The 42,737-nt window shown below is 46.5% G+C and carries 29 protein-coding genes and 1 pseudogene; 11 read left to right on the top strand and 19 right to left on the bottom strand.

Going from position 1 to position 42,737, the window contains the following annotated elements:
* Positions 1–553: 553 nt before the first annotated feature.
* From H8S52_RS15355 to H8S52_RS15395, 9 genes are all read left to right on the top strand, one after another.
* The gene (locus tag H8S52_RS15355; protein WP_186910167.1) at positions 554–3,487 is read left to right on the top strand and encodes a TonB-dependent receptor; all 2,934 of its coding nucleotides are present in this window, start codon (positions 554–556) and stop codon (positions 3,485–3,487) included.
* Positions 3,488–3,507: 20 nt separating this feature from the next.
* Positions 3,508–5,040 carry a RagB/SusD family nutrient uptake outer membrane protein gene (locus H8S52_RS15360; RefSeq protein ID WP_117954923.1) on the top strand — a complete coding sequence of 511 codons (1,533 nt, stop codon included), beginning with the start codon at positions 3,508–3,510 and terminating at the stop codon, positions 5,038–5,040.
* An 18-nt stretch (positions 5,041–5,058) separates the two neighbouring features.
* On the top strand, positions 5,059–5,967 hold the full coding sequence (locus H8S52_RS15365; protein WP_255470095.1) for a DUF4984 domain-containing protein: 909 nt from the start codon (positions 5,059–5,061) through the stop codon (positions 5,965–5,967).
* Positions 5,968–5,988: 21 nt separating this feature from the next.
* Positions 5,989–7,686, top strand: a complete 1,698-nt coding sequence (locus H8S52_RS15370) for a BACON domain-containing protein (RefSeq protein WP_186910169.1) — start codon at positions 5,989–5,991, stop codon at positions 7,684–7,686.
* Between the two features lie 65 nt (positions 7,687–7,751).
* Positions 7,752–10,550, top strand: a complete 2,799-nt coding sequence (locus H8S52_RS15375; RefSeq protein WP_186910170.1) for a DUF4458 domain-containing protein — start codon at positions 7,752–7,754, stop codon at positions 10,548–10,550.
* Positions 10,551–10,570: 20 nt separating this feature from the next.
* Entirely contained in the window at positions 10,571–12,544 is a 1,974-nt protein-coding gene (locus tag H8S52_RS15380) for a BACON domain-containing protein (protein WP_186910171.1), read from the top strand.
* A 43-nt stretch (positions 12,545–12,587) separates the two neighbouring features.
* The gene (locus tag H8S52_RS15385) at positions 12,588–14,681 is read left to right on the top strand and encodes a subtilase family N-terminal domain-containing protein (protein ID WP_186910172.1); all 2,094 of its coding nucleotides are present in this window, start codon (positions 12,588–12,590) and stop codon (positions 14,679–14,681) included.
* A 17-nt stretch (positions 14,682–14,698) separates the two neighbouring features.
* Positions 14,699–15,472 carry a DUF1573 domain-containing protein gene (locus H8S52_RS15390; protein ID WP_186910173.1) on the top strand — a complete coding sequence of 258 codons (774 nt, stop codon included), beginning with the start codon at positions 14,699–14,701 and terminating at the stop codon, positions 15,470–15,472.
* Positions 15,473–15,496: 24 nt separating this feature from the next.
* The gene (locus H8S52_RS15395) at positions 15,497–15,973 is read left to right on the top strand and encodes a lipocalin family protein (protein WP_117857688.1); all 477 of its coding nucleotides are present in this window, start codon (positions 15,497–15,499) and stop codon (positions 15,971–15,973) included.
* 89 nt (positions 15,974–16,062) lie between these two features.
* Here the strand turns inward: H8S52_RS15395 and H8S52_RS15400 are convergent, their stop codons facing one another.
* From H8S52_RS15400 to mnmA, 19 genes are all read right to left on the bottom strand, one after another.
* Complete coding sequence (locus H8S52_RS15400) at positions 16,063–17,130, bottom strand: SGNH/GDSL hydrolase family protein (protein WP_186910174.1); 1,068 nt, start codon at positions 17,128–17,130, stop codon at positions 16,063–16,065.
* 144 nt (positions 17,131–17,274) lie between these two features.
* Positions 17,275–18,822, bottom strand: a complete 1,548-nt coding sequence (locus tag H8S52_RS15405) for a Gfo/Idh/MocA family protein (RefSeq protein ID WP_117907023.1) — start codon at positions 18,820–18,822, stop codon at positions 17,275–17,277.
* A 53-nt stretch (positions 18,823–18,875) separates the two neighbouring features.
* Entirely contained in the window at positions 18,876–19,976 is a 1,101-nt protein-coding gene (locus H8S52_RS15410; RefSeq protein WP_117941466.1) for an Mrp/NBP35 family ATP-binding protein, read from the bottom strand.
* A gap of 48 nt (positions 19,977–20,024) precedes the next feature.
* Entirely contained in the window at positions 20,025–20,783 is a 759-nt protein-coding gene (gene trmB / locus H8S52_RS15415; RefSeq protein WP_016661605.1) for a tRNA (guanosine(46)-N7)-methyltransferase TrmB, read from the bottom strand.
* Between the two features lie 9 nt (positions 20,784–20,792).
* The gene (locus H8S52_RS15420; RefSeq protein WP_186910175.1) at positions 20,793–21,599 is read right to left on the bottom strand and encodes an MBL fold metallo-hydrolase; all 807 of its coding nucleotides are present in this window, start codon (positions 21,597–21,599) and stop codon (positions 20,793–20,795) included.
* A 3-nt stretch (positions 21,600–21,602) separates the two neighbouring features.
* A complete protein-coding gene (locus H8S52_RS15425) occupies positions 21,603–22,622 on the bottom strand; it encodes a branched-chain amino acid aminotransferase (RefSeq protein WP_005658213.1) in 1,020 nt (339 codons plus the stop codon).
* Between the two features lie 595 nt (positions 22,623–23,217).
* Positions 23,218–24,720 (bottom strand): FISUMP domain-containing protein, encoded by a 1,503-nt coding sequence (locus H8S52_RS15430; protein WP_117941469.1) that lies wholly within the window; start codon positions 24,718–24,720, stop codon positions 23,218–23,220.
* Positions 24,721–24,773: 53 nt separating this feature from the next.
* Positions 24,774–25,868, bottom strand: a complete 1,095-nt coding sequence (locus tag H8S52_RS15435; RefSeq protein ID WP_117941470.1) for an FISUMP domain-containing protein — start codon at positions 25,866–25,868, stop codon at positions 24,774–24,776.
* A gap of 30 nt (positions 25,869–25,898) precedes the next feature.
* Entirely contained in the window at positions 25,899–26,948 is a 1,050-nt protein-coding gene (locus H8S52_RS15440) for a BACON domain-containing protein (RefSeq protein ID WP_162487339.1), read from the bottom strand.
* A gap of 19 nt (positions 26,949–26,967) precedes the next feature.
* Positions 26,968–28,344 (bottom strand): DUF4302 domain-containing protein, encoded by a 1,377-nt coding sequence (locus H8S52_RS15445; RefSeq protein WP_186910176.1) that lies wholly within the window; start codon positions 28,342–28,344, stop codon positions 26,968–26,970.
* A 12-nt stretch (positions 28,345–28,356) separates the two neighbouring features.
* Complete coding sequence (locus H8S52_RS15450; protein WP_117903003.1) at positions 28,357–29,289, bottom strand: putative zinc-binding metallopeptidase; 933 nt, start codon at positions 29,287–29,289, stop codon at positions 28,357–28,359.
* An 11-nt stretch (positions 29,290–29,300) separates the two neighbouring features.
* Positions 29,301–30,878: a RagB/SusD family nutrient uptake outer membrane protein gene (locus H8S52_RS15455; RefSeq protein ID WP_117941473.1), complete on the bottom strand. Its 1,578-nt coding sequence runs from the start codon at positions 30,876–30,878 to the stop codon at positions 29,301–29,303.
* Between the two features lie 21 nt (positions 30,879–30,899).
* The gene (locus tag H8S52_RS15460) at positions 30,900–34,487 is read right to left on the bottom strand and encodes a SusC/RagA family TonB-linked outer membrane protein (protein WP_186910177.1); all 3,588 of its coding nucleotides are present in this window, start codon (positions 34,485–34,487) and stop codon (positions 30,900–30,902) included.
* Positions 34,488–34,645: 158 nt separating this feature from the next.
* Entirely contained in the window at positions 34,646–35,791 is a 1,146-nt protein-coding gene (locus tag H8S52_RS15465; protein ID WP_117985746.1) for a FecR family protein, read from the bottom strand.
* A gap of 80 nt (positions 35,792–35,871) precedes the next feature.
* Positions 35,872–36,360 (bottom strand): RNA polymerase sigma-70 factor, encoded by a 489-nt coding sequence (locus H8S52_RS15470; RefSeq protein ID WP_117985747.1) that lies wholly within the window; start codon positions 36,358–36,360, stop codon positions 35,872–35,874.
* A 157-nt stretch (positions 36,361–36,517) separates the two neighbouring features.
* Positions 36,518–36,727 carry an exodeoxyribonuclease VII small subunit gene (gene xseB / locus H8S52_RS15475; protein WP_005658237.1) on the bottom strand — a complete coding sequence of 70 codons (210 nt, stop codon included), beginning with the start codon at positions 36,725–36,727 and terminating at the stop codon, positions 36,518–36,520.
* Between the two features lie 4 nt (positions 36,728–36,731).
* A complete protein-coding gene (gene xseA / locus H8S52_RS15480) occupies positions 36,732–37,982 on the bottom strand; it encodes an exodeoxyribonuclease VII large subunit (RefSeq protein WP_186910178.1) in 1,251 nt (416 codons plus the stop codon).
* 32 nt (positions 37,983–38,014) lie between these two features.
* The gene (locus tag H8S52_RS15485; RefSeq protein ID WP_117857675.1) at positions 38,015–39,388 is read right to left on the bottom strand and encodes a S8 family serine peptidase; all 1,374 of its coding nucleotides are present in this window, start codon (positions 39,386–39,388) and stop codon (positions 38,015–38,017) included.
* 37 nt (positions 39,389–39,425) lie between these two features.
* Complete coding sequence (gene mnmA, locus H8S52_RS15490) at positions 39,426–40,493, bottom strand: tRNA 2-thiouridine(34) synthase MnmA (protein WP_081641843.1); 1,068 nt, start codon at positions 40,491–40,493, stop codon at positions 39,426–39,428.
* 202 nt (positions 40,494–40,695) lie between these two features.
* Here mnmA and H8S52_RS15495 point away from each other — a divergent pair, with 202 nt between their 5' ends.
* Both H8S52_RS15495 and H8S52_RS15500 read left to right on the top strand, forming a co-directional pair.
* A complete protein-coding gene (locus H8S52_RS15495) occupies positions 40,696–41,751 on the top strand; it encodes a porin (RefSeq protein ID WP_117740541.1) in 1,056 nt (351 codons plus the stop codon).
* A gap of 36 nt (positions 41,752–41,787) precedes the next feature.
* A pseudogene (locus H8S52_RS15500) lies at positions 41,788–42,622 on the top strand (hypothetical protein).
* Positions 42,623–42,737 lie beyond the last annotated feature (115 nt).

The raw sequence follows: 42,737 nt of genomic DNA on the forward strand, positions 1-42,737 counted from the left end.
TTTGGCCGTCAAACCTTGTTTTCGGGGGAATACCTAAAGATACAAAAAAGCCAACTAATTCGCAATAATTTGTGTATGAATTAGTTGGCTAATTTTGTAATATTTAATGAATGTCCCTAATTAATTAATAAATAAAGAGAAATAATACAATCGAAAACAGGGGGATAATAAGGGAAAAAAACAAAAGAGAGAAAGGGGTTATCACACTGTTATCTTTTTGCAAAATTATAAATAATTTATAAAAACAACATAGAATATATATTTTTTTTCAGAACTTTCTTTATATTTGTTGCAAATTTATCCAAAGAAAGTTTTAAACAGAGGGCTTTTTGTAAATAAAAAATTAACATTATTACAGCATCATTAAAAACAGAAAAGCTACAAGGAACCCCGATGTTATCCTTTAATTGGACTAATATTACAGAAAAACGAAAGCAAACAAAACTGTAAAAAAAATAAAAGGACGGCAATATACACCTGGAAAATGTCTCTTTCCGCTCCAAACTAAAAAACAGAAACATTAAGTATTAATCAAACCATTAAAAGAACAAAAATGAGAAAAGCAATTCTCTTGTTTGTGCTTTTAACACAGTTCGGAATCCCGTACCTGCTGGCACAGGGAGGATTCCGGATAACAGGACAAATCTTATCGGCGGAAGACAACCTCCCGGTAATCGGAGTATCTGTAGTTGAAAAAGGCACAGCAAACGGTGTAATTACCGATATTGACGGTAATTACAGTATCACGGTAAGCAAGTCTCCCGCCACCTTGCAGTATTCGTACGTAGGTATGAAAACAGTGGAAAAACTGTTTACGGCGGCAACCCGTTACAATGTAATTATGGAACCGAATACCGAAATGGTAGACGAAGTGGTAGTGGTAGCCTACGGCGTACGCAAGAAAGGAACCATAGCAGGTTCCGTATCTACCGTAAAAGCGGAAAAGATGGAAAATGTACCGGCAGCCGGGTTCGACCAGGCTTTGCAGGGACAGACTCCGGGCCTGTCGGTCATCTCCAACTCGGGAGAACCCAGCAAGGCAGCCGTATTCCAAATCCGTGGTACAAACTCCATCAATTCGGGCACATCACCGCTGTTTATCCTGGACGGCGTGCCCATTGCCAGCTCGGACTTCAACGCCATCAGCCCGGGCGACATCGAATCGATTTCCGTACTGAAAGATGCTTCCTCAACCTCCATCTACGGCGCACGCGCCGCCAACGGCGTAGTGGTAATCACCACCAAACGCGGCCTCTCCATAGACAAAGCCAAGGTTACGCTACGCGCGCAATACGGCTTCTCCCAACTGGCATCCGACGGCAAATGGACCATGATGAACACCCCCGAACGCATACAGTTCGAGAAAGAAATAGGCCTGGACACCGGGCAGGACTACGAACTGCTCTCACGCACCAACGTCAACTGGCTGAAAGAGATTTTCAACGACCGCGCACCGTTGCAGAACTACGAACTCTCCGTGAACCGCGCCACCGAACGACTGAACTACTACGTTTCGGGCGGATTCTACGACCAGGACGGTATTGCCCAGAACTCTTCCTTCCGCCGTTACAACATGCGTGCCAATGCCGAAGTGAAAGCCAGCAACTGGCTGAAGATAGGCACAAGCACGATGTCTGCCTACGAGGAAGTGCAACAGGCGGAAGAGGGAGACATGGCGATTTATACGCCGATAGCCGGCTCGCGCTTCATGCTCCCCTACTGGAGCCCGTACAACAAAGACGGTTCGCTGGCATCCGAGAACAACGGCACATGGACGGGTACGGGACAGAACCCCATCGAATGGATGGCAAACAACCCGGTAAGCTACAAGAAATACAAAGTACTCTCCACCGTATTCGCAGACATCACCCCGATACAGAACCTGACCGTACGCATACAGTTCGGCGCGGACTACTCGCACTCCACCACTTTCATGCAGTCGTTCCCAAGCTACGTCATCAACAACGAACAGGGTACCGCCGGACGCAACTCGGCGGATGTGCTGAAGCTGAGCGAGACGGCCACCGCCAACTATCGCTGGGCACTGAACGACGACCACTCTTTCAACTTCATGCTGGGGCAAGAGGCCATGGACTACCAGTCCAGCGGTTTCCAAGTGGTAACGAAAGGACAGTCCAACGACTTCCTTACGAACATCAGCTCCGGTACGCGCGCCTCTTCCTGGGACGACACCACCAGTGCATACTCCTACCTCTCGTTCTTCCTTCGCGGCGAATATAACTACAAGGACCTGTATTACGGCGAAATGGCCGTACGTACCGACGCCTCCTCGCGTTTCGGCAAAGACCACCGCTGGGGTATGTTCTGGTCGCTCGGCCTTATGTGGAACATCAAGAACGAACCGTTCCTGAAAGACATCGAATGGCTGACGGGAGCACAAATCGCACTCAGCACCGGTACATCGGGCAACTCGGAAATACCCTACTACGACCACCTGGCACTCGTTTCCGGCGGTCCGAAGTATAACGACGAAGCCGGTATCTACCCCAAACAGAGTGGCAACGAAGAGCTGAGCTGGGAACAGACCTGGTCCAACAACATCGGGCTGCGCCTGGGCTTCTTCAACCGCGTCAACCTCGACATCGACTTCTATCACAAGAAAACCACCGACATGCTGATGTCCGTACCCGAAAGCTATGCCATCACCGGCGAGGGCTACCGCTGGGACAATATCGGAGCGATGGTGAACCGGGGCGTGGAAGTGTCGGTCAACAGCGACATCATACGCACCAAAGATTTCACCTGGAACCTCAACGCCAACGTGTCCTACAACAAGAACAAGCTGGTGGAACTGTACAACGGCGTGCAGGAGTACGTAAACTCCACCACCGGACTGAAATTCGTCGTGGGACATCCCGTACACGAATATTTCCTGAACCGCTACGCCGGCGTGAACCCCGCCAACGGCGATGCCCTGTGGTATACCAAGGACGGCGAACTGACCACCGAATTTAACGAAGGCGACAAGGTGATGACCGGAAAGACGTTCGACGCCCCGTGGGCGGGCGGCTTCGGCACGACTTTCGCATGGAAGGGGCTTTCGCTGTCGGCACAGTTCAGTTGGATGGCCGACCGCTGGGTGATGAACAACGACCGCTTCTTTGAAGAGAGCAACGGACTGTACAGCACCTATAACCAGTCGCGCCGCCTGCTGTACGACCGCTGGAAGAAACCGGGCGACATCACCGACATCCCCCGCTACGGCGTGACGGCGCAACTGGACGACCGCTTCCTGGAGAACTCCTCGTTCCTGCGCCTCAAGAACCTGACACTGGCATACGCACTGCCGCAACCGCTGCTGAAGAAGACCAATTTCTTCACCTCGGCACGCGTGTACCTGCAAGGACAGAACCTGCTGACCTTTACAGGATTCACCGGACTCGACCCCGAAATGTCGAGCAACATCTACCGGGCACAGTACCCGGCTTCGCGCCAGTTTACGCTGGGCATCGAAGTTTCATTCTAAACCTATCAAGCAAAAGAAAAATGATTAAGAAATTCAAACTATACATCATACTGATTGCCATGGCAGTGTCGTCCGCTTCCTGTCTGGACAAGATGCCGGAGGACGGGATTCCTTTCGACAAGTCACTGCAAACGGTATCCGACATAAACCTCGCGGTTATCGGTATCTATGATGCTTTCAGGAGCAATTACCTCTACTCGGGCAACCTGACACTGCTGCCCGACATACAGACCGACCTGGTGTACGGAGTGAACGGCAACACCAACATCTACGGCGACATCTGGCGCTGGAAAGAAATCAAACCCACCAATACCGACATCGAAGCCGTGTACGGTGCGTTGTACGAAGTGATAAACCGCTGCAACTTCATGCTCGACCGTGCGGACGCCGTACGGAAAAAGACCACCGACGACAAAGACCTCGACAAGCTGGACCAATGTTGCGGAGAAGCTTACTTTGCCCGCGCACTTGCCTACTCGGAACTGGTGAAACTTTTCTGCAAGGCATACGAAAGCGACGAGGACGCCGCCGGCCAGTTGGGAGTTATCCTGAGCCAACACTATCTGGGCGACGAAACCATGAGGCGCGCTTCGCTGAAAGACTCCTACCAATTTATCCTCGACGACCTCGACCGTGCGGCAGAGCTGCTGGAACTTGAGGAAGACTTCAATACCGATACGCAGGGAACACTGTACGACAGCATCTACTTCAACGAATATACGGTGCATGCCCTCCGCGCCCGCGTACTTCTCTATATGAAGCGGTGGGACGAGGCCATCAAGTATGCCACCAAAGTCATAGACAGCGGTTACTACTACCTGTCGAGCTGCACACAGGCAGCCACTTCGAGCGCAAGCTACTACAAATACATGTGGACCAACGACTTCTCCACCGAAGCCATCTGGAAAGTGGGCTTTACCATCAATTCCTACGGCGGCGCGCTGGGACAGGTATTCGCCAACTACGACTACAGCAGCGTACGTCCCGACTATGTACCGGCAGAATGGGTCATCAACCTGTACGACCTGAACGACCTGCGTGTCTCCACTTACTTCCAGAGCTTCACCACCGGATACAGCCACGGACTTACCTGGCCGCTGCTGATTAAATATTTCGGCAACGAATCGTTCGTCAATTACAACATCCTCCACGTCAGCATGCCGAAAGTACTCCGCCTGTCGGAACAGTACCTTATCCGTGCAGAGGCGTATGTACAGCAGGAACATCCCGACTACGGCAAGGCGGGAAGCGACATATCCGTGCTCCGTACGGCACGCTATGCCTCGTACGGAGGTTCCACCGCCATGAACAAGGAAAATGCAATGGATGTCATCGAACAGGAACGCGTAAAGGAACTCTATATGGAAGGCTTCCGCCTGCACGACCTGAAACGCTGGCACAAAGGATTTGAACGCAAGTCCCAGGACCAGTCGCTGTCCAACGGCAGCAGCCTGAAAGTGGAAAAAGACGACCCGCTGTTCGTATGGCCCATACCCCAGCACGAACTGGACGCGCCCGGCTCGGAAATAGAACCTAATGAAAGTAACAAATAAGCCCAAAGATTTATGATAATGAAGAAACTATTAACCGGATGTATGGTAGCCCTCGCCATCTTGGTGGCTCTGACAGGACTTGCCGGATGCGACCAGGACAAGGTGCTGTACAACGGACGCAACTACCTGATGTTCTCCGACACGCTTTACCACTATGCCGTACAGGAGAGCAACGAGAAGTTCGAAGTCCCCGTATCCGCCACCCGGCGGGCCGACTATGACCGCACGTTCGCCGTAGAAGTGGTGGACAAGGAAAGCAATGCCGTGGAAGGAAAACACTACAGACTTCTTTCCAACACCGTAACCATCAAAGCGGGTGAAGTGGCCGCCAATGTCGAAATAGAAGGTGTATATGAGAATATCGGAATCAACGATTCGCTCGGATTCGCCCTGCGGCTGATTATCCCCGATGTGGAGCAATGGCACAAATACGGCACGGAAACCAAAGTGGTGATGCAGAAGGCATGCCCGTTCGACATCCATACCTTTACCGGATACTGCAAGGTTACCTCGACATTTTTCAACACCTATATGGAGAATACGACCCTGCGCCTGATTACTTCCGAAATCGTGGAAGGAGAAGAGAACACGATTGTGCTGCACGGACTGTACTTCGACGGATACGACACCAAGCTGAAATTCAACAACGAGGATATACTTGACCCAAGCATCGAAATGGAAGAGCATGTCTGCGGCAACACCGCCGAACTGTTCAATACCATACACGGCAACGGCAAGCTGGTCATGACACAACCCTCAAACGCCCCCGCCTACTTCAACACCTGCGAGAAGTTTATCTTCCACTACGTCAGCATCCGTGTAGATAACAAGGACGGTTCGCTTGTGGGCGTGGTGGATACCCCCGCCAACATCATCGAGTGGATTAGCGAAGCGGAAGCCGAGAAACTGAAAGAACAAGGATATTAACCCCATAACCATCATACAATTATGAAAATAGCAGAACTGAAAAGTATGAGCCGTATCATGGCATTGGCCATGATGATTATCGCAACATTCACCGCATGCTCGGATGACGACGGCGAAGGAAACAAGCCCATTGTATTCCCCGGACTGAAAAACATAAACTGTGCCGCCGGTGAAACAGCCGAAATATCTTTTGAGACAACCGCCGACTGGGAGCTGTCCAGCAGTGCCGGATGGTGCAAGTTCCAGAACGGCGAATTCCTGGAAAGCCTCATCTATGGAAAGGCAGGAAAGCAGACCGTGACCATCGCAACATCAGCCGACGGACAGAGCCACAACGAAGACGCCGTGGCTGAAATCACCCTGAAGATTGGCAACGAATCGCAAATCATCTATAAGGTGACACGTGCCAGAAAAGAGTATGCCGACCTCATCGTCAGCGACGAAGCCGGTAATGTATACGACAAGACCCATCCGCTGACAATCAAGGGCAACACAGCCTCCTCGCCCGTTTATACCGTTATCAAGGCAGAGGCGGAAAGCGGTGTAAAGATAGGCTTCACCAATCCGGAATGGCTGAGCTATACCATCGATGAAAAGGCGGGAACCTACCAGTTCACCTTCAATACCGAGAACACAAGCGGACTGAACCCCAAGTATCCGATTGCCGCAGGTACTTATACCCTGACTTTCGTTACAGAAGATGCCGCCACAGCCCAAACGGACAAGGTGCGCAAGGTGGAGATACCCGTCGTGTACGAAGGATTGCAACGGGATGCCATCGCCATCAGCCCCACCTATCTCAATGCAGTAGCAAGCGTATCCGGCGAGGAATTATCAGACGACAACGGAATCGTAGAGAATATGCAATCGACCATTACAGCGTACAATGATGAATTCCAACCTGTAATATTCGCTGCTACGAAAAGTATCAATGACGACGGAGAGGTAGAGTTTGCCTATGATTTCAGCAGTACGGTAAGCTGGCTGCATGCCGTTACAGGAACAGGCAACAATAAGGACAAGGTTACGGTTACTGTCGACCCCAACAGTAATACCGAAGAAAGAACTGCCACCGTCATGGTATTCCCCAAAGCCGTTTATGATGAAATAAAAAGCAACTGGGCAGGCCACCTCATCGACGAAAACTCGGGAGACATCAAGGTAAGCTATGCAAACAACATCATGACCAGTATTACACAGGAAGCCTGGCAGGAACAGGGTGAAAGAATCAGATTCCAGGCATTGTTTATGTATGCGTACGATTACGACCAGACCGGCTTCAGAAACATAAAGGATTTCTTTGAAGGTGCTTTCGTCAAATTCGAAGACTTAAAGAATTCGACCGATGTCAGTTCATATAATGTAACCGACAACAATGTATGGAAAGCCTCAGTTCCCAAAAGCCTGCTCAAAAAGTTCGATGAAATGGGAGAACCGGGATACGGTCCGGGCAAACTGATATTCGAAGCCGTTGATGCCGCTACCGACCAGGAAATAACGGAGAAAGCCTCTTATGAGAATATTTCGTCCGAGAAAATGGCAGGACAGGCCTGGTCTCAGGATGCGCTCAAATTAGTACGTATCAACGGAATAGGCATCTCCTTTGACAATACCAGCTACGAAACGTACGGCAACGACTACCAACTGGTGGTTAAGGACGAAGAAGGTACAACCCTTGCGCTCTGTATCGTAGAAGTGTACGACGATACGCAAGAGTAAACAAACTTCTAACGGAATACGTACAGGCAATCACTGTAACTCAAACTACAGAAAAGAAAAAATAAATGAATTCACAGAAAATTATAAAAGGAAAACTGTTTCTTGCAGTACTTGTCACCATGCTATGCGGCATGGTGGCAGGCGGATGCTCCGACGACAAGGATGAACTGGAAGGCAAGCAATACGGCTACGTACAGTTCAAGCTCTACAAGTCATCGTCCTATACACAAGAAGAGAAAACCCGGACGGATGCGGTGTCTACCCGCGCCTCCGGGCTGGACAAGCTGATTGATGCCCAAAAGGTGGAAATCGAAATGCAGCACAACGGCATGAGCATCACCCAGACGCTCGTTCTGAACGCCTATAACGAAAACAATGCCGAATACGGCATGCGAAGTGAAAAGCTGAAACTGCTGACAGGAAGTTACAAAATCATAGGCTATAAGCTGTTCGACAAGCTGGATGAAGTCATTACCGGCATATCAACCGGCGAGAACGAGACCTTCGAAGTCGTTTCACGCGGGCTGACCACCAAAGACCTCGTTACAGACTCGCAGACACGCGGAACGGTAACTTTCAAGCTGGTAAAGGACGGACTTGCCACACGTGCCGCCGGAGACCCGGACATCGATTACCTGTTCAGCGACATAAAGATTATCGATGTAACGGTGACCAATACATTTACACGCGTACCCGTCACCATCAAAAATCTGAAGGTTTCTTATAAGGAAGAATACGAGGAACACCCGAATCCGGACTACACCGATGACAGCAACCAACACAAGGACAAATATAAAGATATAGGAACCGCCAAATGCGATTCTGTCGTATGGCTGCCTGCCGGAACTTACCAGGTGACCTCTTATACTATCTATAAAAAGAGCGGCATTGCAGTTACCACCCTCGATTCCAGAAGCCAGCTTGCAGGAGAGATGTTCAGCATCGAGGACAACAAGCAGACGGACGATGCTATCGTTCCCATCCAGTTGTCGCCGACAGCAGCTTACATCAAAGATTACATTGCACTGAAAGCCATCTGGGAAGCGCTCGACGGAAAAAACTGGAGTTATAACGGCGAAACAAATCCCGCCGGGACAACCTGGAATTTCAACAAAGAAATAGATATGTGGGGCAACCAGCCGGGTGTGTCGCTGGATAACAAAGGACGCGTCATCAGCCTCTCGCTCGAAGGGTTCGGAGCCAAAGGCAGAGTACCGGACGCCATCGGCCAGTTGACGGAACTAAGGGTACTGTCTCTCGGTTCGCACAACGAAAAGCTGGGCGGCAGACTGTTCGGTACCGGTGGAATAACTCCGGATATGAGCGACGCGCAAAAACAGAAGATGCGTATGCACTACAAGGAACTGTTTCTTGACTATGACCCCAGAGAGAACCTGTCGGAACTCCTGCAGGACGGTATCAACCGCGACCCGCAACTGCCCGATATAAAGAAGAGCAGCCGCATTGATATGAAAGATGTACAGATAGGGCAAACGACCAATAAAATTACTTTCATTTCAAAAGCCGTCATGCGGTTGAAGAACCTGCAACAGTTCTACATAGCCAATTCGCCTATCAAGGCAGAGGATATTTGCAAGGAGTGGGAAAATGCCAATTCCGAATATGCCCGGTCGTACGAAGCAGAAAGCGGTTCATGGCTCTGGAGAAATCTTACGGAACTGACGGACATGGAGCTTTACAACTGTCCGAACCTCACGAGGCTGCCCGACTTCCTGTTCGAGCTGCCCGAAATTCAGTTGCTGAACATTGCCAATAACAAAGGTATCGACGGGCTGAACGGAGCAAAAGACGGAACGGGTAACCAACTGACCGCCGACTGGGAAAAATTAGCAAATGCTCCCGTAGGCGCCAAGCTCCAGATTCTCTACCTCAGCAACAACAACCTGACGAAATTCCCACCGCACGCATCGCTGAACAAGATGAGGAAGCTGGGACTGCTCGACTGTATCAATAACAACCTGACAGGGAAACTGGAAGCCTTCGGCAAGGAGGTAGAACTCACCACCCTGACTTTGAACAACAACCGGATTACCGAAATCCCGGAAAACTTCTGCGGGTTCACCGACCAGGTGGAGGATTTGAGTTTTGCACACAACCTGATAGAATACATCCCCAATATTTTCGATGCGGAATCTATCTACACAATGGGTTCTGTGGACTTCTCATACAACCGGATAGGAAAGAATGACGGGAAAAACATCAATTGTGATTTGGATGACTTCAAGGGGATTAATGCCGCTACGATAAGTCTATCGAACAACCTGATAAAGAACTTCCCTACGGAATTGTTTGCCAAAGGGTCGCCTATCTCTACCATCGACCTGAGCAACAACCTGATGACAGAGATACCGGAGAACTCTCTGAAATCTTCTGAAGGCAACTATAAGAACACGCATCTGCTGACCGTTATCGACCTGCGCTTCAACAAGCTGACAAAGCTCTCGGACGATTTCAGGGCAACCACGTTGCCTTACTTGAAAAATATGGATATCAGCTACAACTGCTTCTCGAAATTTCCGACAGCCCCGCTGAACAGCAGCCAGTTGCAAGCCATCGGCATCCGTCACCAGCGCGATGCCAACGGCAACCGCATCCTGCGCGAATGGCCGACCGGAATTACGACCTGTCCGAGCCTGATTCAGTTACAGATAGGTGCAAACGACATCCGTAAAGTCAATGAGACATTAACCTCGCAACTGTATATCCTGGATATCAAAGACAATCCGAACATCAGCATCGATGTAACAAGCGTATGCTCGCAAATCAGGGCAGGCAGGTATAAACTGATATATGACAAGACTCAGGATATACGCGGCTGTGATGCATTAGACATTAAACGATAAACCCAATAAAGATTCTATCAATGAAATATGTATATAAAATAATACCGGGAGTGATTCTTTTCATGGGACTGGCAGGTGCATGTAAAGACGATGATAGCACAAGTATCCCCGGTGGCATTGCAGTGGATAAGGAAGAAATAACAATCGGTCCGGAAGGTGGAACCGAGCAGATTGCCGTTACCTCTTACAGCAACTGGGTTGCCGGAGCATCCAAACCATGGATTTTCGTATCACCGGCCAACGGTTCCAGTTCGGCGGAGTGCCAGCTTGCCATCGACTCTACCTTGGAGAACACGGCACGCACCTCACAAATCCGTTTCGCCTTGGAAGGACAGGAAGCCAAGCTGATTACCGTTACCCAATTCGGCTTCGGCAAGCAAATCATAGTCAAAGAACCGGATGTGAAAATAGAAAGTTCGGCAGCCTACGACAAGCGCCTTTTCGAGGCAGTCATATCGAGCAATGTCAACTTCCTGATAGACAAGGAGAACATTGAGTACTCCTTTGCCGAAGCGGAAACAATGACCGATGAGGACAAAGTGGAATTCGAGGCAGACAAGACCGGCTGGATTACACCCCCCAAAGACACGGAACTGAAACTGAACCTCGACCGGAAAGCACGTCCGCGTACCGTCAAAGCCAAATTCCGCTGGGAAATGAATACGACTCCCTACACCCGGATAGCCAAAATACGTTTTGTTCCGCAAAACCCGGGAGAAGACCAGCTGGTGGACGACAACGGCAACCCTATCGAAGCGTTCATCCTGACAGTAACCCAAAAGGCAGCGCCCAAAATCGAGGATAACCGTTCGGGCGACTCGTTGGCCATTATCACCATTAACGAGAAAATTCAGAGTATGATATCGTTCGATACGAGCGAGAACATGCAGAACTGGGATTATGTAACCTTATGGGAAGCTACCGACAAGGATATACCCGAAGGAGCGGTGGGACGTGTACGTTCCGTTAAATTCTCCCTGTTCAACCTGCAGGAAGGCGAAATATTGCCTAAAGAAGTACGTTATCTCAAGTACCTGGAATCCTTCGAAATCCAAAGTAATTCCAACAACCAGACACGTATCGTTTCGCTGGGCGAGGAAATCTGTGAACTGAAATACCTGAAATCGCTGACTGTATTTGCCTATGGTATGGAGAAACTGCCCGACAACTTCATTAAGTTGGGAGGCAAGGTAGACAAAAGTTATCGGGGACTGGAGAAGCTGGACCTGTCGGGCAATAATTTCCCGTCGCTGGCTGCCATTACCGAAGTAGTAAACGAAGAAAACTTCCCGGAACTTTATGCCTTCAACCTGACCGGATGCCGCCGGAGCGACTCTTATTCCGACCTGAGCCAAGGTTCTTCTTATAACGGAAGACCCCTCGGACTGCATATCGACATCACTTCAGGAGCAGAGAAAGAAGCATTCCTGAAATTGCTTACCTGGGACAAATTGAGAAGCCTGCGGCTCTCCTACAATTTTATAGAAGGACAGCTTCCTACGGACGATGAGGTGGATACCGCACTCCAAAAAGCCGGTAAACCGACCCGCTATCAGGACGATGACTTTTCTAATAATAAGGACGACTATAAGGACAAACTGGTAGGCGACACCTGTATCTGGCTGAAAACCGGTGACAATACCGTTGTATTTACCGAAACCGGTGGCAACGCCCTGTCGGTAACCGGAAAGGACGTTCCGCGCGTACTGCCGAAAGCACGTTCCTTCTCCATCAACCTGAACTTCCTGACCGGTCCGTTGCCCAAATGGATTCTATTCCACCCATACTTTGCAGAATGGGGGCCGGAAATACTGCTTTTCAACCAGCAGGAGAACGGTAAGAACTCTGCAGGAGCCAAAGTGGGATTCAACAATATCGATGCTATAAAATTCAACTTCGAATATTACTACGGCAAAGAAAAATCTGTTGACGCCAAAGTAAACGGAGTAGCCTACCCGTGGTACTACCAGCGTTATGTGTCAACATCCAACTAAGCTCCGGACAGGTACTTATTAACCAGATAATTAAAAAAAGACAATGAAGAAAAAATTCTTATACAACGCACTCATCATCCTGGCGCTGACTGCTTGTACGGAGCAGGATATTATCGAACAGCCGTCCACCCCGAACGGGGGGACGGAAGTCCGGCTTCCCGCCGATGTCAACTCGGGTGAACTGTTAATCAAGTTCAAACCCGAAATGACCGATATCCTCGACCGGACAATGACCCGTGCAACAGGAAGCGGCGGAGCGATGACCCGCTCAGGCATCCCCTCGACCGATGAAGTGCTGGAGATTTTAGGCGGATACCATTTCGAACGTATTTTCCCGATAGACAGCAAGAACGAAGAACGTACCCGCATAGCCGGCCTGCATCTGTGGTATCAGGTAAAATTCGATGAAGATACCGACTTGCAGGAAGCGGCAAAACGCCTTTCCGCACTGGGAGAAATCTCAAAAGTTCAGGGAAACCAGCGTATCAAGCGTGCCTATGATGTTAAAAACCGCCGCAGCTATATCAGCCAGTCCGCCCTGCAACAGCGGGCTGCCACCCGTAGCGGAGTACCGGCTGGAAGATTTTCGGACCCCGGACTTCCCTACCAATGGCATTACATCAACTCCGGTCAAAACGCTTTCGACAAGCAGAACAACGCAGGCGAAATCATCGCCGGGTCGTCTGCCGGATGCGATACCGGTTGCTATGAGGCATGGCAGAAATGCACAGGCGATCCGTCCGTTATCGTTGCCGTACTGGACGACGGCGTGATGTACACGCATCCCGACCTGGCAGACAATATATGGGTGAACGAGGGCGAAGAGCTCCGTGCCGGGACAGATGCCGACGGCAACGGATATAAGGACGATAAATACGGCTATAACTTCGTAACCAATACAGCGAACATTTCGTGGACAGACGTGGAGGATATAGGCCATGGAACACATGTATCCGGTACGATTGCCGCCATGAACAACGGAGAAGGAGTCTGCGGCATAGCCGGAGGAGACGGAACGAAGAACTCGGGTGTAAAGATTATGATTTGCCAGGTCTTTTCCGGCAACAACAGTGTAAGCCTGAACGGAGAAGCCAAAGCCATTAAGTATGCTGCCGACAACGGAGCTGTTATCCTGCAATGCAGCTGGGGTTACAACTCTGCCGAAGCGAATGAGGTGGAAGGATACACTCCCGGACCCGCCACAGAAAAAGAATGGGCCGATACTTATCCGCTGGAAAAAGAAATTCTGGACTACTTCATCAACAATGCAGGCTCTCCGAACGGAGTAATAGACGGCGGCATCGCCGTGTTTGCATCGGGCAACGAATATGCGGGAGCCTCCGGTTTTCCGGGAGCTTACTCCAAATGCGTCACGGTAAGTGCGGTTGCCGCAGACTTTACGCCTTCTTCTTATACCAACTTCGGTACGGAAGTAGATGTATGTGCCCCGGGAGGCGATACGGAGTATTATAATGCCATAGGACAGGAAGATGATGAGTTTTGGGAAAACAATGAGGTTTCCGGCTCCATTCTTTCTACCATGATTCGGAACGGAAGTCCGGCCTATGGTTATATGGACGGTACTTCAATGGCATGCCCGCATGTATCGGGTGTGGCTGCATTGGGTTTGTCGTATGCCGTGAAACAGCGCCGTCATTTCAAGGCAAGTGAATTCGTGGCATTGTTGAAAGAGTCTGTAAAACCGGTTGATAATTGGTACAGCAACGGTAAAAAGAAAACATATTACCGTAACCACAACTCGCCCGCCGCCACTCCTGCCGTCATGGATTTATCGAAATACATCGGCAAAATGGGTACGGGAATGGTAGATGCAGGAATATTGCTGAGCAATATCGAAGGAAGCGGTTCGGATATGAAAGTGCCGAATGTGTACGTTGCCGAAGGAGGCACATCGACCGTAAACCTTGCCTACTACTTTGTAAACGGTGAAAAGCTGACCTATACCTGTACATCGGACGATGCCGCCGTGGCAACGGTTACCGTCAGCAACAACCTGATGGAAGTAACCGGCGTAAAAACCGGCGCCACACACATCACAGTGAAGGTAAGCGATGGAAGCGCACAGACAATCACCGTCACCGTACGCCAAAATGCCGGCGGCAACGGCTGGATGTAATTTAATGTAATTGATTAATGAAACTAATTACTTGGATAGTGTTATTGATATTTGCCCGTGTCCCTTGGCTGCAAAAAGCCGACTCGCTGATAAACCCGCCACTGATGCAGCAGGCGGAATCCATACTGCGTTTCGACAAAAGCACACTGGAGATCGGAACGCTGACCGAGGATGATGCTCCGCAGGCCTGCCGCTTTACGGGCAGGAACATAAGCAAGGAAGCCGTTACCGTCACCAAGGTACGGACCACCTGCGGATGTACGGCAGCGGAACTGCCTGCCGGAGAGATACTGCCGGGAGAAACCGCTACGATTGTACTGACTTTCCATCCGAAGAATCATCCCGGAACGATAGATACGGATGCATTCGTCTATCTGTCCTGCTCGGAAAAGCATCCCGTGGCACGCCTTACCCTGACCGGGAATGTTCTTCCCGGAGCAGATGAATGGGCACGCTACCCGTATGCAATGGGCAGACTGAGACTGAAACAGAACCGGATGGAATTTCAGGAAGTGATGCCCGGAAAGCGACCTTCCGAACGGATTCTATGCGGAAACAGCGGAGACAAGCCGCTGCGCCTGTCGGCACTTGTCATCCCGAAGTTCGCAACTTTCCGGACAGAGCCGGAAGTGATACAACCGGGCAGTGAAGCCGACATCGTGGTAACGGTAGACGCCTCACTGATTCCGGCCGGAAAGGAAAAGACATTCACATTCCCGATTATCATCGAAGGAGTGGATGCCCGGCCTTCGGACCGGACCCTGAATATAAAAGTAAACTATACCAAGTAACGATAAAAAAACAAGAAACCCGATATGAAGAATATTTTCAAACTAACGGCTTTGGCAGTCTTTCTGTGCTGCCTTGTGTCCTGCGATGACGATGAGCCGATAATACCGACCCTGGAAGTGACTCCCGCCAACCTGAACGGTACGTGGGAACTTTCCGAATGGAACGGAACTCCGCTGGCGGAAGGTACATACTGCTATATAACCTTCAACCGCAAGGAACAGACTTTTGAAATGTACCAGAAGTTCGACAGCATGTACGCCCGCTACATCACCGGAAGTTTCAGTATCAAAAACGACCCTTATCTGGGCGCCGTCATCAGCGGAGAGTATGATTTCGGCAACGGTGAATGGAACAACAAATACATCGTAACCGACTTACTGGAAAGCGGTTCGATGATATGGACGGCGAAAGACAACGAGAACGATGTAAACAAATACATACGTTGCGAGAAAGTACCGGAAAACATTATTGCGGAAGCAAAAGTGGACAAGGGCGAGTAAAGCAGATTTTTCAGTTTTTTTTTCATAAATTTTCACTCTAACAATTATTTGTGGGGAGTCTGTGAGGATTCCCCACAAGTGCGTTTGCACTACTCCTTCATATGCTTCTTCAAAACCGGATACAACACTTCCGCATAACGCATAAAACCTAAATCCGTAAAATGAACACCGTCTACGGTAGCCTCTCCATCATGGCCGATAATATCTTCGGAAGAGAGCAGGTAGATGTTCTTCTCTCCCCGCTTCTTCAGAGACTGGAACACAGCCTGCAAAGTCTCGTTCTTATCCTTCACTTCTCTGGCTACGGTCCTGTTAAAACGGGAATGGGTAAATATAGGATCCTCCACAAAAAGTACAGGCGTATCAGGATGCTTGCTACGGATAATGGAATAGAACACACCGGCACGTTCCTTTATCTGCTCCACACCGGAATTCGGAACAAAATCAAGTACAAATACGGATGCATCCACACCCGCCATCACATGGGCAATCTCCAAATCCAATAAAGCATTGCCGCTAAATCCCAGATTGATACATTCCCGATTGAGCCAACGCTCCAGGATATTGGTATGCGCCATACCCGGACGGGAAGCGCAGCCTCCCTGCAGAATACTTGTTCCGTAAAAGACAACCGGCTTCTTACGTACCGGCAGTTCCGTTGCCGGCCCGCTGATTTGAGACAGCGAGTCGATGCCGATGGAAAGAGAAGTCACCCCGTCGTATAAAGAAAGGAATAAAAGATATTCACGCTCTTCGGGCAGCATATCCTTCACGATGGTCGCTTCATTCACCTTTCCTTGCGGACGCCCGCTTCCGGCAAACAGCCACTTCCCGTCTTGCAGGCAATACAAATCAAGCCCCTTAATGCCCGTAGGGGTCATGTGATTCATATTCCTGTTGAGCAGTACCTCCCATTTGGCGGCAATCCGGGTGGAATTGGAACGGAAACGTACGGCAAGCCCGGCACTGTTATGTCCCAACTCCCATAGAGGCTTACGGGAGATATTCCGTAAAGAGTCCGGCAAGCGTTCGTAGCGTGTAAGGGTTGTCTCGGTAGCTTTTCCTAAAAGAGGAAAAGCGGAAGCGTCGTGATAGACGATTTGTGCATTGGCAGAGATAGCCAACAGCAAGCATAAGAGAAAAGATTTTGTTTTCATAGCAGTTAAATAATATATGGAATAAGGGTTTCGGAGACTGATACTCAAGTCTCCTGTTCCTTATTCCATATAAGCTTTATTACAGATGATGTTAAGAATCCGTTTGAATTTTGTTCAAAAAGTATTTTCCAAAAGTGAAAAGTATCATTTCTTTTCAGCCTGCGCCCATTCTTTAGCCCCTTGCTCTTTCAGCTTGGCAGTAAACGCCTTTGCCTTTTCCATAGCGGCGGCTTCTTCTTCGGGAGCGGCATAAGCATGCTTATACCCTTTCACCACGTTCCACTCGCCACGGGTAAAGTCGGGGAATGCCACCGGAGCGCAATTATTGTCCATGGAAAGTTCTCCCAACTCCGCCAGGCAGCACCACTCCACCAAATCGTATACATCCATATCCAAAGGCAAACCGTTCTGCAGGCAATAAACCAGACGGCTATCCATGATAAAGTCCATACCGCCGTGACCGCCCACTTCTTTTGCCATCTCACCGTATTTCTTCAAAATAGGATGCTGGTATTTGGCTACAAGCGCTTCCATTTCCGCTTCCGGCAAGAAACCGTGCGAGTTCAAGTCATCGACCTTAGGCTGTACACCCGAAGCTGTCAGTTGGTCGGCATCGAGCGCATACCCCTCTACGGGATACTTATTGGCAAATCCTTTCGAACCGGTCAACTGATACAGACGGTTATAGGGCTGGGGAGTCATCACGTTATGCTGTATCTCAATCACCTTACCGTTGGCAGTACGAATCAGCGTGGTGGTATGGTCGCCATTGCGGAAGCCATTGCAGGCAGAGTCCGTCCTTGCCTCGACCAAAGCCTTTCCCACAACCGATTTGGTATCCATGGCAACCAGGGTCTGCATACGGTCGCCGCGGTGAATGTCGAGCGCCTGTGCCACAGGGCCAAGGCCGTGAGTGGCATACACATCGCCGCGATGCTTCATGTTGTAATCCAGACGCCAGCCCAGCTTGTCGCCCTCGCCGTTCTTCCAATAATGATTCCAGAACGGGCTCAGGTTATGGATATACGCGCCCTGTGCACGGATTACCTCACCGAATACGCCCTGCTGCGCCATATTCAGCGTATTCATCTCGAACCAGTCGTAGCAGCAGTTCTCCAGAATCATACAGTGCTTGCGGGTCTTTTCACTCATGTCGACCAAGGCCCAGCACTCTTTCAGATTCATGGCGGAGGGCACTTCGATGGCTACATTCTTGCCGTTCTCCATAGCGCACATCGCCACGGGGAAGTGATGCAGCCAGTCGGTGGCGATATAAACCAAATCTATATCATCGCGCTTGCAGAGTTCCTCATACCCCTTTTCGCCGGAATATACGGCTGCTTTGGGCAAGGATGCCTGCTTCAGATATTTCTGGCATGCCTCGGCACGTCCTTGTTCGTAATCGCAAAGCGCCACGATCTGCGTACCGGGAATATGGGTAAACCGCTCCACAGCTCCGGGGCCACGCATTCCCAAACCTACGAAACCCACGCGCACCACCTCCATTTTAGGCAGTGCCAGACCTATCACGCTTTTCCGGTCTGCCGGACGTTGGGGAGTTTCAACGACAATCGTTCCATTCTCCCACTGCCACTGAGTTCCTTTGTCGTTTGTCTGCACAGTGGATGTCGGTGAAGAACAGGCGCATAATGCAACACATGCGCCCAATAATAATACTTTCAAGCTCTTCATGCTTCTCAAATTTAAAGTTAATCGATACGGATACCTCTTTTCGCTGTTCCGGTTTATTTATGTGTCTCCACAATCTTGGTAGGCGCCATTTCCATATTCCGGCGGTCAACCTGGCGGACTACGGCAGCAGCCAGTTGCAGGAACGCGCGTCCGGTCACGGCATTCTCGTCCAAAGCGACGGGAGTACCCTTGTCACCGCTCTCACAGATGCTTTGCACAATGGGAATCTGCCCCAGCAGAGGAACGTTCATCTGCTCCGCAAGCTGCTTGGCGCCTTCCTTACCGAAGATGTAGTACTTGTTCTCCGGCAGTTCGGCAGGCGTAAACCACGCCATGTTCTCTACCAGACCAAGGATAGGCACGTTCACCTTATCATTCGTAAACATGTTGATACCTTTGCGGGCATCGGCCAGAGCCACCGCCTGCGGCGTGCTGACAACAATAGCTCCCGTCATGGCAAGCGTCTGCACTACGGTGAGGTGAATGTCGCTGGTTCCGGGCGGAAGGTCTATCAGGAAATAATCCAGTTCGCCCCAGTCGGCATCGGCAATCAACTGTTTCAGGGCATTGCTTGCCATACCGCCGCGCCACAGGGTAGCCTGGTCGGGGTCTACGAAGAAACCGATAGACAGCAGCTTGATACCATACTTTTCGATAGGGATAATCAAATCACGGCCGCCGATGTTCTCTGCATACGGACGTGCATCTTCCACCTGAAACATCTTGGGCATGGACGGACCGAAGATGTCGGCATCCAGCAAACCTACCTTATACCCCAGTTTGGCAAGGGACACAGCCAGATTTGCCGATACGGTGGACTTGCCTACACCGCCCTTACCGGAAGACACGCCGATGATGTTCTTCACCTGCGGCAACAGTTTGCCCACTTCCGGGCGTGCCGCCTGACGACTTTCCGTGGCAATCGTCACTTCCACTTCCGGTGAAACGTAAGTATGTATCGCTGTCTCGGCAGCTTTCACCATGGACTTCATAAAGGGGTCGGTCGGCTTCTCGAAGATAAGCGAGAAACTGACCTTCATCCCGTCGATACGCAGATTGTCGGCAACCATTTCGGCCTCAACGAGGTTCTTCTTGTTGCCGGGATAACGCACCGTTGCCAGTGCATCGAGGATTAATTTAGGATAAAGAGTCATGTTATTTACTATTTTACGATTTACTATTCACTGTTTGACAACCATTGTTTATTTGCCGGTCTGGAGACTACTGCGCTTACTGCGGTTGTAGCTGCGGTACTCGTCCAATTCTATCTCTACATCGGGTTCTTGCAACTCTCCGCACTGAGGAAGCCGGAACTTGACGTATTTTATGGTCAGGCCGCGGTCCAGCCACTGCTGTTCGTAATAGGTGCGGATGCCGAGAATATCATCCACCAGTCCGGAGTGGTAGAGGTCGTCGGTGATGAACTCTACGGGAAGCCCGTTCTTCTCTATCATGTATTTGGTGTAGGTGAACATGAAGTTGCTGTCGGTCTTTACATGGATAGTGCCGCCGTCTTTCAGGAACTTGCGGTAGCGTTCCATGAAGTAGGTGGACGTAAGGCGTTTGGTGGCTTTCTTCATCTGCGGGTCGGAGAACGTGAGCCATATCTCGCTCACTTCGCCCGGAGCAAAGAAGCGGTCTATGATTTCGATGTTGGTACGCAGGAAGGCGACATTCTTCATGCCCGACTGCAAGGACTCGGTAGCTCCCGTCCACATGCGTGCCCCTTTGATATCTACGCCGATGAAATTCTTGTCGGGAAACATGCGTCCCAGTCCCACCGTGTACTCTCCACGGCCGCAGCCCAGCTCCAGCACAATCGGATTATCGTTCTTGAAAAACTGTTGATGCCAGTTGCCCTTCATCTCAAACGGCACGTTGTCTACCGCCGAGTACGGATATTCAAACACGTGCGGATAACTTGCCATATCGGCAAACTTCTCTAACTTATTCTTTCCCATTCGTATGTATTAAAGTGTTTCTACCCGACCGGTATAATTATAAAAAGTACGGTCGGCAAAGCATTGGTGAAACAATGCGTATTTATCAATGCCCGTACAATGACAAACGCCCAGCCGTTGCGGCAAATGGCTTTCAAGGAAACGGGCTATCACATCAAATTTCTCTTTCTCGGTATTACGGATATGGAAACCGCCCAATACCAGTTTCAGCGAGGTCTGCGGAAAATACTCCTGCACCGCACGGATGATATTCGTAATGCCCCGGTGCGAGCAGGCACTCAGCACGGACACTTCAGCGTCCTGTTTCAACACCAGCGCCAGTTCGTCCGTAAAGGTATCGGCCTGTTTCCGCCCTTCCGCCCACGTGAAGAAGTGTTCAAAATGCGTATCTTCCTCATCCGTAACGGGCAACTGCGGAAAGACAAACACGCTGCGGCACAATTCAGTAACCTCATCCACAAAACGGAAACGGGTGCTGTCCAAAGCATCGGGCTGCATCACTCCGTTTTCCCGTTCATCCTTGAACTTCGGCTGGAAGAGTTCTCTCTTGCAGACAACCTGTGCCTTGTCGTTCACGGCAAGAAAGTGATGCAGTCCGCCGGTGTGGTCGCGATGTCCGTGCGACAGTACCAGGAAATCCACCTCCTTCAAGTCAATCCCAAGTATCCGGGCATTGCGTATGAAAAGGTCGGAAGCTCCGGTATCGAACAGCAGGCGATGCTCACCCGTATCAACAAGCAGGGAAAGCCCGTGCTCTCCCTGTAGTCCCTTGCCGTAAACCGAATTTTCCACAAGGGTTGTAATCTTTATGCTCATGCGTTATTCCACGACAGTTACCCAACCGTGCGTATCAGGTTCGTCACCGTATTGGATAGCACGCAATTTATTGTACAGCTTCGTGCAGACAGGTCCCGGTTTTCCGTCTTTGGCAATCACGTACGACTTACCGTTCTCCACATCGTCGATGCGCTCTATCGGACTGATAACGGCAGCCGTGCCGCAGGCGCCCGCTTCCTCGAAAGTAAGCAGCTCTTCTTCCGGAACCGGACGGCGTTCCACTTTCATGCCCATATCCTCGGCCAGTTGCATCAGGCTCTTGTTGGTAATGGACGGAAGAATGGAAGTGGATTTCGGAGTGATATACGTGTTGTCCTTGATTCCGAAGAAGTTGGCAGCACCGCACTCGTCAATGTATTTCTTCTCCTTGGCATCCAGATAGAACTCGCAGGCATAGCCCAAATCGTGCGCTTTCTTATTGGCGCGCAAGCTGGCCGCATAATTGCCGCCCACCTTGTAGACACCTGTGCCCAAAGGTGCGGCACGGTCGTATTCGCGGATAATAACGTACGGATTGGTGGAGAACCCGCCTTTGAAGTAAGGGCCTACCGGCGTTACAAACACGACAAACAGGTATTCCTTTGCCGGATGTACGCCCACCTGTGCTCCCGTACCCACCAACAACGGACGGATATACAGGGAAGCTCCCGATTCGTAAGGCGGAATGAAACGCTCATTCAGCTTCACAACCTTAAGAATAGCCTCTTTAAAGCGTTCCGTCGGCAACTCAGGCATCAGGATGCCACGGCAGGTAGACTGCAAACGTGCCGCATTCTCTTCTAAACGGAAAATACGTACCTTGCCGTCTTTGCCACGGAAAGCCTTCAAGCCTTCGAACGCTTCCTGACCATAGTGCAGACAAGTGGCTGCCATGTGCATAGGAATGGTTTCCTCACTGCATACTTCCAATGCGCCCCACTGTTCGTTACGATAGTAAATTCTCACATTGTAATCTGTCTTCATATAGCCGAACGGCAGATTAGCCCAATCCAGTTCTTTCATATCTCGCTCGTATTAATTATTCGCTTTTATTAATTTCAAGACTAACTATTTGCAACAAAAGTAATGGTTATTCTTCATATTTCCTAAAGAAGCGGTGTTTTTTACGACATAAGAGCGGCGATATGTTTTTTCCATTACATGCCAACTATGATAAAAAGATAAGCAACCAGATTTTCATTGGTTGGAACTTTCTGTTTCCCTTAGGAATACCCTAAGTTTACCCTAAGTAAACTGATAGTTTAATGCGGTGAAACCAACAGTTTACTTAGGATAAACTATTCGTTTATCCGCATGAAACTTTCTCTATTTACCGGAAAGCGCCCAAATACACTGAGAATCAATTCAAAGCCTTCATTTTACACAAAAGGAAAAGCTATCGGGCCACTCTTTCCTTGTGGAGCATAACAGTGTGACAGATGTTTTTCGTTTTTCAAACTTTGTGCAGGAAGCAGCAACAAGAATTAAACGGTGTGGAAAACGACATAAAAAAGACCGCTACCCAATAGCTGTCGGTAGCGGCCTTTATACTTGTTAGAGAGAATTAAATTACCAAATGCTTGTTTTCACAAATTTACAGATGATATATAGTTGTCGTTTAATCTTTTACACAACGGACAGATAGTCCCATTTTGGCCCGTGTACCATAGGTAGAATACTTTGGTCGATAGTCTTTATTGTCTACACTCCAATTAATAGTAGCAGCCCAATAATTATTATAATCATCACCACCATTATCTATTAAGTCTGTAAGCCAAAAATCAACTGCTTTATCGGTTTCTTTAAACCAATTTCCATAATAATCAGCAATATGACTTACATTACCGGAAGGAATAATGTGCATACCATAAGTGTCCTGACCACCTTTTAACAATTCAGGGCCTTCTTCTCCCATTGAAGTTGCTCCCCATCCGATCTGACTAGCCAAAGCTCCCCATACATTTCTACAATCATGCTCCAATGCCGTTCCATAATCAGAATACATGCCATTACCATCTACATTAGGCAATTGACTTGCCACATATTCCTCCAGTACTTTCCATTCTGCTCTACTAGGTAAATGCCATCCGTTAGGACATACCCCTTGTACACCGCTAGGAACTGCATTAGCATCTCCGCCGGTTGCATTCTGCTTACCCATCGCAGCCCACCAATTGTACAATACGCCATAATTTTTATACTCTTTTGTAGCTTTAGCCGCTGCCAAATCACTTCCTTGATAATTTAATACAAAATAAAGCGGATTACCGGTACAACCATCCTGCTCTGCAGACGGGTCGTTTACTTCCGGCAAATAAGCCAAATTGTCCGCCATCCAGCTTTGAGTTCCAATTGTAACATATTTATAAACATGTCCATCACGTTCGTCTGTAAATGTATCGCCAGTCGGTGGAGCCACAGTTCTTGTTAATGTAATAACTACTGATGCTGTTTTTGCAGTTGCTGTTTTATCACCTTTAACAGCCAGTTCTATAGATAGTTCTCCTGTAGATTTATTTGCTAATGAGTAAGTATGAGAAAAAGTTCCATCATCAGCAAGAACAGGAACAGGAACTATTTCCACTCCGTCTACTTTCAGAGCAAAAGTCTCTATAGCACCTACATTTACAGCAGCTTTTCCTGAGATATTTAATTCCGTAACACTTGCCAAATCAAACGTTGCACCTGATGCCGGAGCCGTAATTTCACAAGTAACTTCTTGTTCCGGCTCTGGTTCCGGTTCCGGCTCGGTTTCTGTTTTCTTCAATGTAACGTTTGCTGTTGCAGCTTTTTCCTTGCCAGCATCTCCTTTCACTGTCAATTCTATTTTCATTTCACCAACAGCCTGATCTGCCGGAAAAGCATAATCATAAGAGAATGGAACTTTTGTTACCTCGGAAACAAGTTTACCATTTACTTTCAAAACCACACTTTCTATTTTTCCCACATTAACAGCACCTTCACCTTTGATAGTCATTGAAGCAGCAGTTGCCAAATCAATAACAGTGCCTTCAGCCGGAGCTGTAATCGAACAAGTTACCTCTTGTTGCGGCGTAGTATCATCATCACTACAAGCCCATAAAGCTAAAAGGGCTACTAACAAAAATCCAAACTTTTTCATGTCGCTAACTTTTTAAGGATAATAAATATAATATACTACTAATATCTCTCAATCTAATCTTTCAAACAGCGGACAGGAAGTCCTACTCCCGGATTGAATTCAGAAGATGTACCCAGCAATCCCTCGGTAGCCCACATCCGCACCGGCATAGTAAATTCGGACATGACAACACCGGCCGTTGAACTCCACCAACCTGCACTATATGTCAAATCCATCCATGCTTCCTCGCCGGCACAAGCTCTAAAACCGGTTGGCAAACCGTTAAACATAGAAGCATTATTCTCTTCCATATTCTCGCCGATCCACACCGGAGAAGGCTCATCTTCTATATCTGCAGGCAGTTGCCACATAGTAGGAGCCGCCAATGCTTTACCCACTGCCGTTTCGTCTACCACTCCATTAACAGAAATCGCCATTTTCGCATCTACAACATACTGAGCCAAACTACGCCATTCCTCCATGGATGGAATATGCCAACCTTCCGGACAGATACCCTGTATCTTCTGTGTAGATTCCATGCTTTGCGATGCTTGCCCCTGCAAAGCAGCAGGCACGTTATAATAGGCTCCGTAAGCATCCAAGAATCCCTTTCCAAGTTCCGTTGTAGCATCATAGTCCAACATCACATAATATTTAGGATCTGTCGATGACACCTCATAATCCTGCTGCGGAAGATAACGAAGGTTTTCGGCCATCCAGAGCTGCTCGCCCAATTGTACCGTTTTATATACAATACCATCACGGCTATCTGTCATTGTACCCATTTTAGGCGGTTGAGGTCCGCGATTGATTGTCAATACGATTGTAGACGAAGCCGTAGCCGTAGCACCAGTTTCACCCCATACGGTCAGTTCCAGTTTCAACTCGCCTTCCGTCTGTTCTTCCGGCAATGAATAGCCATAATAGAAAGGCACTGTAGTAACATCCGATATAACCGAACCTGCCACTTTCAACTCAGCTGATACGATTTGACCGTGATCGGCTTTACCATATCCTCTAATAAACAATTTTTCATCGGCTCTTACCTGAATCGTTTCTCCATCGGAAGGCACTTGGATAGCACAAGTGATTTGCTGTGTTTCATCATCAGAACACCCCGAAATACACAAGGGAAGAACCATTATAAAAATCCATAGCAATCTCTTCATAAATATTGAATATATTTATCGTTATTAATATTAATTCGGTCTATACAACAGACATCTCAGCAATATCTCATAATCCTGATAATACGTATTACCGGCGAAGAAAGAGAAACATAAAGCCGCAAACGTATTTGGCATGCCTCCGTTGTCTTCAAACGAAAGCCCCATACCTACACCTTCTACAAATATTGGAGCTAGTCCTACCGTATATTCTGAAGTCCAATAAGGACGGGCACTCAAGTTCATCAAACCGAAATATATGTCCAATTCAGGCTGCTGGTCATACGCCTTCAATTTTTGCCCTGCGCTGATAGAAAACATATTGTTCTCATAAACAGCCTTCACGGCACAGCCGGTTTCACCTTCAAGCAAACCGTCAATAGTATAAACTCCGGAAGCGTCCGGACCGGAAATCACAACATTAGACAAACCGTAATTCTGCTGATCCAACAAAGAGATATATTGTCCCTGATAAGTTCCCAGTAAATTAACGGCATCGTATTGCATAATAGCATAACTATATGCACGCTCTCCACAAGTTACTTTTACAATACTGCCACGCATGGCTCCCGTAGTATTTTTTAAAACGACAAAAGAACCGCCTTTACCATCTTCTGCCGGAACATAAGACAACCAGCCTTTATCCGTTTCCGGTATGTTCACTTCACAAGGAAAAGACCCATATATTTCGACAGGTAATGAAGCCCCTTCGTTACCAACACGCTGTATCTGTTCCGACTCGTCATAAATAAATACAGCCCCTTCCTGTACAAGTGTCAATACCTGCTTTTCCATACCATCAGAAATAGTGATGAGTGCAGAACGCCCCGGAAAATCGGCATTAGCCTCTACCGAAATTTTTATCAGACTTGCAGTCTGTTCCGTAACCTCACACCATTCCGCATCCACGACAACCTCTACAGGAGAGGCTGACTGAAATTCGATACTCGCTTCACCACCGGCAGCCTTTATATTTACATCCGCCTTTATGATTTTTAAAGCAGATGAAACATTATCATCATCACTACATCCGGTTATCAGGACGCAGCAAACAATTAAAATTATATTTATTACTTTTTTCATAATCAGACCATCCTTCGTATTAATACTTCTGCAAGCGTATTGAATCATACCAAGCAAGCAAGCCTAAATAATTGTTTGTAGAGAAGTTCTCGCTTCCGTAAGCTGTAAATATCAAAGAAGTGGCTACCTCTCCCATCATCGAAAAGAAAGTATTGCCATATTCTACAAAAGAAAACGATAAGTTTTCATCAGCTCCCCCGGATATACCAATCAATCCGGTTTCCATATCTGTAAGAACCGCTAAGTTTCCAAGGTCAAGTCCGTAATGGGCAGGTAAAAAGCCCTGTTCAAAACCGATGACCAAAGCTCCCGGATAGCCCATAACTGTTACGTTTTGAGGTTTTATTATAAGTTTACCGGTAGCTTTATCATAAGTTATGACAATATTGGCAGCAGTGGTTTCTAACTTATCGCTTGTCAATACAAAGCTCTCGCCAGCAACTTTTTGTTGCAGTTCAACCGCCATATACCCAGGACGGAACTCCACTTTATCTTCTTCCTCATTATATTTTTCATACTCTCTATAATACATATAATAAGTCCCCAGATAATCCTCATAAGGTGTATAATCCTGAGGATAATAAGCCTTCAACACAACATCCGCAGCCTCTTCATCCGAGCTGGTAAATGTCATGTCCTCTTTGTTCCATACAAAATTCTGTACTGTTTTTCCCTGAATCGTTATCTCATCCTTAAAGCGAATACCTTCCGGAGTATAAATGAAAGGAACAGAACTGCTTGTTTGCCCTTCAACCGTCAAAGAGAAAAGATGGGACGTACGAACTGCATTTCCCACTTCCTGTCCACCAACCATAAGAGAATAGGTCTTTAAGAATGCTTCTCTCTCTATAAGATTCAACTGACCGATATAATCTTTCCAATTGACTCCCTGGGTAAGCGGAGTCATCACCATAGTATTATGATAGCGGCGTCCCTGCAAAATGACTTTGTTGTCTTCTTGCCCCATATATACAAATTCATAATCACCTTCCAGATTGGTATTCATACCCATTATCGGTTCAGAGAAGCAATGGATGAATTCGTTGAAACTATCAAAAGTCAGAACCGTACTCTCTTCAGACGTGACTTTATAAAGTGAAGAAGCTTCCTTACCCGAAGCAGTCTTGACGGAACCGACTTCGGACATAAGCGTTACATTATTACCGTCAAAGCGGCATAGCAAAGTGATTCCACCCATAGAATAATCCGCACCCGGATAATACTCCATTTTCCAGCCATTAGGAACATTTACCAACAACTCCTGCAACTCTGCCACATTTTCAGAAGCACGGTTGGCAGAAGACTTCTCAAAAAAGTCATCTTCTTGGAAAAGACATGCTTGCAGCCCCAAGCAGATAAATGCTAACAATATATACTTAGTAATCTTATTCTTCATATCCTATCCTTTTTATTTGATTACACTTAAATCAAGTTCACCATTAGCAATTTCACTCTGACGACGAAGTACAACCTGGCGCAAACGGTCTAAATCGATCCCCCAGGTCTGCAACATATAATCATAGACAATATCGAATTTGCGTTCAATCAAGGCTCTGCCCGCATCACCCGCATTGGCAAGCATGTTATCCCAATACGCTTTCGTATTAACTACATACATCGCTATATTTTCCACAAAATCCTCACGAGGTTCACTCATTGCGTAAGCTGTTACAAATCCTTCTTTCCAAGCATCCTCATTAGTGCGTGAAGTGCTGACACCTGTTATCGGATCAGTTTTCAGATACCAGTCGGAACCGACATAGCTATTTTCCGTTATCCGCTCGAACGACGGGTCAAAGTTTTTGGTCTGGTGCAGAATATGTGCAAACTCATGATGCATAGTCTGGAAATAGTATTCGTTCAGCATATTGACATCAATACTTTCCGGGTCAATATCATTTACATTATACAATGTAATTTTCATACCGCCTTCTGCCGTGCCCACTACCATCGTTCCATTATCTTCATAGGCCGGAGAACCGATAAAATGCAAAATCTTAGGAACATAATGCCGCAAGAAATTCGGATTACCCGTTGTTTCATCATAAGCTTCCAACCAAACATGCTTTATAATCTTGGCCAGTACCACTGAATTTTCATAAGTAGCCGGAACCAGTACATGAGTCATATCACTTTCCTTATCTTCCATGCGATACTTCAGCAGAATATTATAAGGATTAGTGTAATTACTCATCACCCACTTGTCAAAAGCAGTTGCTTCCGGTTCATTTTCTTCTGTAAAGATGCTGTTATTATAGTCGATATCCGTATCCTGATTACAAGAAGCAAACAGTAAGGATACAGTCAATGCCAACAAGCTATATGCAATATATCTTTTCATATTTTTTTGTTTTAATCATTTCTTGGATTAGGTTCCATTCCTGCCGTTATAACGTTGGAAGGCAACTGAACTGCACGGCGGGGATCGTCTACTCCCATTGTATCAGTAATGCGTACCAATGTACTTCCTTCGAAATAGCGACGATAGATAACAATACCATAACGTTTTATATCTTGCCAGCGCAATCCCTCTTCCAGTGTCAGAATACGGCGTGCGTGCAGGATACAATGAATCAGATTCTCCTGCATACCCTGTTCCAACTGAAAAGCGGGATGAAGCTCTTTCTTGACAGAAGGATTAACCGTATTCTCCGGTGTATAATAGCTCAATGCCGCATAAAAACGGTTGATTGACTCTTTTGTAAGAGTGGTCGTATTCTTTGTAAAGGCTTTCTGCCATGCATCAATATCGGCGGCAGCCTTATCATATTGTTTCAGTAAAGTATATGCTTCTGCCCTACAGAGTAAAGTTTCATCTGTAGTAAATGCCGGTAACACCATGTGTCCCGTATAGCTGTCGCCCGATGTAGAATACTCCTGATATAGAGCCAATCGACGGAAACCATTCTTAATGGAACCACCCGGTGCAAAAGGCTCTTGCCAGTAATTGGTCTGCGCTCCCCACGGACCGGTAGATTTACATGTCTCGGCAGCCGTAATATCGTTACTACAATATTTTTCGCATGGAGCATATCCAGGATCGGCAACCAACGGCCAATAGGAATCGGCAGAAATCAACAGCAGATTTGCCTGATTATTCGCATTTACGTATTCATTAGGCTGAACGGAACGATTGGAAGAAAGCATTCCGAGCGCTTTCCAATCACGTAAACTTTCGGCAGCACTACTACCCAATACACGGTCGGCATACTCTATCACTTTCCGACAATTGGAGAAATCCGACTGCATATAATAAAGATAGAACCGAGCTGCAAAAGCGTACGCCGCTTTCTTATTGAAATGGTATTTCACTTTACTGTAAAGGTTATCATCTATCAACGGAAGACCTTCTTCTATGTCTGCCGCTATCCGTTGGTAGGTTGTAGCAAGTGTTCCTCGGTCGTAACTCGGATTTACCGTAGTTTCCAACTCGTCCATATACGGAATGCCCAAGTCTTGATCGGCATGGGTAGAAGTATACGCCTTACAGAAAATTGTCGCAAGCAGAAAATGACTGTATGCACGACAAAGCAAGGCTTCTCCTTTCTGCGGTTGCAGAGTTTCCGGATTTCCCATCCGCTCAATAGCATGCAACGCCTGATTTGCTGACGAAATAGAGTTATAGCAATCAATCCACAAAGCATGTGGAGAATCCTGTCCCTCTTCCGTGGTTTGCTGCCAATGATACATATGCTCGTTCAAGCGAAAAAGGTAAGTATACAAATTGCTGTTTTCATCAATATTATCACTATGTAACTCGCCGATTTCACAGCTCGTTGTTGTGGGATAGGCGGAAACCAAGATTTTAGTTATGCTTTCCTCGGTAGTCAGTTCTGTCCGGTTATCCGGTAATTCATCCAGATAATCGGAGCAGGAAGTAAATAGAGCTGTAGTAAAAAACGCTGTTATATACAAATATTTATGTTTCATCTTTTCTATCTTTATTATGAATTAAAAGCCTAGTCTAAGCGTCAATGTAAATTGACGGGGTACCGGAGCTGCAACGCCACCTGTGTTAAAGAATTCCGGGTCTTGCCCGTTCAACTTCTTATCCGCATAAATAAGGAAAAGATTAGTAGCCTGTAGCTTCAATGACAAATTGGAAATCTTAGCCGGCGCTATCCAAGCCTTTGGAAATTCATAGGCAAGAGAAATCTCTTTCATACGAATGAAGTCACCTTTAGCTATACGCTCTGTCGAGTAATTGTAAGCATTGTAAGCGTACACCAAGTTCTGGTTTTCAGAATATTGACGTTTAGAGATAATAGCCGGGATATTGGTACGAGTCTCATCACCCGGTACTGTCCAACGGTTCTTGAACTCGCGAGGCATAGAAGACAAGTCCGAATACTGATAACTGAAACAAGGATTCATACGGACTACATTACCGAATGAATAGGTCATAAAGACATTCAGCTTGAACCCCTTATAGGTAAAGATATTACCTAAACTGCCTGTTACGGTAGGATCTGTAGGACCTTCGTATTTCAAGTAATCCAAGTTTTCGCGTGTCTGGAAGTCGATATTGGTACTGGTAACTTCTCCATTAATCAAATATTGAGGAATACCGTTCTTGTCCAATCCCGCAAAAGGGATAGAGAACAAACCACGTACAGGATAACCTTGCATAGCAAAACCGTTTCCCGATACAAGTTCCATCATGCTGGCACGTGATTTCAAATCTGTCACTTCATTCTTTGCATAAGAAAAGATGAAGTCCGTATTCCATGAGAATGACTGCGACTTAATATTTTTGGTGGAAAGCGTGAACTCGACACCATGAGACTTCATGGAAGCAATATTGGCATATTTATAAATAGTACCACCTACACCTTGCGTAGCAATGATACCTATTAAGTCGTAATTATTACGCTTATACCAATCCACTGCAAAATTGATACGATTGTTTAAGAAACCCATATCCGCACCGATGTTTAACTCATGCTTTTTCTCATAAGTCAGTTCGCTGTTTTCCGGATCGGAAACATAGAGTCCTGTCTCCTGTCCGTCTGTAAAAGGACGATAAGGGGAGTAACTCATGATAATAGCTTGTGAATTGGTTACATACTCCGGACCGCGGTCGGCTGTCAATGAATAAGATGCTTTCAACGTTAGGTGCGACAAAGCTGGCGCAAAAGTTTTATCAAAGAAATCTTCTTCATGTACATTCCAGGCACCTGAAATATTCCAGGTAGGCAACCAACGGGCAGAACGACTCCGTCCCATACGGTTTGTCCCCTCATAACGGAAAGTTCCGTTCAATGTATAACGACCGTCGTAAGAATAAGCTAAATTGGTAAATCCTGCCACACTGCGGGTCGTTGAATGATTTAAACCATAATAGGGTTCTCCCGCTTCAATACCTTTCTTGAAGTATTCATACACATAATAAGGTATCTCCCCCATAGTGTATTGCATACCCCAGCCCTGAAAATAATTCTGTGAACGCTCCAAACTATTAACTTCAAGCCCGGCAAACAGATTCGTCATGTGCTTTTCTTTAAACAGATGGTTCCATGACAAAGTACCGCGGAAATCGATTCCAAGCATGCGATAATCCTTCCGTTGATAGATACCGCCTTCCGGCAAAATAGTAATGGGTAGTGCATACGGATTATCCGGATTGGTATAAAGTAGATTGTTCGCATCACGAATAGTAGCATCGTCCATACCGGTACGATAGGCAGTTGCCTGATTGGAATCGTCCTTGATATTATGTTCCTGCGAGGAAGCTTGATATTTTACCGAGCCCAAAGCACTGATTTCCAATCCGGGAATTACCTTCCAACGCATCTCACCCTGGAATTTTACATCCACAACGTTTAAATCGATATAGTTGTTATTCAACTCATGTAATATGTTGAATGGAGCATAGTTTGTAGTATAGTCAACCGAAGGATCTAATGCCCGCGAAGTATTCAACGCATAAGAATATGGATTGATATCAAACTGACGGCTGACCTCTCCGCTTGCTGCGTTTATCTCCGAACTCAATGTGCCCGGAGCTTTTTGCTTACGGTAGGAAGCATTGGCAATCATATTCACAGACAGATTCTTATACATGTTGTACGTAGTATTCAGATTGGCAGTATAGCGTCTTACCTCGCTCTGTTTATACCACCCCGGATCGGACATGGCACTCAGTGAAGCATAATAAGACGCTTTTTCAGAACCGGAAGTAATACTGACTGAATGGTTCTGAATGATATTATTAGAGAATAAGACATCAAACCAGTCCGTATTCCTCATCTCCGCCTGGCGTAAATAAGAATTACGTGCTTCTGCCGTATTTGCAAGACCGAACTGTCCGGTCGTTTCATTATATTGATTTATCAACTGATACATTTTGCCGTATACACCACTGTTCTTGGCACGATAAGTATCGCTATTATTCAACCAGCCTTTTTGCTCCAACTCTTTATAAATACCCATCTGCTCCTGAGAATTCATAATATTGAATTCTTTATAGCTGGGAACCATACGGGTAGTAAACTCACCAGTGTAACTGACTTTATGTACTCCAGCCGAACCTTTTTTAGTAGTCACTACAATTACACCCGCCATAGCGCGCGCACCATAAATGGATGTTGCCGAACCGTCTTTCAGAATTTGAAAACTTTCAATATCATCCGGATTTAAACCTGCAATAGCGGAACTGATCAATGTTTCGGCATCACCGGAAGAAAGATCATCAGCTCCCACTTCAATGGCGTCCTCCATAATAACTCCATCTACTACCCATAAAGGCTTGGAACTACCATATATAGAAGTTGCACCACGCACACGAATCTTAGGCGCCGTACCAAAAGTACCGGATACATTCTGCACAGATACACCGGCCGAACGTCCTTCCAGACCGCGACTGATATCTGCCATACCATCCATTTTTATGTTTTCTGCTTTCAACTGGTCGGTAGCACCGGTAAACATACGTTTATCCATACGCTGCATACCCGTTACAACAACTTCGGACAGCGTCTGTACATCCGATTGGAGAGTCACTTTCATAGTCGGCGAAGGAGAAAGCGACTGAGGAAGCATACCGACATAAGAAAACTCCAACTTGGAACGACTGGAAACATTAGGCAATGTAAACTTACCGTCTATGTCTGTCAGCACACCCGTAGAAGTACCTTTCACCATAACGGTAGCTCCAATAAGCGGCTCACCGTCATCAGCAGACAGCACAACGCCGTTTACCGTATATACTTTAGCCTGTTTGGAAGGACCTTTTGTTGTAATGGTAATAAACTCCTTATCAATATTATACTCAAGTTTCTTACCCGATAGGACAATAGTTAAAGCTTCCCGGATATTCTTATCCTTGATGACACCGCTATACGTATATGGCTTCACATCATCATATGTAAAAAGGATTTTATAACCAGAAATTTTACTTAACTGTTTAAATACAGACGATAGTTCTTCATTCTTAAACTCTACCGTAAATTTCTTCTCACTCACTTGAGCTTCTGCACAGAACGGAAGCCAAAATAGGAAAAAGAAAAGCGGAAATAATAAGTACCTCTTTCTTCTCATACGTTTATTTTTAATAATATTAGCGAAGCTTCATTTATTAATAGTGCGTATGACTTGAATAACAAGACACCTTTTTTCCTTATTTTTTTCGATTCATGAAACTTTTTCTCTAAAAAGCATCTACAATATGGAAGATTTTACATAAAATATGCATTCAATTAGTCAACATAAACCGTATTCTCACAAAGTGTTAACGTTACTTTTTTTAAACGGTTCATCAAACGAATTGTTTCTTCAATACCACCCTGACGATTGGACATAAAATGTATGCGATATGTCATGGCTTCTTTATTTCTAAATATAACGTTCACATTATACCAACGTCCGATAGACTTCATAATATCCGCCAAAGTCAACTCGTCAAAATAAAAATATCCGTCTTTCCAATAGGTATAGGCTTCACTGTTTACTTCCTTCACCTCAAACTGTCCATTAGAAAGGAGTATGGCATCTTTACCCGGCTCCAAATCCACAAAACGTGCATTTTCATGGCTGCGAACCTGTACCTTACCGCTAATCAGTGTTACATGGCTATCTTCGGCCGTATAACTTTTCACATTAAACTCCGTTCCGAGAACCTTAGTTTGCAAATAATCCGTCTTTACAATAAAAGGTTTTGTATCTTTTGTAACTTTAAAATACGCTTCTCCTTCAAGAAAAACCGTACGCTCCTTTTCTATAAAAGCTGTAGGATAAACCAATTTACTATTGGCATTCAGCCAAACTTCTGTACCATCACAAAGAATTAATTTGAATGTCTCGCCTCTGGGGATTACAATAGAATGAGTCTGCAACATTTTTTTCACCACTGGAACGGAAGTCTTTGCCAAATTAGTATAATCAAGAGTTCGTCGTTTTTCTACCTGTTTGTTTTCTTTTTTAGGTTCATCATCCAAAAAGAATTGCTTGCCGTCATTTAATTCTAAAACAATGCGCTGTTCATTCGGGTCTGCTGCAAATACAGTGACAGATTTAGACGGGGCAACCGGGATATTAAACAAATAATTAAATGAAACAAAAACTCCTACCAAAATAGCTGCCACCGAACTGCTCCATATCCCAAACATCTTAAGATATTTTTTCTTATTCTGTCTGCCTTTCCAACGAACTAATTCAGCCTCTACGTCAACCATACCGGAAGCCTGGCGCTTATGTAAAAGATATCTCACATCCATCAAATCCTTACAAGCATCTAATGTCTCCGCATCTTTCAAATCCTCCCATTTCTTATCGGAGCTATCAGATGAGCTCTCCATTAAATCCAGTGCTTTATCAAATTCAGATGTACTATCCTGACTACTCATAAATCCGCTAGTTTAGTGATTACTTTATTATAATTGCGTTTATAAAACTTATTTTGAACCGTTTAGCCTGTTTTTTAGATTTATTTAGCAAATTCCTCCCGAATTGCTTTCAAGGCTTTAACAATATGTTTTCTAACCGCACTTATGCTTATATTCAATTCTGCGGCTACTTCTTTATACTTCTTCTCATGTAGATAGCACTCTTCCAAAATATGTCTTGTATGTGGGCTCATTCCATCCAACACTTTCTGAATCTTCATCATACGCTCATCTTGTTCCCTAAACTCCACTTCTGTATAATTTTCATACAACTTCTGGGAGAATTCAGCATAAGCATAATGTATGTCTTGATGTCTCAGATAGTCGATAGCACGATTGCGTACATATATAAAGAGATACGACTTAGCTGTGGCCTTCTCTATCCTATCAAAATTCTTCCATATATATTCAAAAGCATCGCTCGCTATGTCACGGCTTACTTCCCAATTATTAATGAGAGAATGTGCATAGGAATAAAGAGGGACATAATATTCTTTAAAAAAGAAATCAAAGTCGGCAAAGTCCTCCACCCTTTTACAATTTATTATTTATCTTAAACAATTTCGCCAGCGAAATTAATTATTATAATAATAAAGAAAAAGCAGAATTGACTCTTTCAGCCTCTAAAAGAGTTATATAATATTAATACATCCAAAATCGAGCTAACAAAAAGCTACTCAAGATTATTTAACTTTCCTGTTTGTCCGATAGAAGTTTCTGAACCTCCCGGTCTGCCTTAGTCAATTTATCACTGCAAAAAGCAATAATTTCATTCGCTTCTTTTATCTTTACGGCAAGTTCATCTATTTCCAGTTCATTGTTGTCTATCTGACTGACAATTTTCTCCAACCGTTCCATCGCTTGGGAATAAGTCTCTTTTTTCTTGGGTGCAGGCATAGGATTATTTATTTTTTGACAGTTTATTTGTTACTACTGAAACCACTTCTCCTTTATACAGGCGAGTGATAATTTCATCACCCTCATTTAAAAGAGAAGTATTCTTTATTGCTTTACCGTTTTTCAATGTAATGCTGTAGCCACGGGCTAATTGCTTTTCCGGAGAAGCATCCGCCAACCGTTGTTGCAGTAACTCCAGCCGATGATGCTGACGAAACAAGGAGGCTGTTGCAGCTTGTACAATATCTTTTCGGACGGTAAGCAAAGTTAATTTTGCATCCGAAATGCAACCATAAGCAGCAGAGGGAATACGATTCCTGTATGATACTAACTTCTGTTGCTCCTGTACCAGCAAATTCCGGACACCATCGCATAGGCGGGCAGCCAGCGATTCCAATTCATCAGCAGCCTCATTCATGCAGTCTATCAGAAATTCGGCAGCAGCAGTGGGAGTCTTGACACGGGTATGGGCCACGGAATCGAGAACCGTATCGTCGCGTTCGTGCCCGATACCCGTGATAACAGGCAAAGGAAACTGCGCACAGGCAGCCGCGAGCAGATAAGTATCAAATCCGGAAAGATCGGAAGTTGCCCCACCGCCCCGGATAATAACTACTACATCAAAACTGTCCAAACGGGAATTTATCTTATCCAAAGCAGACAAAACGGATTCTTCAACACGATCACCTTGCATCAATGCCGGAAAAAGTTCCGTATAGAAGTAAAAACCTCCCGGATTATTCTGCAACTGGTGGCAAAAGTCACCGTATCCGGCAGCGGTTGGGGAAGAAACAACCGCAATACGCTGCGGCAAACGAGGCATTCTCAATTCTTTATTTAAAGTAAATACCCCTTCTTCTTCCAATTGTTTCAAAATCTCTTTACGGCGACGGGCCATATCACCCAAAGTATAGGTGGGATCTATATCCTGTACTGTAAGGCTATATCCATACAGTTCATGAAAACTGACGGTCACTTGCACCAGCACTTTGATACCCGAAACAAAAGCCTGTCCCGTAGCTTCCTCAAAATAGGGTTTCAACAAACGAAAGACGTTCGACCATATCGTTCCTCTCGCCTTAGCTATCAGACTATTACTACGGGCATCTTTCTGTACGAACTCCAGATAGCAATGTCCGGTGCTGTTGGTACGTACATCACTCAATTCTGCCTGTATCCAATAGGCATCAGGCAAACATTGCTCCAAGCTGCGACGCACCAGCGCATTTAATTCGTATAGTGATAAGGCATCCATTCTTTAAGTATAAGTATGCAAAGTTCCTGTCTTTACTTCATTTTTAATTTATAGCTATTATATGCTTTCCACATATCCGGCACGCCATAACCGTAGATATTATCCGGATAGTCGGCACGGTCACCGGAAGCGCGGACTAATTCAAGCAACTCTTTCGCTGTCAGCCGGGGGCATGCCTGCCATAAGCAAGCCACCATTCCACACATGACGGGCGAAGAGAAAGAAGTCCCGTTTGCCTTACCCTGATTTCCGTCCGTGCGAATCACATCCGCTCCTTCGCCCACAGCTACAACATCCGGTTTAATCCGGTTATCAGCCGTGTTGCCGATAGAGGAAAATGGTGCCAACAGCGCCTGTTTGTTGATAGCACCTACCGTCAACACATTATCAGCATCTCCCGGCGGGGTTATTTTTTTCCAAGACCCCATTCCCGAATTACCGGCACTGCACACCAATACCATACCCTTATCGGCTATATGCAAGGCTTGACGCGACATCAAGGCATGATGTCCGTCCAAATCACGATATTTGTAATTTTTCGATTTGTCATCGAACGCATAATACCCCAAAGAAGTATTAAGCACATCAACTCCCACACTGTCGGCAAACTCTACGGCAGCAGCCCAATAATCCTGCTCCACCAAGTGTTCGGAAGCCTCATCCTCACTGCGGAACAGCCAAAAGGAAGCTTCCGGTGCAGTACCTGTCATAATTCCCGGCTGATTCATTCCAATGCAGGAAAGCACACTCAGTCCATGACTACTTGCCGCAAATAAATCCGCCTGAGGATTGACAAAATCTTTCATGCCCAAGACACGGATATTCCGCATAGCCGTTATCTTATCCAGATTATGAAATCCGGCATCAATCACGGCAATCATCATTCCCTGCCCCCTGAATCCGGCATCATGCAACTTATCTCCATTGCTCAACTGAATTTGAGTGAGAGCAGGACCGTAAATACTGTCTGTATATATCTTCGGCTCATTGATTACAGAATCGCGCATTGCATCCCCCACTCCTTCATTCATTTTCGGAGCAGTCCATACTTTCTCCGTAGCGCGTACAAACGGCAATGCGGCAATATGTTCTATCAAAGCGGAGTCATTGCAGGAAACCGTAACAAAATTTTCCCATTTCCCTACAACTACAATATTCACTCCTTGTCTGCGTATTTCATCAATATACTGACGGCAAACCGGCAGGTCGGTGGAATCAACCGCCAGGTTCTGTTTTTGACGTCTTGCAATGGCTTTCTCCGAAAGGAACTGTTCAGGATGCTCCAATGAATAAACGGTAGCTGCCTTGTCTCTTAAACTAATACGGTATTTCAACGTATCTTGCTGTGCCGACGCACTTGCCACCAACAACACTAAAGCTGAAAGAATAATCAATCTCTTCCCCATTAATCTCTTTTTATTTTCAAATTTCAGTTTTTAATTTTCAAATATACATGCCGATACCACGTTGTGAAGCAATGAACGAACCGCCTACCACCCTTTTTCCGATATAGAATACAGCTGATTGTCCGGGCGCAATGGCAGATGCTTCCGTCTCAAAATGCACCAGCAATCGCCCGTCTTCCAGACGCTTTACCGAACAAGGTATCGGTTTGCTCCGATAGCGGATGCGAACCGTCAGTTCCCCGCTTCCGAAAACTTCCCCCTCATCAATCAGATTATCCTGTTCCGCAAGCATATATTCCGCTTTGAGCTGCTCGGCATCTCCCAACATTACGGTATTCTTCTGCGGATTGATTTTCAGCACATAAGCTGGTTTTCCCAATGCGATTTCAAGTCCTTTCCGTTGCCCGATGGTATAGTAAGGAAAGCCCTTATGCTCTCCCAGCTTCACTCCTTCCGAATTGACAAACCATCCCGGGCCTACTTCATTGTCTATCTCCGGCGAATGCTCACGCAGGAAGTCCCGATAATCTCCTTTTATGAAGCATACTTCCATGCTCTCTCCTTCCTCGGCTTTCGGTGCATAGCCTTTATCCCTCAGATAATCGCGCACTTGCATCTTGGTATAGGTTCCCAACGGGAAAAGACAACGTCGCAAGACATCCTGCCCCAAGCGCCAAAGGAAATAAGACTGGTCTTTCTTATCGTCATCCCCGGCAACTATATATATTTTCCTATTCTGTTCTTCCAGACGGGTATAGTGCCCGGTAGCAATATACCGGCAATTCAATTTATCCGCCCACTCCGTTAGAATGCGGAACTTGAACAGAGGATTGCACATCACACAAGGATTGGGGGTACGCCCCTGCCGGTATTCATCGATAAAGTTCCGGACAATCACCTCACGAAAAGCCTCTCGTTCATCAGCCACATAATGTTCAATGCCCATATTTTGAGCAAGCTGGCGGGCTTCCAACGGCTCTTCTCCCCACACCCACATCGTAAGACCGATTACCTCGTAACCCTGCTCTTGCAACATCAGACATGTAGCGGTACTGTCAATGCCACCGCTCATTCCAACCAACACTCGTTTTTCTGCCTTGTTCATTTCTCGGATATACATCGTTTAAAATGCAAAAATACAGGTTTTCAAACAGAAGAAAGAGAAAAGGCATGCCTTTTTTGCAAGAGTTCACATAGCTGCATATCGTTTTGCCCGTGACTTTGTAACAGAAACGAAACACATATGACATAAAATCACAACACATACGACCGTATCTTTGCCAACATAAACAAACCGACAACAAATTATGAAAAAAAGCGCATTGATACTGTTCCTCACCCTGTTGCCCTTTATGGCAAAAGCCCAAAACACCCAAAACAGCGAAGACGGAAAGAAGATAGACAAGGAAAAACTGGAAAGCAAGGATTATCTGCCCGAAATACACGGAACAATCCGGGGCAAATACGAATACCAGACCACTATGGGCGCCGGACGTTTCGAAGTGAGAAACGCACGTGTCAGCGTTACCGGTAATGTCTTGCCGATTGTTGCCTACAAAGCCGAAATAGACCTGTCGGACGAAGGAAGTATCAAAATGCTCGATGCCTACGCACGCCTGTTTCCGGCAAAAGGATTGACTGTGACCGCCGGGCAGATGCGCGTGCCTTTTACCATTGACGCACACCGATCACCCCACCAGCAATATTTTGCCAACCGCTCGTTCATAGCCAAGCAGGTGGGCAACGTACGCGATGTAGGTATCACACTGGGATATACCCTGCCTACCGATCTGCCTATTACGATAGAGGGCGGACTATACAACGGTTCGGGCCTGACCAATCAAAAAGAATGGCATAAAGAAGTGAATTATTCTGCCAAAGCCCAATTTCTTTTCACCAAAGGGCTGAACCTGACACTGAGCATACAAAGCATCCAACCGGAAGAAATACGGGTGCAATCGTACGACATCGGCGCTTACTATGAGTCCGACCGCTTCCATATCGAAGCGGAATATCTGTACAAGCAATATTCCGACAATGCCTTCAAAGATGTGCAAGCCGTAAACACATTCATCAATTACGACCTTCCGCTTCGTAAAATATTCAATAAAATGTCTTTCCTGCTACGCTACGACATGATGACGGACCAAAGCGACGCCAAGACCACCGATGAAGAAACCGGCGCATTGGTCACCACCGACTACAAACGCCAGCGACTGACAGGCGGTATCACCTTCAGCCTCAGTAAAGCATTCCGCACAGACCTGCGCCTGAATTATGAAAAATATTTCTATGCCAACAGCAGTATTGCAAAAGAATCTGAACAAGACAAAATAGTATTGGAATTAATGGTACGATTCTAAAAAAATTACATATCTTTGGAATAAGCAAATTGATGTATGACAAATCCGCTTATTCCGGGCATCACTGCCGCAGAACAAGACGTGTTGTATCAAAAGCTAAATGAATACAACCTGAAAAAAGCTTCTTTCAAAGAAGTAGGCGCCTATCTTGTGGTATTGCCAAGAGCAGATTGTCCCCGATATTCACTTTGGATTTACTCCCCTCTGCCCGAAAGGCAATCCATATTTTACATATTCGACCTGAGCGAGGATATACACGAAGCCTTACGAATGGCAAGCACCTTATGTTACTACTCCCCCCCGCCCTCTGTCGTTAGTGGAGTATAATGCCAAACGAATGCAGAATAAGGGCGACGATATTATCTCGTTCGGCAAATATCACGGACATTATCTGCACGAAATCCTGCGGATAGACCCCGGCTATCTCACCTGGATAGCTTTCAAGTTCACTCCCCGAATTCCTAAACAGGAACGCTTCGCACAAATCGCCCGGATATACCATTCCGTATACATTGACATCCTGCAACGGAAAGCCAAACAACCGCCTGCCGGACGCTTTCTTGGGAAAGAAGGGGAAAAAGTGACAGATCTGACCCTGACCGTTCTCAGTGTCCGGCTGGAGGACGACCCCTACAAGACACAAGTCAGGGGTACGACCCCTTACTTCTATGTCCGGCAAATACTAAGGCTGAAAGACACCTCCGGAAATCTTGTGACTTTCCGCGTCAACTCCCGCACGGCAAGCAGGCATTCGTGCCAACTACCCGCCGTGGAACATGCTTACCGGACAGACGAAACCGTCCATATAGCCTCGGCACGCATTGCCGGTACGTACACCATCGGAAAAAACAAATGGACGCGACTTAATTAACGTGAGTTCGAAATAAGAATAAATATATTTCACTTATAATTAGAAACATAGCGATAAAAGTATTAAATTTATAGTGCTGAATTATAACATTTAAACGATTACCACTATGTTTCCA

The sequence above is a fragment of the Bacteroides sp. NSJ-48 genome (genome assembly GCF_014287405.1).
In the GTDB taxonomy this organism is placed as follows: domain Bacteria; phylum Bacteroidota; class Bacteroidia; order Bacteroidales; family Bacteroidaceae; genus Bacteroides; species Bacteroides stercoris.

Bases quoted from the DNA above. Each gene is read 5' to 3' on its own strand.
- xseB (WP_005658237.1), bottom strand. From the start codon at position 36,727: ATGCCTGCACCCAAGAAAAAAGAGACTTATTCCCAAGCGATGGAACGG.
- H8S52_RS15450 (WP_117903003.1), bottom strand. From the start codon at position 29,289: ATGAAAAGATATATTGCATATAGCTTGTTGGCATTGACTGTATCCTTA.
- xseA (WP_186910178.1), bottom strand. From the start codon at position 37,982: ATGGATGCCTTATCACTATACGAATTAAATGCGCTGGTGCGTCGCAGC.
- H8S52_RS15395 (WP_117857688.1), top strand. From the start codon at position 15,497: ATGAAGAATATTTTCAAACTAACGGCTTTGGCAGTCTTTCTGTGCTGC.
- H8S52_RS15485 (WP_117857675.1), bottom strand. From the start codon at position 39,388: ATGGGGAAGAGATTGATTATTCTTTCAGCTTTAGTGTTGTTGGTGGCA.
- H8S52_RS15430 (WP_117941469.1), bottom strand. From the start codon at position 24,720: ATGAAAAAGTTTGGATTTTTGTTAGTAGCCCTTTTAGCTTTATGGGCT.
- H8S52_RS15455 (WP_117941473.1), bottom strand. From the start codon at position 30,878: ATGAAACATAAATATTTGTATATAACAGCGTTTTTTACTACAGCTCTA.
- H8S52_RS15465 (WP_117985746.1), bottom strand. From the start codon at position 35,791: ATGAGTAGTCAGGATAGTACATCTGAATTTGATAAAGCACTGGATTTA.
- H8S52_RS15385 (WP_186910172.1), top strand. From the start codon at position 12,588: ATGAAGAAAAAATTCTTATACAACGCACTCATCATCCTGGCGCTGACT.
- H8S52_RS15355 (WP_186910167.1), top strand. From the start codon at position 554: ATGAGAAAAGCAATTCTCTTGTTTGTGCTTTTAACACAGTTCGGAATC.
- H8S52_RS15420 (WP_186910175.1), bottom strand. From the start codon at position 21,599: ATGAGCATAAAGATTACAACCCTTGTGGAAAATTCGGTTTACGGCAAG.
- mnmA (WP_081641843.1), bottom strand. From the start codon at position 40,493: ATGAACAAGGCAGAAAAACGAGTGTTGGTTGGAATGAGCGGTGGCATT.
- H8S52_RS15435 (WP_117941470.1), bottom strand. From the start codon at position 25,868: ATGAAGAGATTGCTATGGATTTTTATAATGGTTCTTCCCTTGTGTATT.
- H8S52_RS15495 (WP_117740541.1), top strand. From the start codon at position 40,696: ATGAAAAAAAGCGCATTGATACTGTTCCTCACCCTGTTGCCCTTTATG.
- H8S52_RS15360 (WP_117954923.1), top strand. From the start codon at position 3,508: ATGATTAAGAAATTCAAACTATACATCATACTGATTGCCATGGCAGTG.
- H8S52_RS15365 (WP_255470095.1), top strand. From the start codon at position 5,059: ATGAAGAAACTATTAACCGGATGTATGGTAGCCCTCGCCATCTTGGTG.
- H8S52_RS15425 (WP_005658213.1), bottom strand. From the start codon at position 22,622: ATGAAAGAACTGGATTGGGCTAATCTGCCGTTCGGCTATATGAAGACA.
- H8S52_RS15440 (WP_162487339.1), bottom strand. From the start codon at position 26,948: ATGAAAAAAGTAATAAATATAATTTTAATTGTTTGCTGCGTCCTGATA.
- H8S52_RS15445 (WP_186910176.1), bottom strand. From the start codon at position 28,344: ATGAAGAATAAGATTACTAAGTATATATTGTTAGCATTTATCTGCTTG.
- trmB (WP_016661605.1), bottom strand. From the start codon at position 20,783: ATGGGAAAGAATAAGTTAGAGAAGTTTGCCGATATGGCAAGTTATCCG.
- H8S52_RS15370 (WP_186910169.1), top strand. From the start codon at position 5,989: ATGAAAATAGCAGAACTGAAAAGTATGAGCCGTATCATGGCATTGGCC.
- H8S52_RS15390 (WP_186910173.1), top strand. From the start codon at position 14,699: ATGAAACTAATTACTTGGATAGTGTTATTGATATTTGCCCGTGTCCCT.
- H8S52_RS15460 (WP_186910177.1), bottom strand. From the start codon at position 34,487: ATGAGAAGAAAGAGGTACTTATTATTTCCGCTTTTCTTTTTCCTATTT.
- H8S52_RS15405 (WP_117907023.1), bottom strand. From the start codon at position 18,822: ATGAAGAGCTTGAAAGTATTATTATTGGGCGCATGTGTTGCATTATGC.
- H8S52_RS15410 (WP_117941466.1), bottom strand. From the start codon at position 19,976: ATGACTCTTTATCCTAAATTAATCCTCGATGCACTGGCAACGGTGCGT.
- H8S52_RS15380 (WP_186910171.1), top strand. From the start codon at position 10,571: ATGAAATATGTATATAAAATAATACCGGGAGTGATTCTTTTCATGGGA.
- H8S52_RS15375 (WP_186910170.1), top strand. From the start codon at position 7,752: ATGAATTCACAGAAAATTATAAAAGGAAAACTGTTTCTTGCAGTACTT.
- H8S52_RS15400 (WP_186910174.1), bottom strand. From the start codon at position 17,130: ATGAAAACAAAATCTTTTCTCTTATGCTTGCTGTTGGCTATCTCTGCC.